Annotated in this window: 44 protein-coding genes, 1 tRNA gene and 1 rRNA gene; 8 read left to right on the plus strand and 38 right to left on the minus strand. The window is 51.0% G+C overall.

The window, feature by feature from the left end:
• The 6 genes from AC50Y3_RS22595 to AC50Y3_RS22620 form a co-directional block, all read right to left on the minus strand.
• Nucleotides 1–305, minus strand: a 16S ribosomal RNA gene (locus AC50Y3_RS22595); the annotation flags it as partial.
• Nucleotides 306–669: 364 nt separating this feature from the next.
• Nucleotides 670–2,115, minus strand: coding sequence for a nicotinate phosphoribosyltransferase (locus AC50Y3_RS22600; protein ID WP_494820987.1), 1,446 nt, complete (start codon nt 2,113–2,115; stop codon nt 670–672).
• 6 nt (nt 2,116–2,121) lie between these two features.
• Nucleotides 2,122–2,958: an NAD(+) synthase gene (gene nadE, locus AC50Y3_RS22605; protein ID WP_494820988.1), complete on the minus strand. Its 837-nt coding sequence runs from the start codon at nt 2,956–2,958 to the stop codon at nt 2,122–2,124.
• A 49-nt stretch (nt 2,959–3,007) separates the two neighbouring features.
• A complete protein-coding gene (locus tag AC50Y3_RS22610) occupies nt 3,008–3,562 on the minus strand; it encodes a cysteine hydrolase family protein (protein WP_494821244.1) in 555 nt (184 codons plus the stop codon).
• 77 nt (nt 3,563–3,639) lie between these two features.
• A complete protein-coding gene (locus tag AC50Y3_RS22615) occupies nt 3,640–4,428 on the minus strand; it encodes an NUDIX domain-containing protein (RefSeq protein WP_494820989.1) in 789 nt (262 codons plus the stop codon).
• A gap of 78 nt (nt 4,429–4,506) precedes the next feature.
• The gene (locus AC50Y3_RS22620; protein ID WP_494820990.1) at nt 4,507–5,676 is read right to left on the minus strand and encodes an NHL repeat-containing protein; all 1,170 of its coding nucleotides are present in this window, start codon (nt 5,674–5,676) and stop codon (nt 4,507–4,509) included.
• A gap of 162 nt (nt 5,677–5,838) precedes the next feature.
• Here AC50Y3_RS22620 and uraA point away from each other — a divergent pair, with 162 nt between their 5' ends.
• Nucleotides 5,839–7,110 (plus strand): uracil permease, encoded by a 1,272-nt coding sequence (gene uraA, locus AC50Y3_RS22625; RefSeq protein WP_494820991.1) that lies wholly within the window; start codon nt 5,839–5,841, stop codon nt 7,108–7,110.
• Nucleotides 7,111–7,277: 167 nt separating this feature from the next.
• On the opposite strand, the gene AC50Y3_RS22630 is transcribed toward uraA, so the two are convergent.
• The 12 genes from AC50Y3_RS22630 to AC50Y3_RS22685 form a co-directional block, all read right to left on the minus strand.
• Entirely contained in the window at nt 7,278–8,084 is an 807-nt protein-coding gene (locus AC50Y3_RS22630) for an enoyl-CoA hydratase/isomerase family protein (RefSeq protein WP_494820992.1), read from the minus strand.
• Between the two features lie 30 nt (nt 8,085–8,114).
• Nucleotides 8,115–9,659, minus strand: coding sequence for an acyl-CoA carboxylase subunit beta (locus tag AC50Y3_RS22635; protein ID WP_494820993.1), 1,545 nt, complete (start codon nt 9,657–9,659; stop codon nt 8,115–8,117).
• 139 nt (nt 9,660–9,798) lie between these two features.
• Nucleotides 9,799–10,938, minus strand: coding sequence for an acyl-CoA dehydrogenase (locus AC50Y3_RS22640; protein WP_494820994.1), 1,140 nt, complete (start codon nt 10,936–10,938; stop codon nt 9,799–9,801).
• A gap of 21 nt (nt 10,939–10,959) precedes the next feature.
• Nucleotides 10,960–11,367 carry an AtuA-related protein gene (locus AC50Y3_RS22645; RefSeq protein WP_494820995.1) on the minus strand — a complete coding sequence of 136 codons (408 nt, stop codon included), beginning with the start codon at nt 11,365–11,367 and terminating at the stop codon, nt 10,960–10,962.
• 5 nt (nt 11,368–11,372) lie between these two features.
• Complete coding sequence (locus AC50Y3_RS22650; protein ID WP_494820996.1) at nt 11,373–12,740, minus strand: acyclic terpene utilization AtuA family protein; 1,368 nt, start codon at nt 12,738–12,740, stop codon at nt 11,373–11,375.
• 175 nt (nt 12,741–12,915) lie between these two features.
• On the minus strand, nt 12,916–17,115 hold the full coding sequence (locus tag AC50Y3_RS22655; protein WP_494820997.1) for a choice-of-anchor I family protein: 4,200 nt from the start codon (nt 17,113–17,115) through the stop codon (nt 12,916–12,918).
• 184 nt (nt 17,116–17,299) lie between these two features.
• On the minus strand, nt 17,300–17,584 hold the full coding sequence (locus AC50Y3_RS22660; RefSeq protein ID WP_494820998.1) for a hypothetical protein: 285 nt from the start codon (nt 17,582–17,584) through the stop codon (nt 17,300–17,302).
• Between the two features lie 227 nt (nt 17,585–17,811).
• Nucleotides 17,812–18,243 (minus strand): SRPBCC family protein, encoded by a 432-nt coding sequence (locus AC50Y3_RS22665; RefSeq protein ID WP_494820999.1) that lies wholly within the window; start codon nt 18,241–18,243, stop codon nt 17,812–17,814.
• 84 nt (nt 18,244–18,327) lie between these two features.
• Complete coding sequence (locus tag AC50Y3_RS22670) at nt 18,328–19,332, minus strand: LysM peptidoglycan-binding domain-containing protein (protein ID WP_494821000.1); 1,005 nt, start codon at nt 19,330–19,332, stop codon at nt 18,328–18,330.
• Between the two features lie 283 nt (nt 19,333–19,615).
• Nucleotides 19,616–20,767, minus strand: coding sequence for a dienelactone hydrolase family protein (locus AC50Y3_RS22675; protein ID WP_494821001.1), 1,152 nt, complete (start codon nt 20,765–20,767; stop codon nt 19,616–19,618).
• A gap of 20 nt (nt 20,768–20,787) precedes the next feature.
• The gene (locus AC50Y3_RS22680; RefSeq protein WP_494821002.1) at nt 20,788–21,939 is read right to left on the minus strand and encodes an MFS transporter; all 1,152 of its coding nucleotides are present in this window, start codon (nt 21,937–21,939) and stop codon (nt 20,788–20,790) included.
• 477 nt (nt 21,940–22,416) lie between these two features.
• On the minus strand, nt 22,417–23,421 hold the full coding sequence (locus AC50Y3_RS22685) for a protoglobin domain-containing protein (protein ID WP_494821003.1): 1,005 nt from the start codon (nt 23,419–23,421) through the stop codon (nt 22,417–22,419).
• A gap of 215 nt (nt 23,422–23,636) precedes the next feature.
• Between AC50Y3_RS22685 and AC50Y3_RS22690 the strand changes: the two genes are divergently transcribed.
• Nucleotides 23,637–24,290, plus strand: a complete 654-nt coding sequence (locus tag AC50Y3_RS22690) for a response regulator (protein ID WP_494821004.1) — start codon at nt 23,637–23,639, stop codon at nt 24,288–24,290.
• The gene (locus AC50Y3_RS22695) at nt 24,283–25,392 is read left to right on the plus strand and encodes a PAS domain-containing sensor histidine kinase (protein WP_494821005.1); all 1,110 of its coding nucleotides are present in this window, start codon (nt 24,283–24,285) and stop codon (nt 25,390–25,392) included. The genes AC50Y3_RS22690 and AC50Y3_RS22695 overlap by 8 nt, the downstream gene beginning before the upstream one ends.
• 54 nt (nt 25,393–25,446) lie before the next feature.
• On the opposite strand, the gene AC50Y3_RS22700 is transcribed toward AC50Y3_RS22695, so the two are convergent.
• The 4 genes from AC50Y3_RS22700 to AC50Y3_RS22715 all read right to left on the minus strand — a co-directional run bounded on the left by AC50Y3_RS22700 (nt 25,447) and on the right by AC50Y3_RS22715 (nt 28,286).
• The gene (locus tag AC50Y3_RS22700) at nt 25,447–25,986 is read right to left on the minus strand and encodes a YkvA family protein (protein ID WP_494821006.1); all 540 of its coding nucleotides are present in this window, start codon (nt 25,984–25,986) and stop codon (nt 25,447–25,449) included.
• Between the two features lie 96 nt (nt 25,987–26,082).
• Nucleotides 26,083–27,309: an RtcB family protein gene (locus AC50Y3_RS22705; protein ID WP_494821007.1), complete on the minus strand. Its 1,227-nt coding sequence runs from the start codon at nt 27,307–27,309 to the stop codon at nt 26,083–26,085.
• A 22-nt stretch (nt 27,310–27,331) separates the two neighbouring features.
• Nucleotides 27,332–28,114: a nucleotidyltransferase domain-containing protein gene (locus AC50Y3_RS22710; protein ID WP_494821008.1), complete on the minus strand. Its 783-nt coding sequence runs from the start codon at nt 28,112–28,114 to the stop codon at nt 27,332–27,334.
• 95 nt (nt 28,115–28,209) lie between these two features.
• Nucleotides 28,210–28,286, minus strand: a tRNA-Glu gene (locus AC50Y3_RS22715).
• 528 nt (nt 28,287–28,814) lie between these two features.
• On the opposite strand from AC50Y3_RS22715, the gene AC50Y3_RS22720 reads away from it, so the two are divergent.
• On the plus strand, nt 28,815–30,137 hold the full coding sequence (locus AC50Y3_RS22720; protein WP_494821009.1) for a helix-turn-helix transcriptional regulator: 1,323 nt from the start codon (nt 28,815–28,817) through the stop codon (nt 30,135–30,137).
• Nucleotides 30,112–30,933: a WYL domain-containing protein gene (locus AC50Y3_RS22725; RefSeq protein WP_494821010.1), complete on the plus strand. Its 822-nt coding sequence runs from the start codon at nt 30,112–30,114 to the stop codon at nt 30,931–30,933. Before AC50Y3_RS22720 ends, AC50Y3_RS22725 begins: the two co-directional genes overlap by 26 nt.
• Nucleotides 30,934–30,977: 44 nt before the next feature.
• Here AC50Y3_RS22725 and AC50Y3_RS22730 read toward each other — a convergent pair whose 3' ends face one another.
• Nucleotides 30,978–31,754, minus strand: a complete 777-nt coding sequence (locus AC50Y3_RS22730; protein ID WP_494821011.1) for a DODA-type extradiol aromatic ring-opening family dioxygenase — start codon at nt 31,752–31,754, stop codon at nt 30,978–30,980.
• 30 nt (nt 31,755–31,784) lie between these two features.
• Nucleotides 31,785–32,429 (minus strand): alpha/beta hydrolase, encoded by a 645-nt coding sequence (locus tag AC50Y3_RS22735; protein ID WP_494821012.1) that lies wholly within the window; start codon nt 32,427–32,429, stop codon nt 31,785–31,787.
• Nucleotides 32,430–32,586: 157 nt separating this feature from the next.
• Here AC50Y3_RS22735 and AC50Y3_RS22740 point away from each other — a divergent pair, with 157 nt between their 5' ends.
• Entirely contained in the window at nt 32,587–33,144 is a 558-nt protein-coding gene (locus tag AC50Y3_RS22740; RefSeq protein ID WP_494821013.1) for a helix-turn-helix domain-containing protein, read from the plus strand.
• Nucleotides 33,145–33,213: 69 nt separating this feature from the next.
• Here the strand turns inward: AC50Y3_RS22740 and AC50Y3_RS22745 are convergent, their stop codons facing one another.
• The 3 genes from AC50Y3_RS22745 to AC50Y3_RS22755 are packed head-to-tail and all read right to left on the minus strand — an operon-like array spanning nt 33,214 to nt 36,816.
• Nucleotides 33,214–34,353, minus strand: coding sequence for a toxic anion resistance protein (locus AC50Y3_RS22745; RefSeq protein WP_494821014.1), 1,140 nt, complete (start codon nt 34,351–34,353; stop codon nt 33,214–33,216).
• 25 nt (nt 34,354–34,378) lie between these two features.
• Complete coding sequence (locus AC50Y3_RS22750) at nt 34,379–36,067, minus strand: VWA domain-containing protein (RefSeq protein WP_494821015.1); 1,689 nt, start codon at nt 36,065–36,067, stop codon at nt 34,379–34,381.
• 11 nt (nt 36,068–36,078) lie between these two features.
• Nucleotides 36,079–36,816 carry a hypothetical protein gene (locus AC50Y3_RS22755; protein ID WP_494821016.1) on the minus strand — a complete coding sequence of 246 codons (738 nt, stop codon included), beginning with the start codon at nt 36,814–36,816 and terminating at the stop codon, nt 36,079–36,081.
• Between the two features lie 407 nt (nt 36,817–37,223).
• Between AC50Y3_RS22755 and AC50Y3_RS22760 the strand changes: the two genes are divergently transcribed.
• Together AC50Y3_RS22760 and AC50Y3_RS22765 are read left to right on the plus strand one after the other, a co-directional pair.
• Entirely contained in the window at nt 37,224–38,993 is a 1,770-nt protein-coding gene (locus AC50Y3_RS22760; RefSeq protein WP_494821017.1) for an ABC transporter ATP-binding protein, read from the plus strand.
• Entirely contained in the window at nt 38,986–40,761 is a 1,776-nt protein-coding gene (locus AC50Y3_RS22765) for an ABC transporter ATP-binding protein (RefSeq protein WP_494821018.1), read from the plus strand. Before AC50Y3_RS22760 ends, AC50Y3_RS22765 begins: the two co-directional genes overlap by 8 nt.
• Nucleotides 40,762–40,897: 136 nt before the next feature.
• On the opposite strand, the gene AC50Y3_RS22770 is transcribed toward AC50Y3_RS22765, so the two are convergent.
• From AC50Y3_RS22770 to AC50Y3_RS22820, 11 genes are all read right to left on the minus strand, one after another.
• Nucleotides 40,898–47,611, minus strand: a complete 6,714-nt coding sequence (locus AC50Y3_RS22770; protein ID WP_494821019.1) for an immunoglobulin-like domain-containing protein — start codon at nt 47,609–47,611, stop codon at nt 40,898–40,900.
• A gap of 338 nt (nt 47,612–47,949) precedes the next feature.
• Nucleotides 47,950–48,798, minus strand: a complete 849-nt coding sequence (locus AC50Y3_RS22775; protein WP_494821020.1) for a metallophosphoesterase family protein — start codon at nt 48,796–48,798, stop codon at nt 47,950–47,952.
• Nucleotides 48,799–48,954: 156 nt separating this feature from the next.
• Nucleotides 48,955–49,695: a glycerophosphodiester phosphodiesterase gene (locus AC50Y3_RS22780; protein ID WP_494821021.1), complete on the minus strand. Its 741-nt coding sequence runs from the start codon at nt 49,693–49,695 to the stop codon at nt 48,955–48,957.
• 30 nt (nt 49,696–49,725) lie between these two features.
• On the minus strand, nt 49,726–50,556 hold the full coding sequence (locus tag AC50Y3_RS22785) for a carbohydrate ABC transporter permease (RefSeq protein ID WP_494821245.1): 831 nt from the start codon (nt 50,554–50,556) through the stop codon (nt 49,726–49,728).
• A gap of 108 nt (nt 50,557–50,664) precedes the next feature.
• On the minus strand, nt 50,665–51,537 hold the full coding sequence (locus tag AC50Y3_RS22790) for a carbohydrate ABC transporter permease (RefSeq protein ID WP_494821022.1): 873 nt from the start codon (nt 51,535–51,537) through the stop codon (nt 50,665–50,667).
• Between the two features lies 1 nt (nt 51,538).
• Nucleotides 51,539–52,609 (minus strand): ABC transporter ATP-binding protein, encoded by a 1,071-nt coding sequence (locus AC50Y3_RS22795; protein ID WP_494821023.1) that lies wholly within the window; start codon nt 52,607–52,609, stop codon nt 51,539–51,541.
• The gene (locus AC50Y3_RS22800) at nt 52,563–53,486 is read right to left on the minus strand and encodes an HAD family hydrolase (RefSeq protein WP_494821024.1); all 924 of its coding nucleotides are present in this window, start codon (nt 53,484–53,486) and stop codon (nt 52,563–52,565) included. Before AC50Y3_RS22800 ends, AC50Y3_RS22795 begins: the two co-directional genes overlap by 47 nt.
• Nucleotides 53,487–53,600: 114 nt before the next feature.
• Nucleotides 53,601–54,974 (minus strand): ABC transporter substrate-binding protein, encoded by a 1,374-nt coding sequence (locus AC50Y3_RS22805; RefSeq protein WP_494821025.1) that lies wholly within the window; start codon nt 54,972–54,974, stop codon nt 53,601–53,603.
• A gap of 206 nt (nt 54,975–55,180) precedes the next feature.
• Nucleotides 55,181–55,810, minus strand: a complete 630-nt coding sequence (locus tag AC50Y3_RS22810; RefSeq protein WP_494821026.1) for a glycerol-3-phosphate responsive antiterminator — start codon at nt 55,808–55,810, stop codon at nt 55,181–55,183.
• Nucleotides 55,810–56,658, minus strand: a complete 849-nt coding sequence (locus AC50Y3_RS22815) for a metallophosphoesterase family protein (RefSeq protein WP_494821027.1) — start codon at nt 56,656–56,658, stop codon at nt 55,810–55,812. Before AC50Y3_RS22815 ends, AC50Y3_RS22810 begins: the two co-directional genes overlap by 1 nt.
• 156 nt (nt 56,659–56,814) lie before the next feature.
• Nucleotides 56,815–57,444 (minus strand): GNAT family N-acetyltransferase, encoded by a 630-nt coding sequence (locus AC50Y3_RS22820; protein ID WP_494821028.1) that lies wholly within the window; start codon nt 57,442–57,444, stop codon nt 56,815–56,817.
• Nucleotides 57,445–57,671 lie beyond the last annotated feature (227 nt).

The following is a 57,671-nucleotide window of genomic DNA, read 5'->3' on the forward strand; positions in this document are numbered from 1 at the left end:
CCCTCTCAGGTCGGCTATGCATCGTCGCCTTGGTGAGCCGTTACCCCACCAACTAGCTAATGCACCGCAGGCCCATCTGTAAGTGACAGCTTGCACCGTCTTTCCCAATTCGGCCATGCAGCCAAATTGCATATCCGGTATTAGCATCCGTTTCCGAATGTTATCCCGGTCTTACAGGCAGGTTGCCTACGTGTTACTCACCCGTCCGCCGCTAAGCTATCCCCGAAGGAATAACTCCGCTCGACTTGCATGTATTAGGCACGCCGCCAGCGTTCGTCCTGAGCCAGGATCAAACTCTCCATAAAAGTGGTAAGCCCGAAGGCTTGGCCATTTTCAAGAATTCGCTTGTTAGCTCATTCAAAAAACTAGCTTTGCGAAACGTTAATTTCGCGATTTATGACCATTTGACTGGTCGCTCATTGTTCAGTTTTCAAAGAACAAATTTCATGTTCTGGTTTGTTGACCCAGAATCAGATCTTACCATACTTCGAAACATGATTGCAAGCTTTATTTTTCAACTTGTTTTCGTTTCGATCACCGCATCCCGTATCTCTCAGCGGCGGAATTAGAATATATCATGGTTCGACATCATATGGCAAGTCTTTTTTGAAATTAATTTCGAATAGGTAATCCAGAGACGCATCAAGCGCCTCCAGACCGGCAGTAGGACTATCTATAACGCTGTATAAGATCAAGTTTCAATTGCCATGCTTCGACACTAATATTCACGCGATACATCTCCGGATTCAGCTTACGAAGGTATTGGGGCCAGAACAACTTCAGCTGCTCCTCATGATAACTCCGGATTCCCTCAAGGGTAGGCATCGAATATACAAGTTCTCCGGATTGGAATATCGGCTGCAAGAGCGGTACAGCATCATATTCTTTAATGACTTTGTGGATATAAGGATGCAGAGGATCGAACAGCTCTATAGCCTCTCCACGCTTCACGGCTTCCTCATGACGAAGGGCGATATAATCGCCATCAGCCATTCCGGTTTCTCGGTTAATGATGCGGTAAACCTCTTTGATCCCCGGTGTGCTTACTTTCTCGGGATTCCCTGAGATTTTGATAACAGGAATATACTCGCCATCGCAGCCTTCTCGAGCAACAAGCTTATAGACGCCGCCTAACGAAGGCTGGTCGCCGGCCGTTATCAGCTGCGTGCCGACACCCCACACATCGATACGAGCTCCTTGCGCCTTTAGATTGAAAATAATGTTCTCGTCCAAATCATTCGATGCGATGATCTGAACATAAGGGAATCCCGCTTCATCGAGCATATGCCTCGCACGCTGCGATAGATAGGCGAGGTCACCGCTGTCGAGGCGAATCGCGTTCATCCGTTTCCCCTGCTGCTCCAACATACGCGCGATGCGAATGGCATTCGGTACTCCGCTCTTCAGCGTATCGTACGTATCAACCAGCAGCGTCACGTGATCCGGAAGCACTTCCGCATATTTACGGAAGGCCTCCTCTTCTGATTCATGGCCTTGAACCCACGCGTGCGCATGTGTCCCTTTGGTAGGAATACGAAACAGCATTCCCGCTCTTAAGTTGGAAGTAGCATGGAAGCCGGCAACATAAGCAGCCCTAGCTCCCCAAATCGAGGCGTCTGCCTCCTGCGCGCGCCTTGTGCCGAACTCCAGCAAACCATCCCCTCCGGCAACCTGCTTGATCCTCGAAGCTTTGGTAGCGATCAAAGTTTGAAAATTAACGAAGTTCAGCATGGCCGTTTCAATCAGCTGCGCCTCGAACACTCTGGCTTCTATGCGAATCAGCGGCTCATTCGGGAAAATAATCGTGCCCTCCGGAACTGCGTCCAGGTTGCCGGTAAACCGAAAGGCACGAAGCTCCTGCAGGAACGTCTCTTCATAGTTTTCTTCCTGCTCCCCCAAATAAGCAATCTCTTCGTCGCCGAATTTCAGACTCTTTATATAATGGATAACCCGCTCAAGCCCAGCTGCAACCGCATACCCGTTCCCGAAAGGAAGCTTGCGGAAAAACAGTTCAAATACCGCCTTATCATTCAATGTACCGTTCATCCAGTGAGCGTACATCATATTAATTTGATATTTATCCGTATGGAGCGTTAGATTGTCGTAACTCGTCATAGCACCTCACTCCTTCCACCAGTCATCATAAACCGTAACAGGGCCACGACGCTTATGCTCCGTTAATTTGTAACGAGCTTCGATTTTGTCGCTTAATTCGGCAGGTAATGTTTTGCCCTCTAAGTAGTCGTCGAGCTGCTCATAGGTCATACCTAAAGCGACTTCATCGGGAATTCCCGGCTTCAAATCCTCCAGATCCGCGGTTGGTTTCTTCGTATATAAGTGGGCCGGACAATGCAAGGCTTCTAATAAAGCTCTTCCTTGACGTTTATTTAGGCCATAGATTGGCGCCATATCGCAGGCTCCGTCACCGTGCTTCGTGTAAAAGCCCGTTATGGCTTCAGCAGCATGATCCGTCCCCAGCACAAGCAGCCCATAGTGCGCAGCCAAATCGTATTGCGCCTTCATCCGCTCCCGCGCCTTCACATTCCCTTTATGGAAATCGCCCAGCTTATCCCCGGTTGCCGCTTCAAACTGCTCTACAGCCGCATCTACCGCCGGTTTAATATTGATCGCAGTCGAACGAGTCGGCGCAATAAATCGGAGCGCATCCTGGCAATCGTCCTCATCCTTCTGCACACCATATGGCAATCGGACGGCTAGGAAGGTCGCTTGATTCTTGCTGGTTGGATCGGCATTATATTCGTCTACAGCCAGCTGCGCGAGCTTGCCTGCTAATGTGGAATCTTGACCGCCCGAGATGCCAAGAGTGAAACCTTTGGCCCCGGTATGTTGAAGATAGGCTTTCATAAAGCCCACTCTACGCCGGATTTCTTCCTCCGCATCAATCGTCGGTTTCACTTGCAAGTGTTCAATAATTGCTTGCTGCTGCTTATTCACCATAATTCAATCTCTCCTTTATAGGGTTGTGTGATTGCGCAAATTGGGGTGATTAGGTAATCGGCTGATCGCCTGCTACTACTTCCGCTCCGAGCGAATGCTTGAAATGCTGCAACGCCCACTCGTGCCCCTGCTCATTGAAGGTTGCCACGCCATCGGCGTGAACGACGATCTGATAGCCTCTATTGTAAGCATCCACCGCTGTATGCAGCACACAGATGTCCGTACAGACACCGACCAGATGAAGCTCCGTAATCCCTCTTGCCCGAAGCTGCAATTCCAGATCCGTACCGCAAAAGGCGCTGTATCTCGTTTTGTCCATCCAATAGATACGGTCTTTCTCCATCTCATAAAACTCTCGTAGTTTGCCAAACAGCTCCCGTCCTGCCGTACCTCGAATATTGTGCGGAGGGAACAGCTTGTGTTCGGGATGAAGAATATCATGCTCATCATGCAGATCTACGGCCATCACGACATAATCTCCCTGTTCCACAAACTGCTTCGTTATAGCTGTAATTCGGCTCTCTATCTCAATTGCTGGCTGACCGACAGGCAGCTGGCCGTTCACAAAATCAACCGTGTAATCAATGACAACCAATGCTTTCATCATATCCACCTTCCTTATTTGAATGCATGATCTCAAATCATGTCACTATGACAATATCAATGTCGTAAAAAGAATGCCTAGCTGTATATAGACAACTGAGGCACGTAATCCGTAAAGCGATAAAGCTGAGCTGCCCGCTGGGAGTAGCGATTCGACATCTTCGGCTCACCTCGTGAATCCCTACTCTCTTCAATGATGCCTTTGCGGCTTTGCGTCGATGTGATCTTGCGGATAAAATTGCGTTCCACGAACTCCGGTACAACCGCTTCAATGACCTGGTACAGCTCGCCGATCGTGAATTCCTCCGGCAGAAACTCTCTGGCAATTGCCGTGGTCAGCATACTGCGGCGAATATGCCCCAGCGCATCCTGCAAAATCTGCTTATGATCAAATGCCAACTCCATCTCCAGTGCTTCTTGCACCGAAAACAACCGTACATCCGCGGCATCATCGGCAGCTCTGCGATGCTCAAGCGCCCCCTCATGCACCAGCGCGCAGAAAGCATGTGAGATCATCCATCCGCGCGGGTCCCGCCCGGGTTCACTGTAAGCGTTGAAATATTCGATATGAACATTGTCAACGCCGGTTTCTTCTTGCAGTTCCCGCTTCGCGCTCTCGATGATTGTCTCGGTATCTTTCGAAAATCCTCCGGGCAAGGCCCACTGCCCTGCGAACGGCCAGCTTTTGCGCTGAATCAGCAGTACTTCTAACCGGCGGGCGGGGAGCGACTTCTTCACCGTATTGCGCTGTGTTGAAGTAATCGTGAAAATGACAATATCCGCAGGCGCACCATCCGGAGTGCGATAGTTACGCAGGGAATAGGTCTTTGCTTCAGACTCGTTAGCCTCGTCAATGGGTTCAGTCAAGGTGCTTCACCTGCTTTTTGCTTTAATAATGTCATTATGACATTATTAAATAATTTGTCAAGCGGTTTGAAGTAAATGTTATCCATGCGGCAGCAAGTCTATTCGTTCCACATGCAAACCAAGCTTCTCAAGCTGCATCTTGTTCAGGAACAATCGACCGCCGTAATTGCGGCTTGTTGTGATATCCACATCAAGCTCCCCGCCCAAAGCGCGTGTGATATGAAAGCTCCCGACATTCTTACTGACCGTAAGCTGCTCCATCTGCAATTGGAATCGATCTATTAGAGGCCGAATCCACATCCAAGTTTGGTCGCCTTCAAGGAAAGCTACAGGCATATCAATAGCTTGTCCGTTCATATGAATGGTCGCTTCCGATAAGTAAGATTCCGTTACTGCCTCCTCCGGAAGTTGATCAGGCTGTATATCTACGGGAGGTACTATGTTTGGCTTATGTAATTCCAATTGATCTGATTCGGTGCTTCTCAGTTTCTCGTCATTTTGCGGGTCCCTAATAGTCACTGTTCGAATGTTCAGGATATGCGGAATACGGCTAGGCTCGTTATAAGCGAACCAGATGTCGCCCTTGCCTGCATCGAAACCAACCAGTTTCGCTAACAGCAATCTTGTCACGGCGCCGGTGGCCGGATCGATGGAGAGGATTTCATTTTGCTTCGCTTCATTGCTATACACATTCGCCAGAAGCTGATTATCCGATGTCCACCTAACGCCGGAATAAAAGGCCGGGAACGCCATCTTCCGCAGCTTGCCCGACTTGAAATCTTTGATGAGCACGATAAGCTCTTTGTTAAAACCGCCACTAGTAAAGTAATTCGATGAAACGGATAAACCCCACTTCGCATTAGGGGACTTGATATAGTCAATCCGGTGTGTAACATTGTCGCTGGAAGGATCGTAGACAGAATTGATCATAACTGAATTCATATTATCGTCGAGAGAAGCCAGTAAATAAGAACCACTTGTGTTCGCATTCCCCATCCACCAGTATCGCTCCGGAAGCACATGCCAATCTCCGTCCTTGTCCGCAAAGATGATACGATGGTCAAACGTGTATCCGTTCTGTGCATAGATGGGATAGTAGGATCTCCCGGTTGCCTGATCGGCGAAACCGTCATAGTACTGCCACTGCTGAGGCTGGGCCTCAGGCTGCGCTTGTTCGGCTGATACTGAAGCTGTTAACCCAAATAGAGCTGTCACCAATGCGAATGTCGTCCACATGCGGAATTTCATATTTCTATCTCCTCCTTGTTAATCACGCTACTAATGAGCAAGACGCTACAGGAGGAAGAATAGTTGCTCCGTTCTGTTATGCAATTCCTCAATTGGGCCAATTATGATACTATTACGTTTGGCAAAAATCATTATATCCGCCACATCAGGAGGCCATCACCGTTGTCGAAGATCATTCAAGTCCATGAACGGCCGTCACTCGCGGCCAGTATTCCGCTTAGTTTGCAGCATTTATTCGCCATGTTCGGCTCCACCGTGCTCGTCCCGATTCTATTCAAAGTAGATCCTGCAACGATTCTGCTTATGAACGGTATTGGCACGCTGCTCTATCTCTTCATTACGAAATTCAAAATCCCGGCTTATCTGGGATCAAGCTTCGCTTTCCTCTCGCCGGTATTCGTGGTGCTTGAATCTAAAGGAGGTTACTCCGCGGCGCTTGGCGGATTTATTGCAGTTGGACTCATATTCATGCTCGTCTCCTTTATCATTAAGCTGGCCGGCACGCGCTGGATTGACGTGGTGTTCCCGCCGGCGGCAATGGGCGCGATCGTGGCTGTTATCGGCCTTGAGCTTGTGCCGACTGCTGCGCAGATGGCCGGCCTGATCGCCAAGCCGGGTTCCCCGGCCGAATGGTCTCCCGATGCGGCTACCATTACGGTATCTCTCGTCACACTTGGTATCGGCGTTGTCGGTTCCGTGCTGTTCCGCGGATTCATGAAGGTCATACCGATTCTGATCTCCGTTATCGTCGGGTATGCCCTCGCTTCGATCCTTGGGCTGGTCGAAGTAAAAGCAACGATTGACGCTGCTGCATGGTTCAAAGCGCCGACGTTCTATTCACCGACGTTCGACTGGTCCAGCATCGCGATCATTGCGCCGGCAGCCCTCGTCGTTATCGCCGAGCATATCGGCCATTTGATCGTAACAGGCAACATTGTCGAGAAGGATTTGACGAAGGATCCGGGCCTCAGCCGGTCGCTGCTCGGCAATGGCGTATCCACGATTCTATCCGGCTTCGTCGGCTCTACGCCTAATACGACCTATGGCGAAAATATCGGCGTTATGGCAATCAGCCGCGTATATTCCGTATGGGTGGTCGGCGGTGCAGCCATTATCGCGATTGTGCTTTCTTTTATCGGCAAGCTGTCCTCCTTAATCCAAACGGTTCCAGAGGCAGTTATGGGCGGCGTATCGCTGCTGCTCTTCGGTGTTATTGCAGCTTCCGGGATTCGCATGCTGGTTGAAACCAAGGTCGATTATTCAAAACCTGCCAACCTAATGCTGACCACCATTGTGCTTGTCATCGGTTTAAGCGGGGCTACGCTCAAATGGGGGAATTTCGAGCTCAAAGGAATGGCGCTCGCTACGGTTTCCGCCATTGTGCTCAGTTTGTTCTTGAAGATCATTGAAGTGTATAAGCTTGCTGAAGAATAGAAGCAACTCAAAGAAGAGGGCGTCCCGGCGGACGTCCTCTTCTTCATTAATTTAGAATAGTCATGAAATGGGCAACCAGGTGCCTTAGGGCGGCAGCGGGGACGTTGCGGTGAGTGATGATACTGTTACGGTAAGGCAGGGTCAAGCCGCATAAGAAAGTACGGAAATTACTCGCCTGTAAAATGCGGTGGCCGCTTCGCACGGAACGCTTCGAGCGCCTCCAGCCGATCTTTGGTGGGGATGATCGCTTCGTAGGCGGTGGTTTCGTGGGCAAGACCTGACGGGAGGTCCATGTCCAGTCCAAGATCAATGGCCCGCTTAGCTTGATACACGGCGAGCGGGGCGTTGGCGAGCAGTTCTTCTGCCATTGCCGCGCATTGCGATTGCAGTTGTTCTTCGTTCTCTGCGATGTCGGTTAGCAGACCGAGCTTATGCGCTTGTTCGGCTGTGATCCGCCGCGCTGTTAGAATCAGTTCTTTGGCCTTGGCCTGGCCGATCAGCCGCGGCAATCGCTGCGTGCCCCCGGCGCCGGGGATGATGCCGAGGCTAACCTCGGTCAGCCCCAGCCTTGCACTGCTTATGGCGTAGCGGAAATCGCAGCATAGCGCCAGCTCCAGACCGCCGCCGAAGGCGAGGCCGTTGATCTTGGCAATCGTTGGCTGCGGCAGCCGCTCCAGCGCGGCGAACACGGCCTTGCTGCGAACGAGGCGCTGCCGGATTTGCTGCGGATCGGTCAGCAGGCTGCGTTCCTTGAGGTCCGCGCCGGCGCAGAAAGCACGGCCTTCCCCTTCGAGGATGACGACGCGAATGCTGCGGATATCGGAGGCAATGCGATGCAGCTGCTCCTCCAGGGCAATAAGCATCGCTTCGTTAATCGCATTCAAGCTCTCCGGGCGATGGAGTCGGATGTAGCCGATATGCCCTCTTTGCTCCCATAGAAGGGGCTGTTGCGGCTGCGTTGATTCCGTAGTCATGGAGCTGCCCTTCCTCCCTCCATTCTACTGCTAAACCGGATAGACCGGATGTTTGCGCTCAGTGAAGCTGACGGTTTTTGAGCTGTACACCTCAAAGCGCTTGATCAGCTCTCTGCGCAGCGAATGAGCGGGAACGATGCCGTCGATGACCATGTCGGAGGCCAACTGGTAGAGATCGATGTCCTGGCGATATTCCTCGCGTTTGGCGGCGATGAACTCGGAGCGCTGCGGCTCCTGCAGCTCCGCGATCTTGTTGGCATACACGGCGTTGACCGCTGCTTCCGGTCCCATGACGGCGATCTGGGCCGAAGGCAGCGCAAGGCAGCAATCGGGCTCGAAGGCCGGGCCGGCCATGGCATAAAGGCCGGCTCCGTAAGCTTTGCGGACGATGACGGATATCTTCGGCACGGTCGCTTCGGATACGGCGGCGATCATTTTGGCACCATGGCGGATGATGCCCGCCTGCTCCACCGCCGTGCCCACCATGAAACCGGGCACATCGGCAAGAAACAGCAGCGGGATGTGGAACGCATCGCATAAGCTGATGAATTTGGCGGCTTTGTCTGCGGAATCGTGGAACAGAATGCCGCCCTTGGTCTTCGGCTGATTGGCGATAATGCCAACCGGTTTCCCGGCGATTCTAGCTAAGCCCGTGATGAGCTCCCTCGCGAAGAGGCGTTTGATTTCGAAGAAGGAATGCTCATCGATTAAACCCTCGATGAACGGGTACATGTCGAATGGGGTGTACTGGTTATCCGGAATAATGGAATCAAGGGGGACTCTCAGATCTGCTGGCGGACGGGTTTCTTTGGTAGGCGGCTTCTCCGTGAAATTGGGCGGGAAGTAAGCTACGTATTGTCTCGTCAGCGCGATCGCTTCCTCCTCGCTCTTGGCGAGCACATCTCCGCAGCCCGAAACAGAGCAATGCATCCGGGCTCCGCCGAGCTGCTCCAAAGTGGCTTTCTCCCCCGTTACCATCTCTACGATGCGAGGGGATCCGAGGTACATAGATGCATTGCCCTCGACCATGATGACGATATCGCAAAAAGCCGGGATATAGGCGCCGCCTGCTGCCGACGGTCCGAATAGCAGGCATATCTGCGGAATTTTGCCCGACAGCTTCACCTCGTTGTAGAAGATTCGCCCTGCGCCTCGCCGCCCCGGATACATCAGCGCTTGGTCGGTTATCCGAGCCCCGGCCGAATCGACGAGATAAAGCAGCGGTACTCGCAGCTTATCCGCTGTCTCTTGCATCCGAATGATTTTCTCAACGGTACGCGCTCCCCAAGAGCCGGCCTTCACCGTGGAATCATTGGCGATCACGCACACCGCTTTGCCGTGAATTTTACCGATAGCCGTGACAACACCGTCGGCGGGCAGCCCAACCTCGTTACAGCTGGCGAATAAGGCATCCTCGAGCTCGAAGTCCGGATCGAAGAGCAGCTTCAAGCGGTCGCGCACGAAGAGCTTGCCCTGCTCCGCATTCTTCACGTGATATTTGGAGGCGCCGCCCTTCTTGATCTCCTCGATCTGTTCCTGCAGCCGGTCATTCGCCGATTCGTGTTCAGCTTCCATTCTTCTCGGAGCTCCCCTCTGCTGCTGACTCTGCCAAGGTGAAACGGCTGCTGCCGTCCTTTCGGCTGCGCAGCGCGTTTCATTCCGGAGAATTCTAAGCTCATTTATAAAGTGAAACTATAAATTCTTAGAATTCAAGTTAACAGCCGATCTGGGCTGCAATGACGAGACGCTGGATTTCTGAGGTTCCTTCGCCGATCTCGAGCAGCTTGGCATCGCGCATGTAGCGCTCCACCTCGTACTCTTTCATATAACCGTAGCCTCCATGAATCTGGACCGCTTGATCACACACCTTCATGCACATCTCCGTTGCGAACAGCTTCGCCATCGCCGCTTCTTTCTTGAACGGCCTCCCCTGGTCCTTCAGCCATGCAGCCTTATAAACCATCGTACGAGCGAGCTCGATGTTCATCGCCATGTCGGCCAGCTTGAACTGGATGGCCTGAAACGCGCTGAGCGTTCGCCCGAATTGCTTGCGCTGCTTGGCGTAGCGAAGCGATTTATCGTAAGCGCCTTGAGCGATACCGACCCCCATGGCGCCAATCCCAATTCGGCCGCCGTCGAGAACGGCGAGAAATTGCTTGAAACCATTCCCTTCCTTGCCGAGCAAATTGTCCTGTGGCACCGCTACTTCCTCGAGCACAAGCTCGGTTGTGTTTGATGCGTGCAGCCCCATTTTCTCGTATTTGCAGTGGGTGGTGAATCCTGGCGCATCCGTAGGCACGATAAAAGCGCTGATACCGCTCGTTCCCTTCGACCTATCGGTGACAGCAGTAAGCGCGAGGTTGCGTGCATAGCTCGCATTGGTGATGAAGCATTTGGAGCCGCTGATGATCCACTGATCCCCGGCCCGTACCGCAGTTGTGCGGGTTCCGCCCGCATCCGATCCGGCATCCGGTTCGGTTAATCCAAACGAGCCAAGATACTCACCTCTGCATAGCGGGGTTAAAAAAGCAGCTTTCTGCTCTTCTGTGCCGAACAGTGCGAGCGGTGCTCCTCCGAGCGACACATGCGCGGAGTAGGTGATGCCCGTTGATGCGCATACTCGGCTGAGCTCTTCCACTACGATCGCGAAGCTGATCGTATCCGCCCCGCCTCCTCCGTATTGCTCGGGAAAAGGAAGACCCATCAAGCCGAGCTTGGCAAGCTTCTCGAAAACATCTACCGGAAACATGCCGGAGCGATCCCGATCCACGGCCCCCGGCGCCACCTCCGCATCTGCAAAATCATGAATCAAATCCCGAATCATCGCCTGCTCTTCCGTTAAGTCGAAGTTCATCGCAAGCAACCCCTCTTCTGCTTAAGTCGTGGTGGCGGATGGCGGCAAAGCATCATTGGCGTCGGCCTGCGTCTGCTCCTCATTACCGTTATCAACGTCGGCGCCGTCGTCCACTTCAATTTCCAGCCGTAACAGATTAGCCGCATAACACTTGCCAAGGTTATCCATCCGAAGCGTGGCGGAGCCGCCTCCGCCAAGTGCGGCGCGGCATACATAATTCATGGCCAGCAGATTCGGCACTACATAACGGATCACTTCCCCCTCAATCATGCCGGCAAAATGCGCCTTTACAAGGTCGGAGGTCAGCTCCCTCTTCAACAACTCGAACGCAGCCGCATCGGGTGCGAACACGGCAATGTTGATCGTATTGCCCTTGTCGCCGGATCGGGCCTGCACCAAATGACGAAGCTGCTTGCGTATACGCGCCATGCCGGCTACACCTCCACAACCGTCACTTGCACACCTTGCTCGATGAGCCCGCGCTGAACAAGACATGACCACATGCCGAGCAGCTCGCGCGGCTTCATCACGCCCAGGAATGCGCCCATCGCAGGTGGCCCGCTCAGCATGAGCGGCGGAACGAGCCGGCCCAGTTTAGCCGCATCGTCTCTGCTCTTCGTCCGCATCGCTAAGCGCACATAAATTTCGTTCAGCTCATCCTGCTGCGGCTTCCTCGCGAGCGGCCCATGTAAAGAGTTGTAACCCAGATAATCCGTACGAATTTCTTCGTATAGTAGACCGATCCGATCAATATGACTGCGAACAATCCGATCGGCGGTCTGCGCCTTGGCGAGTGCATCCGGCCACGAATAACCCCAGATCGCCTGCCCGAGCCAGCCATCGGCATAACCCATCACGACCTTGAGCGTATCCGGACGTTTCGAGCCGCGCGCACCGGAGACATGAACCTTATTCGAGCCGACGTCATGCAGCGTAACCCCCATTAGATCTAACACAACATCGGGTGTGACGTACGCAGCCGGGTCATGGATTTCATAGAGCAGCTGTTCCTTGACCGTAGCCACAGAGACGCGTCCGCCGGTCCCATCCGTCTTGGTCAGCGTGAACGTGAGATCCTCACCTACTTCCGCAATCGGAAAACCAATATGCTCGAGCTCCTCTACCGCCTGCCAGTCCCCGCTGAAGTTGCCGCCCGACGCTTGCCCGGAGCATTCCAGAAGATGCCCCATCAGCACGCCTTGCGCCAATCGATCCCAATCATCCGGCTCAATAGCGAATTCATAAATCAACGGCGCCAGAAATAACGCCGAGTCCGTCGTTCGGCCTGTTAGGATCACGTCCGCCCCTTGCCGAAGCGCCTTCACAATCGGTTCTGCACCTAAGTAGGCATTAGCGAAGACGATACGATCCCGGATCGTGCTTATATCTCGGCCATCCTCCATGTGGGAAAGCGCAGCACCTTGGCTGATGAACGCAGGCAGCTGCGAGCGGACATCATCCCCGGTTACGACGGCTACCCGGAGTCCCGTCAAACCTAACTCTCGCGCGATTCGCTCGGTTTCCTGCATCGCCCCGAGCGGATTCATGCCTCCCGCGTTCGTGATGATGCGAATCCCTTGCTCCTTCGCTATCGGAAGCAGCTCCTTCATCGTGCGGCCAATATCCGCGGCGTAGCCTCGGGTCGGATCCCGCTGCCGATCCTTCTGCAGGATGGCAAGCGTGAGCTCAGCCAAGCTGTCAAAGCAGAGATACTGCACCTTCCCCCGCTTAGCCGTCTCGATGGCGGGCAGAATGGAATCGCCATAGAATCCCTGTCCCGCTCCTATACGTATCGTTTTCATGCGAACCCCCTTTCGATAATCGCAATCGATCGCGAGGTACCTTCGTTCACGAAATGAAACATAACGTGTAATAGTATCATTATCATTGTATGGCGGGCAAAAGTAGGCTAGACATATAAACAAATACCCCGAGCATGGCATTCAGCCATCTCGGGGTATTGTCGCACGCAATCCATTAAGGATTCATGAGTCCTTGGAACAGTATGCTGATCATCTTCGCAGTCTCTTCACGCGTAGCAAATTGCTGCGGATCGAAGCTGCTTCCTGCACCGGCAGATGCTCTGCCGTTAATAATGCCTGCTTGCTGAACGGCCGAAACGGCTTCTTTCGCATAGGCCGAGATATTCGCCTCATCTGCGAACGTGACACTTGGCACTGTTTTCGGAAGCGTGTAATGCAAGGTTGCTGCAAGACGAGCAATCATTGCCACCATTTGCTCTCTTGTAATCGGAGCATTGGGATTGAATAAGCCTTCTGCTGCACCGCTTGTAATGCCGGTTGCCGCCGCCCATTCCACGGACTGCGCATAATAAGCATCTGCGCTTACATCGCTAAACTTACTTCCTTGGTAAGCCGTGAGGTCGACCCCTGCTACCCGGGCCAGAATCAACGTAAAGTCGGCTCTTGTCACTTGCTTCTTAGGAGCAAAGCTTCCGCCGCCTACACCTTCCATAATCTCTCTTGCCGACAAGTAAGTAATTTGGTCCTTCGCGAAGCTGGATGCCGTATCGTTATACTTCACGTTGTTGCTTGCGATCGCATACGTCGAGAAGTGGGTCACCGAGAAGATTAATTGCCCTGTTGCCTTGTCATACTTTGCATTAGGCAGCAGCTCGATTGTTCCATTCTCAGCAATATAGTAAGCGATAATGGCATTGGCATCTTCGCCTGCGCTTAGCACATACGGAATACTGATATTCACGATACCGCCTGCAAAATCAGATACCTTCTTCCCATCTGCCACTACACTAAAATCATACACAGGATGCGAGCCAATAGCCTCAGCTACTGCAGCTTGATTGTCCTTCGTACGAGTAGCCAATTCCGAAGCTGTAACCTTCGCAACGGAAACTGTTACATTCCCTGTGCTTGCATTATTCGCTACTGTGGACATCGCTTTCTTATCCAGCTGTACCTGTCCAAGGCCCGATTGAATGACCAGTGCATCCGCGCCGCTGCCGGAGATCTTATCCATTGCCGCTGAAGAGAAGGTAACGGCCGTCTCCTTTGCACCGGCATCTGCTGTTGCTTTGAACGCAACGATGTCTTTCACGCTTGGAGGATTTGAAGTCGTCAGCTTGGACAAGACTTCCTCGACTTGCTTATCCGTAACTACCGCTGTCGCTTTGCCCGAAGCGTCCGTGACTGCTTTCACTTCAGTCGTCACTTTGGTTCCATCCACAATGGGTCCGGTTGCTGGTGGCGTGGTTGGGCCCGTAACCGGATTACTTGGCGTGCTATCTGCATTCGCAACGGTAACCTTTGCTTCCGCTAAACCATAACCATCTGCACTTAGTGCCGTTATGACAGCAGTACCGGCTTTAATAGGTGAGACTTTACCGGTTCCATCTACCGTGGCAACCGTTGCATCCGAAGAAGACCAAGTCACTGTCGAAGCACCGTCACCAAATGGAACTACCGTTGCTTCAAGCTGCGAAGTCGAACCGCCAACCTTAAGTGAAATATCCTTCGCATTCAATGTAACTTTGTCTACATTCAGTTGATACACCGTAATCGTACCGCCTACTTCATTCGCTACCAGAAGAAGCGGCATTCCGCTCGGACTTGCTGTTGCAGGTATAAACTCGAGACCCTCCGGGCCGATATCGCCTTGCAACGGATTGCTCGGGTCATCCGGCGTCTCAAAGTTGCGTGTATTCGTATAATTAACAAAAGCAGGGGTCAGCGGGTTTGTCACATCATAGGTCATGATGCCGCCCACACGCTCGAGGCCGATGAATGCCAAGGCTTTGCTGCCCACCTTGCCTACTTTCACATACTCCGGCTCTGGGCCTTTCTTAGGGCTTCGTTTATCGAAAGCAATCTCCTTATGGTCGGAGTTGAAATACTTCGGAAGACGCTGCGCTGTTATTTTCTCAAAATCATTCTTGCTGTCAAAGACAGGCTCTAAGCTGTCCGCATGCCAAATGGAGAATGAGCGCCCGCCATACAAGTAGACGCCGTCCGGTCCCATATCGCTTGGTACCTCTACGCCGTCATATGGCGTTTTGCCATTTACCGTTTTGCCGGCTAAGAACTGAGCTGCATCCGATGCAGGGTTCAATCCGGCTTTCAAGCTGCCGATCGTAGCGATATTGGTTCTCCCCGGCCACTCCGTCGCATCCCCTTCATTGGCTGTGAACAAATACGTTTCGCCGCCATCGGTATAGGTATCGATGCCATCCGGCATAAACATGCCTTTGAACGGAACGTTCTCGAACTTGATCTTGCTGTCCTTCACCAAATCGAGGGAGTTACCTTCCGCATTCAAATCCTTGTAGCCAAGTCCGGTAACCGCAGTCACTGTTCCACTTGCAATATCGATAGTCGCAATCGCGTTATTCTCTTGCAAGGAAACATAGGCTGTTTGCTCGTCATCAGACAGCGCGATATATTCCGGCTCCAGATCATACTTAGCTGCTTCTTTCGATGCAGCCGGTCCGGTAATGAGACCCGCCTCGTTTGCAGTCCCGCGAAGATGAACCAGATCATCGATGACGCTGACATCGTCGAATTTCACGTGTTTCGTCACGTTGTTCACACGATCGACGATTGTCACGCTGCCTTCCGGATCAGCGCCGGCCAGACGCGGCTCGGCCTCATCGGCTGTTAATACGTAACGGCCGTCATGCGTAACCTTGATCATATCCGGTTGTACGCCTGCCTCGTAGGAGGTGACATACTTGCCGTCGTAATCAAACACGAGAATCGCTCCGTTGTCGGTATGCGTATACTCTTGAATAGCTGCATAAACCAAATCGTTCTTCATGTCGATATCGACACTCGTAAAGTCACCGTACTCAAAGCCTGGGAGGTGGTCGTGGACGACCTCTTCAATGTTGATCGGAGTCGCATTCGGTACCGGTTTTCCGTTGCTATCCAAGGACACGATATCCATTGTCGCATAAGGCTCATTGGATCCATTCACGGAATAGAACTTCTGATTCTCCGGGTTGTACTTCACAATCTCCGCAACGCCGCCATCCTCATTCGGTGCACCGGCGATAAAGGAGCCCAGCTTCGTCATTGTCAATGTATCGAGAATTGCCTGGTTGACATGAAGGACATAGGATTTGCTCGTGGACTGCGGAGTAGATGCACTGTCCGTAATTGAAACTTCTACGTTGTTAATCGCAGGCGCGTCTGCGGCCAGGGTTCCGGTAATGAATCCTGTAACCCCATCAATCGCGAGACCTGCAGGCAATCCCGTAGCGCTGAAGTGATAAGGAGCTTTCCCGCCTGTCACACTGATCGCAGCCGTGTATGCTTGCGTTGCTGTCGCATCGGCAAGCTCATTAGTGGAAACGACAAGAGGTGTCGGAGCGAATCCCCACTCGCCATCATTTGCGCTTCTAGGGCTATAAGTGGTTATGTCCGTTGGCATGGTCATGGACCCGTACGTAATTTGAACAAAATCGTTCTTGTTATTATCACTGTCCGCAAAATTAACACGTCTTAGCGACATGTTCTTTGAAGTACCGCCTGTCGTGCCTGCGACTCCGGTACCGACTGCTGGGCCGGTAGGGTATGCCGCCTCATAACCGCTAATTTCACTTCCATTATCGTTACTGCCTGTGCCGAGCATATCTACATAACCCGCAGGCTTATTCACGAACGGGTTCACCGATACATCTTTATCCAGCAAATCCTGATTGCTCATCAGAACGAGCTTCATCCCTTTGTTCTGGAGCGTACGAGGAAAATTAAGATCGAAATCGCCGTCCGCAATCGTAACCTTGGTTGCAGGAAGCGTCGTCGCGTTAGCACGGATCAGATACGAAGCGTGTGCAGCGATCGTCCCTGTCAGATTCAGCTTTTCCCAAACGCCTGTTGCACCGGTAGTGGTTTTCGTAGCTTCACCGCGATCGGCATATTGAATGGACCATGTGCTGAGATCCACATTTGAATCAGTCGGATTGTACAACTCAATAAAGCCATGGGTTACGGCCGCACCGTCCGTTGAAATGCCTGCCCCATAATACTGATTGATGATTACATGCGGAACCTGGACGCTGTACACCCCGTTCGCGTCGTACGGCGTTCCTTGACTAACAGCTGGATCGGCTGAAGCAGGTAGTACGCCGGCCATCAAACTTGCGGCAAGCTCTGTTGAAAGCAGCAAGGCCAATAGCTGTTTATTTCTCTTCTTCAACATGTCTTCACTCCTATATATGGATTGTCCTAGAAATTATAGGGGAGAAATGTGAAGCATCTATTAATGCGAAATGGATATTTTGTAAATGATAGGTAAAAAAATAACCCCGCCAACTCAGGAGCAAGCCTGAATTCCGCGTGGTTATTGACTTTCATACATTTATTCAATTGGAAAAAACGTGCGACTATTTACTTGATTCCTTAGTCGCCTTATCCAGCATATCGTTCCAATTCGCGAATTGGGTCTCTCTGGCTACATGGCGATCAAACAGCTCGTCGGGAATATTACGAATGTCCTCGTGTGTTTCCACTTGGAAATTACCCTTCTCCAGAAACTCCGAAAAGCTCTTCATACCGGAGTACTTCCCCATGAAGGAATCGTTAAACAAGCGATCAAACGACAAATGCTCCGGATCTTCCTGAATGTTCTTCTGTCCTTGCAATTCCTTTAGCAACTCATCAAATGGCATTGGCTTATGCTTTCTCAGACGCTCACCCCTAAAATATTTTTATCAATAGTATAACCATGACGGTACTGATTTCTTCCTGTTTATTCAAGCTCAGTATATGTGAAAGTCAGACACGGCACACTGCTACTCTACCCAGTATACAAAAGGTACCCCTAGTTTGAACACCTTTTTTAAAAGTGTCCTGTCTAAGAGTACCCATTCTAAGCTATTTGGCAAGTCGATAATTTCTATTCTTCGTTAACGGATTCTGCGTATTTCTTAAAGTTATCCATGATCGCCTGCCAGCCTGCTTGCTGCATCTCGACCGCATTCATCGTTTCCGTCTCGAACGTTTCGATGACTTTCGTCTCGTTGTCTTGGCTAATGAACGAAATCGTTACTTCTCTGCCATCGCCTAATGTATAAGCAATCGCCTCGTTGATCACGACTTCATCATAGACGCCGCCAAATTCAAATTCAAAGCTGCCATCCTTCGCAGCCATCTTGGAAGAGAATGATCCGCCAACTCGTAAATCGTTCTCGGAGAATGGCGTGTGCCAGTCATCAGATGCAGCATTCCATTTCGTAATATGTGCCGGCTCGGTCCAGTATTTCCAAACTTTCTCAACGGGTAAATGTACAACTGTTTGCACGGTTACTTTTTCAGAACCTGTTCCCATTTCCAAGACCGCCTCTACTCGTATAGTAACTGCTAACAAGCACATTCTACCAGAACATTCATTCTTCCTCAACGCCTCGCCTAACTACGCGTGAATCTTCACTTTCGTGCCTGTCGGGACGGTGCTGAACAACCATTCTACATCCTTATTCAGCATCCGAATGCAGCCGGCGCTGGCATTTGTTCCGATCGAAGAAGGGGCATTCGTACCATGAATACCGTATTTCGTTCCTTGCGTATTCGGCACGCTCAGCCCCAGCCAGCGGCTGCCCAGCGGGTTCTTCGGGTCACCGCCCGGGATTTCTTTGGCCATGTACCACGGATTCTTGATCTTCGTAATAATCTCGAAGCTGCCGGTCGGCGTCGAACCCTTCTTCCTTCCGCTCGCGATATCAAAGCTCTTCTCCACGGCTCCACCCGCGAAGACATATAACTTATTTCGCGTAATGTCGATCTCAATGGAGACTAACTTGCCGGAAGTGGAAGTGGCAGTAGAGGTCGGGGGAGTCACCACGGTAGTCTCTTCCGGAGCCGCGACACCAGCGCAATCCTCAATCGAGTAGAACGGATTCGGAATTTGTACAATTTGACCTGCTTTAATTGAACCGGACGATCCGTCGATCCCATTCACCTTGGCAATCATTTGCTGATAGTCCTGCACTTTAAAATATTTGGTCGATAAGCTAAACAATGTATCGCCCTTCTGAACCGTATATTTCAGTTCGCCTGAAGGCAGTGGAACGCGCAGCGCCTTAGCTGCTTTCAAGTCCGTATCCGCATCCGATATGTGATTGTAAGCCATCAACGCGTTCATATAGTAGCCGCGGTTGAAATACTGATTCGTAATCGCATACAAGGTATCGCCCTGCTTGACCGTATATTGATCCAGAACCAGCGGGTTCGACAACGTGACCGCCGTGCCTGCTTTCAAGCTCACCTTCGGATCCAACCCATTCGTTCTCGCAACCTGCACATAATCGCCGGTTAGATAAAACTTCTTCGCGATGCTGTATAACGTATCGCCAGGCTTTATGTTGTACGAAACGCTGCTAAAGGCTGCTTTCTCTGTGTATCCCTGCGCGTTCGTCATTACGGGATAGCTTGTACATAAGACCACCAACAACACTATACTTAAGACCCACTTCGATTGCCTACTCAACGATGATCACACCTTCTGCCGGAATAATTTGCGGCTCAGATGATTCGTCATCGTTCGTCAGGAATCCTTTTTATTTCATGTCGATTTTTGAAAAATAATCCAATCGTAGGAGACCGAAGAAAAAGAGCGGTCGCAGTGGGTTCTTGAGGACCAAGATCATCCTCCTTTTACCCGGTTTTCGAAGAGGGATAAAGTCCCAGCTCATCAAAGAGGCTTAGAGTGCCATTTCGTCACGCATGAGCCATTGATCCAACCACCGGAACGCATCCTCTTGCATCTCATTATCGAACTTATGAGGCCCGGGGTAGAACATGCCGCGATAATGATCTGCAGTTCCCATTTTCTCATAAATCGCCTTTAGCTTCCGGTCGCTCTCTTCTTGCCCTTCAATGGTCCATAAAGGATCGTCAATATCGTATTGCACCATTACGGCACCCGGTCCGTTTAATGAAAGGATGTCCGGCATATCCAAATAGGAGGATAAATGTGGGACATGCATCATCCAGGTATGCCGCTGAATGCGATGGGCCACGACTTCACGGTTGGTAGACATGAACCCTATACATACCGCGCATTTGATTCGGTCATCCAACCCTGCAAGGTAAATCGTTCTTAGGCCGCCTCCGGACAATCCGCCGCAGCCGATTCGATCGCCGTCCACCTCAGGCCGCGTTAACAAATAATCGACAGCCCGCCGATCCTCATAGGCCATGATTCCCGTCCACGTGGTACCTGCCAGAAATAACGATTTGGCTACCATCGATTCATATTCACCCGCAAACTGATTGTAGGCTTCAATATAAGCTCTGGAGCCGGGCTCTGCATTTCTTAGAGGCTGCACATATTCTTCCGGCACGCTATCTGCGTCCAGCTTCCTTGATCCCCATAGGAAAACATCAGGCACAAACACAACATAGCCCCGTTTAGCCAGCTTCGTCGCCCATGAGCTGCCCTCATAGGCTGCCTGCTTGAATTCCTTCATGATTTCAAGCTCATCATCGAGCTCCACCAGTTTCTCTTTGCCGAAGTACTTGAACCCTCCATGGTCATGAAGAGCCACGACAGCCGGAAGCTTCCCTGTTCGTTCAGACGGATACAGCAGAATGCCTTCCGTTCTTGGGCCGAACGGCTGATCGTAACTAACATGCTCCACGACTAGACCATCCTTCACATACGAGCGGTCCACTGATGATTGCATGGGACACGGATCAGCTTGATAGGACAGCAGCTCCATCACCTTCGTCCTTGCCTTCGTTCGCCAGCTATCAATGTCATCCCCCTCATAGGCTAGAAAAGAAAGCGGAAACGAACATTTCTCCATCGCATTCATAGCTAGTGGTAAATAATTGCCCATTAGACTTTTCATGTGGAATTCTCCTTTCAAATTTAGGCAGCCTTGATTCTATTAAAGATCCTTAGCAGCGGCACAGATAACAACAGCGAGGCAGCTCCCGCTAAGATGAAGGGCATCGAAATCATACCCGTAGCCAAGTAGCCTGCTATGGAGATTGCTCCTCCGCCTTTGAGCGCAACCTCTCTGGAAACGAGGCATCCGGGCAGGTTATGCGTTCTTTTGCTTTCTTGGACAAAGTTAGCGAAAATCGGAATGGTGAAGAACGGCACTAGAAACCCGCCTGCCGCGGACAAGGTAAACACACTAATCGGCGCCATTGCATACGGTCTTATCATCCAGATGATTGCATAAGCAAACAATGGCAGAAGTGCCGGCAGCAGCCATTTGCGAACATCCGTCAATTTGCCAATGACTAAGTTAGCGCCTAATACGCCAAATTGAATAAATACGGCAACAAAACCGACATCGATAAAAGCTGCGGAGACGGTGTACACATACAGCGACCAGAAGATGTCAGCTGTATCGCTGAAGCCTGACAATACAGATGAAACCACATAAATCCGAATGGCGGCTATAGAAGACTGAGGAGGCTCGTCCGTCGTTGCCTCGGCAATAGGAAGGGGCATTAATGGAGCCTCTTCCTTATTGCTGAGATAAGAAACTAGCAGCACGACAATGGATACCACGAAGAAGGTAATCGCGATCGTCGATACGGCTTCAATCCCGAAATAAGTCAGAACGATGCCGCTAATGCCGGGTCCGATGATTTTGCCCGCAACAGATGCGGCGCGGAAGCGGCCCGTAGCTTTCCCGACTGCCTTGCCGGCTGACGCTGCGAACAGGTAGTTCAAGGGAACCCAGTAGAACGCATTGGCACAGGCCGTAGATGCGATCAACCCGTATAAGAGCAGGCTGCCATGTCCCGCAACTAATAAATACTGAGTGGCCAGCACGGGAATAAGTCGAAGCAAAATGAAGACAACCGGCTTTGCCGTCATGTAACGGCCTACCATCATATTGAGCAGGGACTGCAAAACATAATAGCCGCCCAAGTAGATAGCTGCATAACCGATCGAGCCCAGCTCTTTGTAAATGAAGATTGGGACAAATACTTTGAGCAAGCTGTCAGCAAGCTCGTTCATCACTCTGTGGATCAGCAGAATCTTGGGGTTAACGGTTCTCATGTGATTCTCTCCGATGCGCATACAATCTATCTATACGGTTATTATAAGGAACCTTATTCCGGTTTAATAGATCATGCATGCAATAAAAAAAAAGGAGGCACAGGGTTTATCCCTGTGCCTCCGGTATTGTTTTGAAATATGGGACTATTTCGGTGCTGAACCTTCGCATTCCTCATTCGGCGAGACCCTAACGAACCGGAGTGGCGTCAATTTGCCGATTTTCCGATCCGCGAGATTCTAACGAACCGTAGAGGTCTTATTTGGCCGAATATCCGGTCTCCGAAATTCTAACGAACTATAGAGGTCTTATTTCGGGAAAAGCGGCTCCAAAACACCTCTAAACCTTCAAATAGCGTCCCTACGATGCGTTAGAATTTTTTTGAGGTTATTTGGGGGCAAATAAGACCCGTACGGTTCGTTAACGCACTCGGGTAGCTCGCACACCGCAAGTGGCTAGCGTAAGCGTTCACTCCTACACTAGGCGTGGTTCAATGCATCAAGCTCAGCCGTTACGGATTCGATCATCGTGACGAAAGCTGCAAGCTCCTGCGAGCTGGCGGCTTGGTCGCGTGCGATTTTGACCGTTTCATCGCTGCCGCTCTGTACCTCACCTAATAGTTTACCGATAATGGACAGCTTCTCTTGAATGGTTTTCAACGATTCCTTCGAGTGACTGGCCAGCTTACGGATCTCGTTCGCCACGACCTCGAAACCCCGCCCGCTGTCGCCCGCACGTGCTGCCTCAATTGCTGCGTTCAAGCCGAGCAGGTGGGTCTGATCGGAGATTTCCCGAATCATGGCCCCCATGAGGTGGATCTCCTTCACCTCAGCTTGCAGCACTTCCACGTTTCGGTGTGCCTTCTCTTGAAGCGCTGCGGTAAACGAAGCGGATGCCGCAACCGATTGCGTGCTGCTTCCCAGTTCAACCATCATCGAAGCTAACTCCTGTACAGCCGAGCTGATTTTCTGAAGCATCTGCTGCCTTTCATCGGCCATCCGCTGGATGATCGCCTTTTCGTCCGTTTCATAGGCTTCCAAGACGAGCTGCGAGTCGAAATTAAACATTTTGCTGAGCGCGAAAATAATCGCCGTCCACTGTTCCGGAGCAGCAGCTTGCATGTGTTTCGTTGCAATATCGAGATACAGCATGTAGGTGCCGAGGTACCAGGTCGTCGTCAATCCGATTCGGGAATGCACATTGCCGATAAACAGGCGCCGCTTGATGAACTCTTCATCGATTCGGCCTTCCGTCATCGATTGAAAATACCAAATTTGCGTCCCCTTCAACCGGTCGACTGTGCTGTGTTTATTAATAATCTCAACCAACTCCGGCTGTTTGAGTACGCGGTCATATAATTCGTCCACGACGGAATTCGTAATTTGATTAAATATGCCGGCTTGCGATTGCAGTAATTGAAGATCCTCTTCCGTAATGCCTATGTAATCGATCTGTTTTCTTCGTTCAGCGCTGACTTGGATCATCGTGATCACTCCTCTTCAATTCCATTAATTGTAGCGATTCGCGCCACTACCGTATATCGGGAACTTCCCTGATCTATCGGCTTAAAAACCCTGATGCCTCCCTGCTGAAAACCCCGGCATGGCGCTAAGGTTCATTTTTGGACAGCAACTTGGTAAGATGAGAGGATTGAGGACTAGTCTAGTTAATAGAGAGAAGCCAGAGGGAGGAACCTCTTATGATTCGTATAGTCATCGTAGACGATCATGTCGTTGTTCGGTCGGGATTGCGATCGCTGTTGGATAGCAAGCATGACATGTGTATCGTCGGTGATGCAGCAGACGGGGATGAAGCCATTCGCCTCGCACAGGAACTGAAGCCGGATGTGGTGTTAATGGATCTAAGCATGCCTCACGGCAAAGACGGCATGACCGCAACGCGAGAGTTGAAGGCGCTTCTGCCGGAAACCTATGTCCTTATTCTTACGATGCATGACGACGGCGAATATTTATTCCGAGCGATTCATGCCGGCGCCTCCGGTTATATTTTGAAAAGCGCTCCGTACGAAGAGTTAATTACCGCGATCCAGTCGATTGCCGATGGGAACGCCTACCTATATCCGACCGCTACGAAACGACTGATGAATGAGTATTTGGAGAAGCTGCGTCAGGGTGAGAATACGGGGAGCTATGCCTCATTGTCTGACCGTGAGCAGGAAGTGTTGGTCGGGATCGCCAAGGGCTTCTCCAATAAAGAGCTCGCCGAACAGCTTGTGATCAGTGTCAAAACCATTGAAACGCACAAAAGCAACCTGATGGACAAGCTTGGGCTGCGCACACGGCCGGACTTGGTACGCTATGCCGTGGAGAGAGGACTGTTGAGCTATGAATAGCAGCCAGTCTTATCCGGAGGTCATCGGGCAAAAGGTCCATTCTCTTCTGGCGCGTCTCGACGATCATATTACCGAGCCTGCGTTCCGTGAAGATTTGCATCAAATGCTGAAGCAACTGACGGACGTGAAACTGGCACTCGATGAATCGTCGATCGTGGTCGTTACCGATCGCCACGGGATTATTCAATATGTAAACGATAAGTTTTGCGAGATTTCCCAATATACGCGCGACGAATTGATCGGCAAGGATCACCGGATTATTAACTCAGGGTTTCACGGCAAAGCCTTCTTCGAGGATCTATGGCGGACCATTCAATCCGGTCAGGTGTGGCGCGGAGAGATTAGAAATCGGGCGAAGGACGGCAGTATTTATTGGGTGAACACGACCATCATGCCTTTTGTCGATAACGATGGGCTTCCCTATCAATATTTGGCCATCCGCAACGAGGTTACGCAGCTGAAGAAAGTGGAAGAGGAGCTTCAGGAAATGATGAAGCGCGTTATGCACATTCAGGAGACGGAGCGGCAGCGTTTCTCGCGGGAGCTGCATGACGGCATTGGGCAAAGCTTGTTCGGGCTTGTAATTCAATTGGACCAGCTGATTGGGGAACAACAAATCGATCAATCTGAGCTGTCGACAATTCGGCAGTCAGTATCGACGATTATCGAGGAAGTGCGAAGCCTGGCGTGGGATTTGCGCCCTTCCGTGCTCGATGACTTAGGCGTCATCCCCGCGCTGCGAACGTATATCGATAATTACAAGCAGCATTACGATATTCAAGTCCAATTCACATGCACGTTGCGCACTCGTCTGGACACGCGGATCGAGACTGCTCTGTATCGCATTGTTCAGGAGGCGCTGACTAACGTGGCCAAATACGCCGCGGTGTCCGATGCTGTGGTGGATGTGTCAGAAACAGAGGAGCAAGTTTTCATTCGAATCCTGGATCGTGGGAAAGGTTTCATTTCGAATTTGAACCGGCAGGGCGTTGGACTCTTCAGCATGGAAGAGCGAGCTCGCGGTATTGGCGGTCAGCTTGAAGTGGTTTCAGTTGTGGGGGAAGGGACTACGATTAGCTTGATGGTACCGAAGAGGTTGTAGATTGAGGCTGGCTAAATGAGCAAAGCCCTCTCCATGTAGAGAGGGCTTGCTTGTTTATTCCGCGAAAAACTGCGCAGCCTTTGCACGATGCTCTTCCGTAATATGAATGGTTATCGCTTTATAGGCTATAAATACCGCTGTCCCATCATCTGCAAAACCTGCGACGGGAATAAAGTCAGGGATCACGTCAATCGGAAGTATGAAGTATGCAAGAGCGCTTATCGCTGTTACTTTCGCAGCAGTCGGTGTAGCTGGGTCCGTCGCACAATAGTACATCGATACGGCTTCGTGGGAGAAAGGCACTTTTGCCGCATACTTCTTCACTTTGGACCAGAAGCCCTTGTTCACATAGTTCACTTGCTCTTCATGATTACCAATTCTGGAAATATGCTTGTCTGTTTCGACTTCCTCGATTACAACACCGGATGGAGCTGCCTCTACTGCTGCTGCAATCTCATCATCGGAGAAGGCAGCGGGAATCACATCCTCGTCGACCAGCTGTTCCTTGCAGGAGTCACAAAGAGCAGCTTTCACTTTCAATGCATCTACCTGATTCTTGCGACCACAATTCGAGCACTCAACGATCATTTGCATGGTAGCCCCTCCTTGTGAAAGGTGATTTAGGATTTGGCAGTCGTACAACCATTGCTGATAACAATCCCTATTACCCCTTTGCGTTTATACGTAACCTTAATCCTTATATGGATCAAATTCATCTGCTCCAGCCATACAAACGCCGATTGGCTTCAGCACGTGGAGTACGTCAATGGTCTCCGAATGCGCGTCCAATACTTCTTGGAGTTTACGATAGGCAAACGGACTTTCGTCTGTTCCGGCCCCACGCAGCTCGACGCCGTATTCATTAACGGCTTGCATCATTTGCGCGGTGGAAATTTGGCCGCCGGAGCGAGTCCGCGTCTTCCAGTTCATTTTGCCAGCGGCTTGAGTACGGCTCATAATCCGTCCCGCTCCGTGAACGGTGCTGTAAAAGGAATCGCGATTCTCATCCGTATCCTTCCCCCGCACAATGACCGATATATCGCCCATGCTGCCACCGATGAACCCCATTTGTCCCGGAGCCGAAGGCGTTGCCCCTTTACGAACGACGATCGAATCCCTCCCATTATGGGACTCAAGCCATGCGTAGTTATGATGATTATGCACCGCAAAATCCGCCTGAGCTCCGACAACCGCCAGCACTTGATCGATTACATAATCGCGACCCGCATAAGCATACCTGCCCGCGATCTTCATCGCTCGGAAGTACATATCGCCAAGCTCGCTGTCGATGTCGAGCAGAACGGGAGGCTGATCCATTTTCTCTCCCGGTGCATTCGCAAGAAATTCCCGCCCAGCGGCCAAATTGATAAAACCGCTTGCCGTCTTGTGACCGAACCCCCGACTGCCAAAATGGTTAGCAACCCACAGTCTACCCGTTCCTTGCTCCTCGAACAGATCCACGAAGTGATTCCCGCTCCCGACCGTTCCCAGTTGATCGCGAGCGAGGGCCTTCAATTTGTCATATTCCTGCCGGCCAATGGATGCATAAACGCTCCAATCCGGATCATCGAACAAGTCGTGATCGACTTTCTCACTGTTGACGCGTCCAACCCCGAAAGAGATCTTCTTTGCAATTTGATCCATCATCTTAGACAACTTCGGCTTGATATCCGCGGCCATAAGGTTTGTTCGAACCGCCTTGTTACCGCACGCAATGTCGTAGCCGACGCCCGAAGGCGATATTTGTCCGTCATAAACGACTACGCCGCCAATCGGCTGGCTGTACCCTTTGTGATGGTCAGCCATCAACAGCGCTTGGACGACATTACCGTGCTCGGCACAAGTTTTCGCTTGCGACATCGCCCCCGGGTCCGGGCTTCCCCAGACTCTTACACCATCTATTGTTTGATAAGCCATATTTAACAACTCCCATTCATTATCATTGCCAAGCTTCTTGTAAGGTTGAGCGGAATAACGCATCCAGATGCTCGCCTAATTGGCTCTCTTCCTTTGTTAACATTACTGCTGTCCGTTCGAAGTGCTCTAGTTGTTCTTCCAAATACGTATTGATGGGATGTAACCGAGGCTCAATGTCCAATTCTTCGCCTGCTTTCTTTCGCACCAGTAATTGTTGAATGCTCTCCCACAACTCGCTGTCTCTCGGAATTAGACGTTCCACGAGCACTTCAAATTCCATTGGCGGCATTTCGCCATATCGCTTAATCCACTCGCAAGCGAGCACTGGCCGTAATACATAGAAGTACTTCTTGATCCGAACCCGCTCCCCTTGCAGGTACATCCGATAGTTGCCGCGGGCCATGTTCAGATAGTGATACATGCAGGACTTTGGCGAAAAGGTAAGCGGTGAAAGTTGACGGAGCTGCTCAGCCAGGCTAAGTTTCTCTGCGTATTGAATTGGAGATTGCAGCCACTCTAACAGCGGCGGGTTCGACTTCCGATACAGGTTCAACGCTTTGCGTATATCCCAACCGCTAATGTCGAGCATATCGCTGATCGGGCGTTCGATGACATCTCGTTTATCGAAGATGGACAAGTACCATTCCGGTCGCCGAATATAGATGAACCGAACATCGTAATCGCTATCCTGCGAAGGAAATCCCCAAGCTCGGCTTCCCGATTCGCATGCGTACAAGATGCAAATCTCTTCCTCTTGCTCCAAGCGAGCCAATTCATTCTTGATGATGCTATGTATGTGTTCCATTGTTCGTCCCTCCGTTTTTCCTGCTCTTATCTTCTCTCATCCCTGCCTTATCGAACATGGCGAAAGTATGCCGACGCAGAAATTTGTTGTAGATTTGGTGGCGTGGACGGGACTCGAACCCGCACATCCAGACTTGAAAGGTCTGTGTGTTATTCCTTTTCACCACCACGCCGCGTGTTGGTTCTCTAAGCTGAAGTTTATAGCGATATGTACTTTGCAGGGATCCTAACAAAAAAGACCCCTGTTGCTTAAGATCCTTTCCTACAGCACATTCAGCCATAGAAAAAGACCGCTCGGCATCAAGCAGTCTTTATAAGTACGCGTATGTAATCCATCCTTAACGGAGTCAGGCTGTGGACAACAACCGACTACCCGAAACGGATTTGCGTTTATAAAGAGTGCCTCTATGAAATGGAATGATAAAGTGCTTAGAACCCGTGCTCTCTTGCTGCTTGTTAATCCGCTGTTCCATGTTAGTTAGTAATTGTATCCAATCGAGTCGATTCATCTCATGCATGCTTCAACATTCCTTTCTTTATTAATCTTAAGCACTCGGCTTCATAGATCTGATTTTCGCCGATAAAGTCGCTCGGGAACAGGGCGGAAGTATGGCGATCGATAAAAATTTTCCATATCCCCCAACTTTGGTCCTTGATACAATATAGAGCATAAGTTACCTAAACAGGCTGGAGGGAAGCGAGTGGCTAGGGAGAGCTTCGATAAAGAGATTCAATTCCTGCGCATGCTGGCGCTCGCCGGCGGCGCTTATAACAGACAGCAGTTCGCCAACCGGCTCGGTATCTCCGTGCATACCTATGACAAGACGCTTCGCAGCCTCAAAGAGATGCTCGGCACGCTTAAACAAGGGTTATCTCAAGAGCAGGGATCCGTCTTATCCGATGGATTTCAATACAACTATTACGAATCCGCCGACCCGCTGCTTCTGTTCTTATTTCGCGCGAAGTCGCTGAAAGAAACGGAGAGCATCCGGCTTACGCAACTGTTAAACGCATTGCAAGCCCAAGAACTTACCGCCAAGAACCTGCAGGACCATTGCAGCGAGCAGATGCCTGCCGACTATCCGATTCCGGATGAGAAGACGATTCGAGGGGATCTCAAATACCTGGAAGAGGTCGGTGTTATCGTCCGCTTGGACGGAGGACGCCCTTACCGCTATAAAGCGGCCAACGATTTAATCGATCGACTATCCGACGATGAGCTTCTTGATCTGTTCGATTACGTCGATGTCATCGCGAATACGCAGGTCCCTTCCGTTCAAGGCTTCCTGCTTCGGGCTACTTTGAAGAAAGCGCTAAATAAAAGAGGCTTCAATCCGGACACCGGGGAAACGCATCGCTACAAGTACCATTACCATTCTCGGATATTGGATGAAGCGCATTTATATACGATTTTCAAAGCCATTCGGCAACGCAAGAAGCTTCAGTTTCTCTACCTGTCACCTAAGAAAGGGAAGAGCTACGCCTCGCAAAATTCCAATCCCCTCTTCGAACGAGAAACCGAAGGCACCCTGCAATCGGCACTGCCGCTGCGTGTCGTTTACGATCATCAGTACGGCAGGTGGTACTTAATCTGTCATGGGCAACGAGGCATTATGAAGTTCAGAATGGAAGGTTTGACGCAGCTTGAGGAAGGCGAGGTCGTCACGCAAGAGGAATTCGACCAACGTTTACATACGGTCTTAGAGCAGATGAAATACAGCTGGGTAACGGACACCCTGCGCCCGTTGAAGGTTGCGGCCCGCTTCTATAATCCCGAACGATCCGGGGCTAATTTTGTACGAGAACGCGTCGAGGCACAGGGACAATGGGGGACGATTACGGAAGAAACGGAGTCCACCTTCCTCTTCGAAATTACGGTGAATGGCATTTACGAGATCAAACCATGGCTGCGAAGCTTCGGATCGAGCTGCGAGGTGCTGGAGCCGGCGTGGCTAAGACGGGAATTCATTGCGGAGTGGAAGGAGATTCAGGGCTATTATGAACCTGTTCGAGAAAATCTTTAATTATCAGATCATGTCCCGCCTTGATGAAGCCGGTTCCTTTGCACTGACCTCCCAAGAACGAACATGGCTAAAAATGATGCTGGAGCACGCCACTTCTGCGGATGCCTTTACAACGGATACGCTGCACAAACTGAACCAGCTGCTGGAGAATGAAGCTTCGACGGAAATACGCGATATTATTATGGAGAAAGCCAAGAGTAAAGAGCGCCAGGTCTATCATCCGCTGCTTCGCACGCTTCGGCGTATGCTAATGCTAAACCAAGGCATCAGACTCTCCTATCGCATGAAACACGGCGGAGTAAAAGCGAATCAAAGCGGCTTTCCATACAAACTCGAATACAACATGTTCAAGAGAGAGTGGTATTTACTGTGGTACAGTGCCCGAGGTCGCTCGCTCATGTCCACTAAGCTTCACAATATCGTCGATGTCGAAGGCACTGAACTGTCGGCAGACAAAGTGGCGGAGTTTAAAAAAATATTACATCAATTGTTGGAATCACGCAAACAACATGCCATCATACAAGTCGTCCCAAGCTATAATGAAGAGCTATCTCGCATCTTATACGCATTCTCTTGCTTCGAGAAGTCCGTGTCCTATGACGAAACTGCCGCTCAATACCGTATTCATCTTTCTTATCCGGCCGACGAGAGCGAATTTCTATTATCCAAAATCCGTTTCCTCGGGTTGCGGGTAAGGATCAGCGAAGGGGAACATCTACAGGCTAGAATGAGAGAATCTGCTTCCAGAGCGCTTAATCGCTACGGAATTGCTGCTTCTGAAACTCATTCATTATAGATAAAAGACCTCTGCATATGCCATATGCAGAGGTCTTTTTGTACTTACTTGAATTCCCAGCAGTTCAGGCTCAATGTCCCAAGCTGATAGCTGCGATGCAGCAGCTTCGCTTGCCTGCTGCTGTCACCGGCTCCCATCGCAAGAAGCAGCGGGATGAAATGCTCATTCGTCGGAACCGCTTCTTTGGCATACGGTGCCAGCTCTTCATAGTTGAACAACGCTTCCAGATCCCACTTTTCCAGCTTATCTTGAATCCACTTGTCGAAGGTAAAGGCCCATTCTTCCGGTGTATTTCCTCCGCGCCAATTCAGCATGCGCAGGTTATGAACGATCCCGCCGCTGCCAAGGATCAGAACATCCTGCTCCCTGAGCGCCGACAACGCCTTGCCAATCTGATACTGCTGCTCATTCGTCAGGAATCGGTTGACGGACAAGGCAATGACCGGAATATCGGCAGCGGGATACATCAGCTTCAGCACCGCCCATGCCCCGTGATCCAGCCCTCTCTCCGAATCCATGGCACTAGGGATACCGTTCTTCTCGAATAGCTGCCCAATCTCCCCGCTAATCGCAAGGTCACCTTGAGCCGGGTAAGTTATCTTGTATAGTTCATCTTGAAAACCGGAAAAATCATAAATAGTGGAGTACGTATCCACGGTGCTGACGGCTTGCGTTCTGCTTTCCCAGTGTGCGGAGAAAATGACGATCGCTCTTGGTTTGGATGGCAGTGTATCGGCGAACTGCTTCAGAAATTCGGTATAGTCATGCTGTTCGAGAACAAGAGACGGTGCGCCATGAGCAATGAAATAAGATGGCATCATAATAGTTGTTCACTCCTTTAGTCGTTTGGTTTATCGTTGTATATCTGCTTGAATCCAGCTTACGAAGTCCCTTTGATTTGCTTCCGATACACCATGATCGGTGGGATAAATCTTGAATGTACAGTTCGGCGTTATTTTATCAAAATACTCCGCGTTGTCCTTACCTATCCGGACCGGGAATACGGAATCGAACTCACCATGCGAGATAAACACGGATACTTGATCTACAGGCTGCAGCGTGTATTCCGTCTTCACGAATTCCGGTACATAGCCGTTCAAAGCTACAATTCCTTTCAATTGCTCGCCCATCGTTAGCGCAAGCGTCATGGCTAGAATCGCGCCTTGGCTGAAGCCGAGCAAGTATCGCCCAGCAGCGTCAATCGGATACTTCTCTGTCGCATAGTGGATGAATGCCTCCAGCTGATGAACAGCCCGATCGAAGCTTTCCCGAATTGGATTGCCCAATCCCTTCAGCTCGTAATATTGGTATCCCGCTCCTAAACGAAGGTCTCCCCGAATGTTGACGATAATAAAATCACCGGACAACGGAGCCACTAATCCCTGCATGTTCTGCTCATTCGAGCCTTTCCCGTGAAGGGTGAAAATCGCCGGGTATTTCTGGTTTGGATCCATGTTGGACGGTAGATGGATATCGTATTCATAAGTCAAACTCACTATAATCAACCTCCTCATTACGCTCGCTTGAATATTAGTAATAATGAATTATTTTTTATATGGCTAATATAACTCCACCCCACTAGTATGTCAATGAATTTATTGTTAATATGTAATTATATTCGGTATTACTAATATTTAAAGGCAGGTGATCCTGATGGACATCGGTTCCGCCATTCGCGCAATACGCAAACGCAAAAACATCACGATCGCCCAAATATGTGAAGAAACCGGTTTGTCGCAAGGCTTCATGAGCCAAGTCGAGACGAATAAAACATCACCTTCGATATCCACACTGGATAACATCGCTATGGCGCTGAACGTGCCATTAACTTACTTGCTCATGAAGAAGGACGAACGAATGACGATCGTCCGCAAGGACGACCGCAACGTGACGACAAGCGGTATCGAAAAGCTCAAGGTAGAGCATCTCAGTTCGACCCGAGGGATGAGAATGATGCTCGTGGAGCTCCCGCCCGGCGCATCGACAGGAGCAGCCCCCCATGCACATAAAGGGGAGGAGTCTCATCTCGTCGTCCAAGGAAAAATTCTAGCCGAGCAAGGGGAAGATTCCGCCGTCCTGGAATCAGGCGACTCTTTCAGCTGGAACGCCTCCACTCCCCATAGGGTAACCAATGTCAGCGAGGGTATCAGCATCGTCCTCATCTCGGTGTATACCGGGGCGGAAGATGATCTGGATCAGGAGTTTTTGTAGCTTACGAAAAAGAGGCTATCCCGGAGTCGTCATTCGACCTTCAGGATAGCCTCCTTGTATGATTCCGTTCTAAATCCCCAGCTTCTGCCCCTTCTCCATCCGCTGAATCTGTTTCTCGCCTTCGTCCGCCAGCTCACGGAATTGACCGATCGTTTCGCGCATTTTGGGGAGCGCTTCTTTCTTATACGTACTGATGGAATCCAGCGCAGCGAGGACATCCGTAAACGCTTGTTTCAGCGTGTCTACCGAAATACTCGCATTAAGCGCCTGCTTGTGTATTTCTGCTCCCTGCTCCTTCAGCATGCGGGAAGTACCGGCGATTAATTCATTTGTCGTTTGGTTCAACAGCTCAATCTTCTTCAATACGATCTTCTGGTTATAGAGGGCGCTGGCGACCGTAACGGAAATTCGCAGTGCCGATATGGTCACATTCTTCGCGCGGTCAACGCCGCGAATAAGCTCTTTATTGTTGCGGATGACGACCTCGATCGCCATAATCCCCTGCTGATTAACGACTAACATCTGCTGCAGGTCCATGACACGCTGGCGCAGAGGGAACAAGACTTCTTCCGTGATGAATCGAATCTTATCCGGATCTTCATTGCGAGCTGTCGCCGCAGCGATCTGCGTTGCGATGGATTCGTCCATCATGATGCCGAGCTGGATTTCCTTCTGGAGCTTCTTGGTTAACTCCCGAAGCGTCTGCTGCTCGATCTCAAGCGTCGTATTGTCGTTCTTGAGCGTCATTTTCCCCTTATCCAAGGAGACGACGATGTCGGCGATCACCGCATCGGCCTTCTGATATTTGAGGAAGTAGGCGCGTAGCGGATTAAACAATTTACCGAGAATACCCGTTTTGGCAAAATCCACAACGCTCGGGTCCAAATCCTTCAGCTGCGTATGAAGCTCGGATAACCCTTTGGCAACCTGCCCGCCGTCATCGCCCGTCTTCGAGAGATTGCCGACCGACACTTGGAGCAGCGAGTTCTTATCTGAGGATGATTTCATCGTATTCAATCCGAAAGCGTCGATCGATTGGAGAATCTCCTTCCGTTTCTCGAGCGATTCCGTATCTAAAGCCATAATGGTGGAGACGTTATTATCTGCGATTTCCTTGAGCTTGGCGATCTCTTCGGGGACCGGTTTGACCTCTTCTTCGATTACCTGTTTGATTTGCTCCGGGCTGGCGACTTCCATCGAGAATGACATCGAATTCCTCCTTTAGGGTTGGGCATTACATCTGAACGTTGAGCAGGTTGCCGATCTTGTAAACGACATCGTCCGTATCCGCGTTGATGCTTGCCGCCTCGTTAATGCTCGATATGCTTTGAAGCGCTTTGATGTTGGCATTGTAGCCGATGGTGTAGATCGGAACTTTGTAGATTTCGACCAGCTCTTTGATGTCGTTGAGCGAGTGTCCCTCGTTCGTCTCCCCATCGCTTAGGACGAAAATAACGGGCTTCGTATTCGGATTAACAAGCAATTGGTCTTCAAGCATCTTGAGCGCAACGATGATGCCATCGAAAGTCGCCGTTCCGCCGCCGGATTGCAGATTGTTCACGGCTCCCACGAACAACGATTGCTGAATCGCATCGTATTTGCCGATCGGCACATCGATGGATACGTCGCTCGAGTACGAGACGAGTCCGATGCTGTTATCCCGGCCGAGATACTTCTGCCCTTTCAGCAGCGATTCTTTCAGGCGGGCAAGCGGCTCGCCGTCCATGCTTCCGGAGATGTCGGTTACGAAGACGGCTGATATCGGTTTGCTTCCGTTCTTCTTCTCTTTCCACAGCTTCTGGGCGGAAGATAGCGTTGCGCCGTCCATGACGTCCAGTTCGGATTTGTACTCTTCTAGCTGGTTAAACCCTTTGTCCTTGGCCATTTGTTGATAGTTGTCTTGGGTCACGAATTCAGCGAATTTCTTGATGATGTCGATTTTCTCTTGCGGAAGATCCCCTAAAGCGAATAGCGGACTGTCATGCCGAACACCAAACGGTGTGAATACATAGCCGCTCTTCAATTCCGGCGCATTAACGAACGTCTGATACTCCAGCACGAAGCCGTCCAACATGCCTGACTTGGCCGCGTCCCGCATCTGAAGGGTAGTTGAAGCGATAAACGGTACGTTCGCTTGGAATTTCTCGAACCCTTGAACGGCTTTGTCGCTCAGGCTATTGGCATTATCGAAGGTATGAAGTGCCGTGACGAGGAAGTTGAGTCCGGTCGAGCTGGCAAAAGGATCGGTATACCCCATCGAAAACTCATTGTTCGCAATGGCTTCGGTAACGGTTTTGACATTGACCGATCCATATTTGTCGACCAATGCGTCGTACTTGGCCTTGGCAATGACGATGCCCGGAACATTGCCGACGAGGCGCGGCGCAATGAGCTGCGTCTTGACTCCGCTCGCTTCCGCCATCTTGCCCCATAGTTCATTGGAAGGCGTGAACGCGTCCGGAACATATTTGCCGGTCTTGATATAATCGGTTGCCGTTCCGGAGGCGATGTTTCTTATCTTCACGGATGCGGGCTTTCCGTCTACCTCGATGCCGGCCTTATTGAATTCCGTAGCAACTTCGGTTAACCAGCCGTCAACGCCGGTCCCCGATTTCTCCGTGGAGGAGAAGATTTCAACGAAATGATCCGTTGTGCTGTTCACCGTAATCGGGAACTTGGAGATGTCCGGCAATGAGGCCGCCACGTCGATGGGATCCAGATCGATCTGTCCTTTCACCGGCTCCGCGGTCGTAACGGAAATGTCTTCGTACAGATTGCTTAGTTGCTTGCCCGCGTTCTCGGAAGTGACCTCCGCTTTGGACTTGCCTAAGTTCGAGGTCAGATTGATGCCATAATACACAAGGACGAATACGAGACCCAAGATCACAATCGATATCAACAAAAACTTGCTCTGTTTGGACATAACCGCACCTCTCACTGTTTGTAATATTTAGTCTGCTTGATCAACGAGTCGATCTCCTGCATGCAGGGCATCTGATCGATTTCGCTCGGCTCGAAGCTGTCCAAGCGCGAAATTTCAAGCAGCAGCTTATCCAGCTTGATCAACATCTCTTCGTTCGACTCCAGCGATAGCTTGACGAATGTCAGCTGCTCGCCCACGATCCCCGCTCTCACTTGGAGAAGCTCAGGGGAAATCCGGGAAGGCTTCCGACCTCCTCCGGCATGCTGAAGCTCCGATTCATCGAACATATTTAACCGATTCAAGATACTTCTCACGTTCAGGTAAAATAACTTCTCCACCTCTCGCGTCACCGAGGCGAATTTCTTGTAACTAAGTTCATTGGGATCAAATCGCTGCCCGAGAACGTTCAGCAAGGTGTCCTGTTTCTTATTCATCCGCTCCATCTGCTCCAAGGCATAAGCCATATCCTCCTGCAGCACCTTCACTCGTTTATACCTAGTGAGCGCCTCCTGGAAGTCTTCTCTCGTTTGAAGCTGCTTGAGCGGAAGCTTCTCTTGCTGTTTAAACAGGAGCGTAAAGCTTCCGTACAGAAGCGCTATACCGCTCGCCAGAAGCAAAGTAACGCCGAGAGCCGAATCGAAGGGACGCTCCCCGATCGCAACTCCCATCAATCCGGGCGAGAATACCGCAATATTCAAAGCCGCGATGACCACGATCACACCCAGCAGCTTTACGAATTTAGTTCCCATCGACCATGCTCCTCCATCCAGGTTCATTCCAATGTACGCGGCTTGATCGCAACATATTTCCGATTCCTTAATCTGGATTACGGAAGATCAGACGCGTAGTTTCAACTTCGCTTAAATCGCCGGATCGGACAAGAAGCCGCCAAGCTCGACATTTTGTTCTAATTCGACACTTTTTACCATTATCCTTGATGATTATTTAAAATTTTCCATAAGAATCGAGCGTGCATTCGCTCACGCGATGACTCACATACTGACAGAGAGTCCCAGAACAAAATAAATTTTTTCGATCGATTTCCAAATATTTGTGTTATAATTTCCATAGTTTTTTGACCGGAGAACAGCCCAATCGAACTGAAGGCGGCATTCGGATACTCAAAATCTAGAAACTTACAGAAGTCGGTGATCACATGTTTCAATTCAAGTGGCTTTGGCACAACCTGATAGGCGATCGCACGCGTTATATTTTCGCATTATGCCTATCGGTGGTGGGCTCCTCGCTCACCATTATTAATCCTTACATCGGACAGCGTATTGTCGATCTATTCATCGCTGGCGATGATGCAGCACGTAATCTGACAGACGAACGGGCACTGCTGATCGGTCTTTGTTTGGGCATGATCGGCTTCTCCTTGCTTCGCACGAGTCTGTCCTATTTTACGACCTTGCTGTATGAACGCGCTTCACAGAACATGCTTTACCGTGTCCGGATCTACCTGTACAACAAGATTCAGGGCCAGGACATGAAGTATTACGATCGCAATCGTACCGGGGATCTCATGACCAAAATGACGGGCGACCTCGAGATGGTCCGGCATTCCTTGGCGTGGATCATCAAAACGATCATTGAGTCGCTAACGGTATTTATTGCAGCAGTGGTGTATTTCTTCTATATCGACGCAGAGCTGACGTGGTGGCTGCTCATCCTGTCGCCTCCGATTGGCATCGTGGCATTCATATTCGCCAGACGCGTACGTCCGATGTATGTGGATCTGCGGGAGCGCCTATCGCAGCTGAATACGACAACGCAGGAAAATATCGCGGGTAATCGCGTGGTCAAAGCATTCGCGCGCGAGGAATTCGAAATCAACAAATTCACGGAGAAAAGCGTGAATTACTCGAAGGCCAATAAGAAAGCCGCCTTGGTCTGGCTGGACTATTTCCCATACTTGGAGATCTTCTCTCAGGGATTCAGCGTTATTCTGATGCTGGCAGGAGGTCTGTTCGTCATGAACGGGCGGATTACATTTGGGGAATTCTCGGCATTCTCCGCACTCGTCTGGGGACTATCCAACCCGATGCGCAGCATTGGTATCATTATCAATGATATTCAGCGGTTCTTCGCGAGCCTTACCAAGATCATCGAGGTCTACTACGCGCATCCTGAAATCGTCAACAATCACAATGCCACGGTTAAGAGCCGTTATCATGGCCGAATCCAGTTCGAGCATGTGAGCTTTAAGTATGACAATGTGACGGTGCTTGAAGACATCAACTTCACGATCGAGCCCGGCGAAACGATCGCCATTATGGGTGCGACGGGATCCGGTAAAACGACGCTCATTAACCTCATCCCGCGTTTCTATGACGTTGCGAAAGGCCGCGTCTTGGTGGACGGCAAGGATGTTCGTAAACTGGAGCTCGACGAGCTGCGCGGCAATATCGGCATCGCGACGCAGGATGTCCTGCTGTTCTCCGATACGATTGACGGCAACATTGCCTACAGCAATCCGGATATACCGGAAGAGGATGTCTATAAGTTCGCACAGCTTGCCGCTGCCCAAGACTTCATTCGCAAAATGCCGGAAGGCTATAACACCGTCGTTGGCGAACGCGGCGTCGGTCTATCAGGCGGACAGAAACAGCGTATCGCTCTGGCTCGGGCTTTGGCCGTGCAGCCACCGATCCTCATCCTCGACGACACTACGTCGGCTGTCGATTTGGAAACGGAAGAGCATATCCAGAAGAGTCTGCGCGAGCTGGACTTCCCTTGTACGAAGATCATTATCGCCCAGCGTGTATCCACGACGGCGCAGGCGGATCGCATTCTTATTTTGGACAATGGACGTGTCATTGAAGAGGGCACGCACGCGGAGCTTCTAGCTAAGCGCGGTTATTATTACGACGTATTCAAGCTGCAAATCGAAGGCATCGGAAGGGGGGCGATCGCTCATGGCTAGAAATAAGTTCGATATTGATGAGAATTTAGAGTCACCGTTTAATATCCGACATTTCCGGCGTGCGCTGGTCTACATCAGAAGGCAGCAAAAGCCGATGATCATCGCGTTCATCCTGAGCGCCCTGTCAGCCGGGATCGCGCTCTCCGCGCCTCTCATTATGCAGCACGTCGTCGACGTCACGATTCCTGCTAAGAACAAGGAAGCGCTCGTCGGATGGTCGCTGCTCACTCTGGGTACCATCGTCGTCAGTGTCATCTTGGCCACAATCCGCTCGCGTATGATGACGAGTGTCGGACAGGATATCATTTTCGATATCCGGACGGACTTGTTCAAACACTTGCAGGAGCTGCCGTTTCAATATTATGACGATCGCCCACAAGGTAAGATCCTCATTCGGGTCGTCAACTACGTCAACTCCGTATCGGACGTGCTGTCCAACGGGATTATCAACTTGATTCTTGAAATTATGAACTTGCTCTTCATCGCCATCTTTATGTTCGCTGTTGATGTGAAGTTATCTTTTGTCATTCTGGGCGGTTTGCCTGTCTTCCTAGGTATCATCATGCTCATCAAGACCAAGCAGCGCCGGGCATGGCAGTCGGTATCCAACAAGAGCTCCAACTTGAACGCTTACTTGCAGGAGAGCATCAGCGGCATTCGCGTTACGCAAATCTTCACCCGTGAGAAGCATAACGAAGGCATCTTCACGCGGCTGTCCAGCAACTACCGCAGTGCGTGGATGCGAACGATGTATCTGAACTTTCTAGTCCCGTTCTCGGTAGATAACTTAGCGACGACTGTCACGACAGCAATCTATTTCGTTGGTTTGCTGGCGCTCGGACCAGAAGAGGTTACGTTCGGCGTTATTCTCGCGATGAGCAGCTACGCCTCGCGCTTCTGGCAGCCGATCCTTAATATTTCGAACTTGTACAACAGCTTCATCAACTCTGTCGCCTATCTGGAGCGTATCTTCGAGACGCTCGATGAGCCGGTGACAGTTAGCGACGTGCCGAATGCGAAGGAATTGCCGCCTATCCAAGGGAGTGTCACCTTCGACGATGTGACCTTCGCTTACGATCCGGGGCACAATATTCTGCAGAACCTTTCGTTTGATGTCAAAGCAGGAGAGAGCATCGCACTCGTTGGTCCAACCGGTGCAGGTAAGACAACGGTGGTCAACCTGATCTCGCGCTTCTACAACATCACGGGCGGACAAATTCGCATCGATGGTCACGACATTTCTCGAATCAAGCTAAAATCACTGCGTAGTCAAATGGGGATTATGCTGCAGGATAGCTTCATCTTCTCCGGCACGATCCTTGATAATATCCGCTATGGCAAGCTCGACGCTACAGAGGAAGAGGTTATCGAGGCTGCCAAGGCTGTCTGTGCGGATGAGTTTATCCGCGAGTTCGAGAAAGGCTACATGACCGAGGTGAACGAGCGCGGTTCGAAGCTCTCTCAGGGACAGCGGCAGCTGATCTCCTTCGCTCGTACGCTTCTGGCGAATCCGCGGATACTCATCCTCGATGAGGCGACTTCGTCCATCGATGCGCAGACAGAGCGTCTGGTGCAGATGGGACTGAACGAACTGTTGAAGGGACGTACGTCGTTCATCATCGCGCATCGTCTTTCTACAGTTAAGAACTGCGACCGCATCATGTATGTGGCTGACAAAGGCATCGCCGAAAGCGGCTCGCATGATGAGCTGCTCGCGCGCCGCGGCCGGTATTATAAGCTGTATTCGGCTCAGAAGATGGAGGCTTGAGATTAGCTATCCTCCGGAATATAAGGCAAGCCCCCAATCTCGATGTGAGATTGGGGGCTTTTTTTTGGGGGATGAGACAGGGTTACCCGACAAGCAGCTTGTTCGACTGCTTGTAGGGTAACCCTTTTTTAAAACTCTATTTGCTCATCTGTGCCAACATGTTAAGCAGAACCGTTACAGCTTCTGCTCTTGTTGCATGGTCGCCAGGGGCGAAGTGGTTATTGCCTTTGCCTTGCATTATGTCGGATTTCTTCATGTACGCAATACTGGCTTTCGCCCATGCCGGAATGACCTTGTCATCTGCGAAGTCGGTTGCTGCAACTTCTTTAGTTGTTTGACCCAGCGCCTTCGCGATCATCGCCGCCATCTCTGCGCGTGTAATCTCTTCATTTGGACCAAAGCTGCCATCAGCATAACCATTAATGATACCTGCTTGTACCGCCTGAGCGACTGCTTTCTGCGCCCACGTTCCGATCTTCGCTGTATCTGTAAACGTAAGCTTCGCTCCGTCTCCTTGCGGCTTCAATGCATTCATCAGCATGACTGCAAATTCGGCGCGCGTAACGGTTTTCCCCGGCTTAAACGTACCATCCAGGTAACCCTTAACGATTCCGCTGCTTACCGCATTCTTGATAGTAGCTTCAGCCCAGTGTCCGGAGATGTCGCTAAAGTTAATCGTTGGTGTTGGATCCGTTGGCGTTTGATTGACAACGAATACCGCATATTTCGTAAAGTGATTGACCTCTACGGAGATGTGGTTGGCGTTGATTTGGACACCGCCAACTTTTACCCATTCCTTCTTCACTTCGTCATAATAGAAGACCGCTACTTTCTCATCGCCACTCAATTTGGTCGGATCGAAAGCAAACGTCAACGTGATGGATTTACTGAAGTTCTCCGTGAAATTCTTCAGAATCTCGAAGACCGGACTGGCTAGCACATCATCATCCGAAACTAAATTTTGAGTGTTCAACACTTTGTCTATCGTTAGTTTCAGGTTATTGTCTGTTGCGCCTGCCGGAATCGTGATTGTAACATCGTCTTTCAGGCTAACCTTACCGGATTTGCCTGAAGGAAGCGTTAGTGTACCGTCTGTCGAGGTCACCGGGGTGTCACTTGGTATCGATGGAGTGCCGGTGAATACCGCTGTTACCGTGACCAGCGTCGCCGAGCTCACATTGCTAGCAGCATCTGTTGCCGTTACCTCAAGCTGTGTAGCTGCTGGTAGAGCAGCTGTCAACGTGATGGAGTACGTGCCTCCTGTTGCTACTGCTGTTCCCAGCGTCGTTCCGCCTGCTTTTGCCGTTACGGTCGAACCTACTTCTGCAGTACCAGTGATGACGAGGTCATCGCTATCCACTGCGTTCACTATCGGTGCTGCCGGTGGTGTTACGTCTGGCGGTGTTACAACTGTTGCTTCTGTTACCGTGATCAGCGTTGCCAGGCTCACATTGCTTGCTGCATCCGTTGCCGTTACTTCAAGCTGTGTAGCTGCTGGTAGAGCAGCTGTCAACGTGATGGAGTACGTGCCTCCTGTTGCTACTGCTGTTCCCAGCGTCGTTCCGCCTGCTTTTGCCGTTACGGTCGAACCTACTTCTGCACTACCGGTGATGACGAGGTCATCACTATCCACTGCGTTCACTGTCGGCGCTGCCGGCGGTGTTACGTCGGGCGGTATTACTTCGTCAAGCTGGATTACGGTTAGCGTGAACGTCTTGGTCTCGCTTGCTGCATTCTTCGTGATCGTTGCAGTCAACGTTACCGTTGCATCTCCCGATCCGTATGCAGGACGCGTTACTGCACCTGTCGTTGCATCAATGGCTGAGCTATCGGACGACCATGTAACTGTCACTCCGTTCAGCCCTGTTGCTGGCAACGTTACTGCTTGCGTTACGCTTGTAGCGGAATCGCTGCCGACGTATCCAACTTCTAGTGTCGCCTTCGTTGCGCTTACTGCTTGCGCATCCGTTTGTGCAAGCTTCGTTACCGTCAACGTAAACGTCTTGGTCTCGCTTGCTGCATTCTTCGTGATCGTCGCGGTCAACGTTACCGTTGCATCACCTGCACCGTATGCTGGACGCGTTACTGCACCTGTTGCTGCATCAATGGCTGAGCTATCGGACGACCAAGTTACTGTCACTCCGTTCAGCCCTGTTGCTGGCAAGGTTACTGCTTGCGTTACGCTTGTAGCGGAATCGCTGCCGATGTATCCAACTGCTAATGCAGACTTAGCCGTGCTTACTGCTTCTGCATCTGTCTGTGCTAGCTTCGTTACGGTCAGCGTAAATGTTTTGGTCTCGCTTGCTGCATTCTTCGTGATCGTCGCGGTCAACGTTACCGTTGCATCACCTGCACCGTATGCTGGGCGAGTTACTGCACCTGTTGCTGCATTTACTGCTACATCATCGGACGACCATGTAACTGTCACTCCGTTCAGCCCTGTTGCTGGCAACGTTACTGCTTGCGTTACGCTTGTAGCGGAATCGCTGCCGACGTATCCAACTTCTAGTGTCGCCTTCGTTGCGCTTACTGCTTGCGCATCCGTTTGTGCAAGCTTCGGTACCGTCAACGTGAACGTCTTGGTCTCGATTGCTGCATTCTTTGTGATCGTCGCAGTCAACGTTACCGTTGCATCGCCTGCACCGTATGCTGGGCGAGTTACTGCACCTGTTGTTGCATTTACTGCTACATCATCGGACGACCATGTTACTGTCACTCCGTTTTGTCCTGTTGCTGGCAGCGTCACCGCTTGCGTTACGCTTGTAGCGGAATCGCTGCCGCCGTAACCAATTGCTAGTGCCGCTTTCGTTGCGCTTACTGCCTGCGCATCCGTCTGTGCCAGCTCCAACACAGTCAGCGTGAACGTTTTGCTCTCGTTTGCTGCATTCTTCGTGATCGTCGCTGTCAACGTTACTGTTGCATCGCCCGATCCGTACGCCGGACGCGTTACTGCACCTGTCGTTGCATCAATGGCTGAGCTATCGGACGACCATGTTACTGTCACTCCGTTCAGCCCTGTTCCTGGCAGTGTCACTGCTTGGGTTACGCTTATAGCGGAATCGCCACCACCGTAACCGACTACTAATGCCGACTTAGCCGCGCTTACTGCTTCTGCATCTGTCTGTGCCAGCTTCGTTACGGTCAGCGTGAATATTTTGGTCTCGCTTGCTGCATTCTTCGTGATCGTCGCAGTTAACGTTACCGTTCTATTGCCCGATGCAAATGCAGGGCGTGTTACCGCACCTGTCGTTGCATTAACTGCTGTATCGTCGGATGACCATGTCACTGTCACTCCGTTCAGCCCTGTTCCTGGCAATGTTACGGCTTGCGTTACGCTTGCAGACGTATCACTTCCGCCATAACCAATTGCTAGTGCCGCTTTAGCTGCGCTTACCGCTTGCTCATCCGTTTGAGCCAGCTCCAACACGGTAAGCGTGAACGACTTGGTCTCGCTTGCTGCATTCTTCGTGATCGTCGCGGTCAACGTCACCGTCGCATTGCCCGATCCGTATGCTGGACGCGTAACCGCTCCAGTCGTTGCATTGACTGCTGCATCATCGGATGACCATGTTACTGTCGTTCCGCTCAGCCCTGTTGCCGCCAATGTTACGGCTTGCGTAATACTTGCAGCTGTATCACTTCCGCCGTAAGCGATCGCCAATGCCGCTTTTGCTTCGGTGACGGCTTCTACATCTGTCTGTGCTAGCTTCTGCACGGTCAATGTGAATGCTTTTGTCTGGCTTACTCCGCCTCTAGTGATCGTCGCAGTCAGCGTTACCGTTGCATCCCCCGCTCCATATATCGGACGCGTTACCGCACCTGTCGCTCCGATAACTGCTGCATTATTGGACGTCCATGTAACTGTCGTTCCAAGCAGCCCTGTCACTGGCAGCGTTACCGCTTGCGTTACGCTTGCAGCTGTATCACTTCCGCCATAAGTGACTTCTAATGCCGTTTTTGCCGCGTCTACTGCTTGCGCATCCGTTGGCGCTTGCTCCGGCACGGTCAGCTCGAACGTTTTCGTCTGGCTTATTCCACTTTTGCCAATCGTCGCAGTTAAGGTTACCGTGGCATTGCCAGCTCCGAATGCCGGGCGCGTTACCGCTCCATTCGCTGCAATTACCGCTGAATTACTAGACGACCACGAAACGGTCGTACCATTAATTCCTGTTGTCGGCAACGTTACTGCTTGCGTTACGCTTGTAGCGGAATCACTACCACCGTATGTGATTGCCAATGCTGCATTTGCCGCACTTACGGTATCTTTCGTTACGCTGACAGTCAGCGTGACGGAAGCATTGCCCACCGGATCCGTGACAACAATTGCAATGTTGTTCGCTCCCTCCGCAAGTTTCGAAAGGTCAATCGGAAGCGTCGCTTTACCGCCCGCGGCTAAGACGCTCGCTCCGGTTTGAAGGACGTTTGTGCCACCTACTTTAGCTGTCACTGCAGCTCCCGTCTCCGCATTTACGATGACGTTGAAGTTAGACGTCTGAGTAGTCCCCGCTTTATCAGCCGTTCCATCTTCAGTTGCGGTTATTGGTGCTGTTGTATCCTTCGTCACCTTAACCGTTAATTCTTCGGAATTTCTGTTGTCTGAAGCATCTTGTAAAGCGATCACAATTTGGTTATCGCCCTCTGACAAACCAGCGATCTTAATTGGAAGCGTCGCTTTCCCACCTGTAACCTGTACTTTTGTACCCGACTGCGTTTGCAATACGTTAACGCCGCCGACTTTCGCTGTTGCGTATGTCCCATTTTGGGCATTAACGAGGATATCAAAGTCGGCTCTCTGAGTTGTACCCTCTTTAATAGCAGTTCCATCCTCAATCGGTGCCTTATAAACGGTCACTGATCCAGGTATAGTCGATTGGGTTCCATCCTTATAATTTACGGTATCTCCTACCGCTTTGACTTTGACCGTATAACTGCCCGCTCCTGCAGCAAGCATGGCTGCTAAGAAATTTGTGCTTGTGCTGCCAGCGGCCACTGAGACCGCGCTGCCCCAGACAGATCCGTTACGGTACAGTTGCACTTCATAACTAACCGCTCCAGTCATATTCCCCACCCACGATGCATCGCCATTCGGTTTAAACTGTATACCCGTAACCTGCCCTAACGAAGGCGCCGTGTTAATGACGTTGACTGCAACCCTCTTGAATGGACTGCCACTGCTTAGGTGCAATGCGATGGTTTGCCAACCAAGAGGCAATTTGGATAAAAATGACTTGCTTATCGTCACCGTTGTACCTGATAAGCTATAATCGGTACCTTCAACCAAAGCACTGCTATAATTGCTGATGGTAACCTTTTTCAATGTGTCCGCCGTGAACGTGATCGGAATGTCCGTTTGATTAGAACTCAGCTTGTCGAATGTAGTTATCGAGGGGACTACTTCTCCGACAGCGCTTGTCCAAGTGTTCCCATTATCCGTAGACTTTTGAAGAACTCCCGAGTCTCCGGCAGCATAAAATGCTCCACTATAGGTAACGAACCGTAACGCATTATAGTCAACAACATCTTCCCTCTCCAGTGTCCAGTTTGTACTGCCATTTGCCAACCTATAAATGGACCCAATGTCATCGACTGCCACGAATGTGGCGTTTGCAAAGGCGATCGACGTGAAGCCGTACTCCGAAACAGCAGGAGAGTTTACGGACCAAGTGGTTCCGTTAGTTGATTCGAGCATTGTACCCGGAGAATCGCTCACCGCAATATATTTACCCACTCCGGTTGCAATAGACTTCAGTGCTGGAACTCGCTGCGGCAAAACAACTGTCGTCCAACTGGTAAAATCAGTAGACGTTTTAATAAATCCGTCGTTGCCGTGTTTCCCGACAGCTATGTATTTTGTACCGTCGTATAGAACGCTGGAAACCACGCCGCCGTAAGCGTAATCCCAACTAGTCCCGTTGGTCGAAACGACGATGCCGTCGTTACCAAGCTGCATGTAGACCCCGTTCGCGTAGAAGCCATTTTGTGCGGTCATTGTCGTGCTTTTTGTGGATTGCTGCGTGAAGTTCAAGCCATCTGCTTTGCCAGACGTAAACACTGCGCCATACGATGTCCCGTCATATCCGAACAAATAATACTTGCTGCCATCGTAGAGGCCGCCGAAAACTTGACCAGCTATGTTGGCGGATGTCCAATTATATCCGTCAGTAGATGTATAACTCGACCCCAACGCATCGTTTGCATAGAATCGGTTATTAAGACCGAGAACGGAATTGATAAAGAAAGTATTCGGAAGCTTGGTGTGCGTCCAACTGATACCATTCGTCGAAGTATGTACAGATCCGCCGGAATCACCAATTACGATTGCGGTTCCGTTGTATGCGATGGAGGTCAGATCTTTGCTCGTCCCTACAGAAGCCGAGGTCCACGTAACGCCATTGGACGACGTGAGCAAGGTTCCTGCTTTGGTAACGGCAAGGAATTTATTGATGCCTGCGACATATGTAACTCTAGCAATCGTGCTTGTGACGGTAGAGTCCCGCTGCGTCCATACCGCACCGTCCGGCGACGTCATGATCGTGCCGTCATATCCGACTGCGACGAACGCGTTATTACCAAAAGCGACACCCGTGTACGTGATGTCGAGCCTCGTTTTGTCTGCGGCGATTTGCCAATCAAGCCCGTTCGCAGACGATAGGATTTTGCCGTAATAGCCTACCGCTACATAAACTCCATTCCCGTACGCAGCTCCGGTTATAGGCTCGTTCGGAATGGCGCTGGTCAGAGCACCGGAGGACGAAGCGGCGGACACGAATGCTTTTTGCTGAAAAAACACACCAAAAACTAGCATAAAACATATAAACATGATGACGGATTTTGATAATTTCCTACTCACTACGACACCCCTATTGACGATTTGTTTGAACCGATACCTAAACTATTGTAGCTCTTTGCATCTGGGTTTCTATCCTTACCTGTGTGACCTCCTATCACGACCTCCCATTTCGCCTTCTATTCAAGTATCCCTATGAACGTAGACTGAGGGACACGCTCGCTTCACGCTAGTGCGACTGCATCCCTATTATATCGTATTTCTCTACTTTAATAGTCATGTTTTGTCGAAGAATATTCTTTTATCTGTCGAATGATATTCTAAAATAAAATCGATCTGGAAAAAGCAAAAAAGACACGGAAGTTCAATTCCGTGTCTACATAGCCGGATAGCTACGAATCTTATGATGTCTGCGCCGCTGCCGATGTCGACAAGGAAATCACAACTTCTCGATCTGAATCTTGTCCGCGGGCGTCTGGATTAGGATCGAAAAACGGCATATATCGGTGCATGAGAGCTGCGTGCTCCATCATGCCTTCGTCGATCACATCCACCGTGGAAATTCGGATTTGTTCCCCCTCAAGCTCCACGATCCGGAATTCAGGTTGATCCAGACAGGCAGACAGCTGCACGAACGTCCAATTATGCTGAGTAACGATCGAATTCACATGCGTGTGACCGTTGAAGTAGACGCCGGTCCCTTGTTTCCGATTCAGAATGCGCCACATGTCGATGCTGGGATGGATCGATTCTTTGTCCAGCTCCGATCTTGCTGTGGTCCCATAAACAGGGTGATGACCGAAGACAAGCAGCGGCTTCGATCCCGACTTCTCCACGCAGGCCTCCAGCCAGCGCAGCTGCTCATTATCCATCCAACCGCTCCAGTCGGTGATGTCCAGCTCTCTGGCCGTATCCAGAAACACCAGCATCGCCGCATCCGTTTCGATGGCGTGATAGCGCTGCTGCCCCGTGATTGCCAGTACCTCTTCGCGCGTCTGCAAGTAGAGATCATGGTTGCCCAGTACATGAATGAATCTGCGTTCGTCGCTCTGCAGCAGCTCATAAACCTCCTGCAGCTCCGAAGGCGATCCGATATTCGTCAGATCTCCAAGCGATATATGCCAATCCGCATTCGTATTCAGGAATTGCTCCAGCAGCGTGTGGTAGAAAGCAGTCCTTGCCGCAGACAGCCCCGGAATCATGGCTTCGATTTCGTGATAATGCAAGTCGCCGATCAGAATCAATTTCATTAGTTCTCTCCTCCTGGAAAAAGCTAATTTTCAACTCCTACCCTTATGCTAATGATCAACTATTGATTATCCATTAAGTGGGTACGAACTTTTTGTAAAAGGAAAAACGAAAAAAGACACGGAACCACAATCCCGTGTCTCTCTCCCATCTAGGCTTTAAACTCGCACGCCATCCCCACGCACAATCTGCAGGACGCGATCCGGATAATTCGTCGTAATCCGGATATTCGGATACGCTTCTATAATCCGCGCCAGAACCTCCGAATCATCTACCGTCCAAACACCCAGATCCATCCCGAGTGCTGTCATCTCCTCTACCAGCTCAGGCGTAACGAATCCATAATGCACCGACAAGCCCGTTGCGCCTGTATATCGAAGCTGCTCTGCAAGCAGCGTCGGTTTGCCCAGGAAAATCAAAGCCGTCGCGATCGATGGGTCAATCTCATGCGCCAGCTTCATGGAATCGTGATTGAAGGAGGAAAGCACGACTTCCTCCTGCATGCCATGCCGCTGAATGAGCGAGATGACCCGCTCCTCGATGCCCTCATATTCATTGGCCAGCATCTTCAGCTCCACATGCAGTTTGCAGCAGCCTTTGGCAAGCAACAGGACTTCCTCAAGCGTCGGGATGCGCTGTCCCGCAAAAGCAGGATCAAACTTACTTCCCGCATCCAACTGCCGCAGCTCTTCCAGCGTGTAGGCTTTTACCGGCCCTGTCCCGTTCGTAGTCCGGTCCAGCGTATGATCGTGAATGACAACGGGGACGCCGTCCCTCGACAAATGCACATCAAGCTCAATCATCGCAATATCCGGCTCACTTAGTGCCAGCTCGAATGCCGCCATCGTATTTTCAGGTGCTACTCCTGAACATCCGCGGTGTGCCACAATTCTTACCATCGTCTCTTCATCCTTCCCATCACGCTTCTATTATTTGACGCCGTTGTACACGAAAGCCTTGATAATCTGCCGCTGCGACAAGAAGAACACGATGAGGATCGGCACGACAAGAATCACGTTACCGGCCATCAGAATATTCCACGTCGCAACGCCTTCCACTTCTCGGATCTTGGCGATACCGAGCGGCAGCGTTCTTGCTGTTTCGTTGGTCGTCATGACAAGCGGCCAGAAATAATCGTTCCAATGCGCAATGAAGCTGAACAAGGCGAACGTCACCAGCACCGGCTTCACAAGCGGTACCATGATCTGCACGATGACCTTCCATTCCGCTGCCTGATCCAGTCGCGCAGCTTCGATTAGCTCGTCCGAGATTTGCATGAATGCCTGCCGCAGCAGGAAGATGCCGAAGGCGCTGGAAGCGAAGGGCAGGATCAGGCCAAGATGCGTATTGAGCAGCTTGAATGCACTGAGCTCCAGGTATACAGGCAGGAAGATCAGCTGGGCCGGAATCATCAGCGTCACCATAACGATGCCGAACAGGAAACCCGAGCCGACGAACTTATATCTGGCAAAAGCATACGCGGCCGGAATAATCGTCAGCAGCTGCAAGATCAGAATGCCAACCGCAATGATAACACTGTTCGTGAAATAGCTGAGGAATGGTCCCGTGTTCCAGGCATCCGAGTAATTCTTCCAGACCGGATCAAGCGGAATCCACTGCGGCGGGAATACCATCGTCTCGGACAGCGTCTTCAGCGATGTGGAGAGCATCCATATGAACGGCATGGCAAAAATCAGCACCAGCACCAGAAGTCCGATCGTATTCAATCCGCTTAGAATCGCGGATATCGCTCGTCTGATTGTCGCTTCTCGAGTACGTGTATGGCTCAACTGGCTGCTTGCAGCAGCAGTCCCCATAGATGGGCCGCTGATCGTATTGTCTACGGCTTTCAAGAGCTTCACCTCTTCTTAACGGTAATGAACGCGGTTCGACAGCAGTTTGAAATAGATGATCGTAAGGACTCCGATGATGACCAGCAAGATGACGCCGGCCGCAGACGCATAACCGATCTTGAAGAACCGGAATCCGTTCTCGTAGATGTAATAGACCAGCGTATTGGTGGAGTTGATCGGCCCGCCTTGCGTCATAATAGCGATGGTCTCGAACACCTGGAACGAACCGATCATGTTAATGATCACCAGGAAGAAAATCGAAGGCGACAGCATAGGCAGGATCAGCTTCCTGAAGGTCGTCCACGGCTTGGAACGATCCAGCGAAGCCGCTTCATAGATATCCGGCGGGATACTCTGCAGCCCCGCGATGAACACCAATGCGTTGTAGCCGAGCCCTTTCCATACAGCCACGATGACGAGCGAAACCAATGAAGTACTCGGATGGGATAACCATGCCAGCTTGCCGAAACCGACGAGCCCGATCACCCAGTTCAGCAGCCCATACTCGGGATCCATCAGCCAGCTCCACAGCAGTGAAATCGACACGAGCGAAATAATGTGAGGACTGAAGATCGCGCCTTGAACGAAGCCGTGAAAGAAGCTTTTGCGATTCAGCCATAGGGCGAGCAGCAGTGCAAGACTAGTCGTTAACGTTACCGTTAGCAGGGTATAGATCGTTGTGTTCGTCAGCACCTGGCGGAAATCCGGCTCCGACAGCAGATCCTTGAAATTCTGAAGGCCCACGAAAGTCTTCGTCGGGCTGACAAAATTCCAATCGAACATGCTCAAGTAAATCATGTAGAAGATCGGATAAATGAAGAACAAGGAGAACACGATAATCGCCGGAGCGACCATACTATAAGGACGCAGTCTTTCCCATACCGTCATGTCATCTTCCTCCAGCCGCCGCCAGACGTTTCGAGCTTACCCCCACGCCGCGCAGCCTTTCTCCGTTCAAGCCGAAATAGTAGAGCTGCTCATACGGAATCGTGACTTTTACGTGCGAGGCCGTTTCGAGCGGCGCAAGGAAGGTTTTGACGAAGAAGATACCGCTTCGTGATTGGATTTGATAAATATTTTCCGCTCCCAGACTCTCCCGGGTTAGAATCTCGCCTTCAATGTCGAACCCTTCAACCGCTTCAGCTGCGCCGATAAGCGCCTGCTCCGGACGAAATCCTACACGGCTCACGGTGGCAGAGGACTGAATCTCCAGCTCGTGGATATCTCGTACATCCATCATGTTCATGGCCGGTGTTCCGATAAACTCTGCAGTAAACTGATTAGCCGGGTCGTGATAGAGCTTCATCGGCGTATCCGCCTGCTGGATGACGCCTTTGTTCATGACGACGATCTCATCCCCCATCGACATGGCTTCTACCTGATCATGCGTAACGTAGACGAATGTCGTACCAAGGCGCTTGTGCAGCTGAATCAGCTCTGTTCTCATTTGGTTACGCAGCTTCGCATCCAGGTTGGACAAGGGCTCATCGAGAATGAACACCTTCGGCTTCTTCACCATAGCTCGGGCGAGTGCCACGCGTTGACGTTGTCCGCCGGATAAGTTCTGAGGTTTCTTGTTCAGATGCGGGGCTAAGCCGACAATCTCGGAAATATCCATAATCAGCTTCTCGCGCTCGCTCTTCGCAATCCCCATATTCTTAAGACCAAATTCAATATTGCCGCGGACGGTCATCGTCGGATATAGCGCATAATTCTGAAAAACCATCGCCACATCCCGCAGCCCCGGCGGCGTATCGTTCACGCATTTATCGTCAATCCAGATCTCCCCGCTCGTCTGCTTCTCAAGCCCCGCCACCATGCGCAGCGTCGTGGATTTCCCACAGCCCGAAGGTCCGACAAGAACGGTGAACGATCCATCCTTGATGGTCAGGTTCAAATTCTCAATGACGGTCTCATCCTTGAATTTCTTGCCGATCTGTTTCAGCTCGATCCTCGCCATCCGCTATATGCCTCCTTGTGATGGATTCTTCAATCGTACGCATGAGCTGCTCCAACTCCTCCAACTGGTGAAACCGCAAATCCCAAACCTCCGGGTCGCTGCTCGGATAAGGAGAGATCAAACATGTTCTGCCGCCCAGCTGCTTCACCGGATGCAGATCGTTCCACGGGTTGTCCCCGATCGACAGAATTTCGTGCGCTTGATAGCCTTGATTAAGCAGCGCTGTGACATAGGAATGAAGGCCGTTAGGCTTATTGGCGTCGTACACGACATCTTCGAACATATAACGGATCCCCATGTAGCTCGTGAATGCGATGCCGGATTCGTGATGGGTGTTGGTCATGAGCACTTTCTTCTCCACAGCCGTGAGCTCTTCGATAGCCTGGAACAGATCGGTGTGGCATTCGAATTGATAGGGAGCTTCTTCGACCATCTCCTTGCGGACGCGGTCAAACGCGGCTTTCAAATTCTGCTCGGGAAGCTTATATCTGTGATTGAGAGCCGTTGCAATGCCCCACGGGTCGCCAATCGGAATGAGATGCGGCACCTGAGCAGACACCGTTCCATAGCCATGAGCTTGCTCATCGACCACTTTCGTCCCCTGCCAGGTATTGCCCTGCACGAAAAACTCACCCTCCCGAACCAACCACAAATCATCCAGCCTATGATAAAAATGTCCAAATTGGATCTCATGCTCGCCTGCCCGAATCGCTCTCCCTAAGCGAACAGCCGCCTCAGTTTCTCCTTCATGTGCCGTTCCCTCCAGCAGGTAACGGATATACCGGTCCAGGTAGGTGTCTTCTTGATAGAGCGTCCCGTCCATATCGAAAATAACCACTTTAATCGCAGACAACCAGTTGTCGTTGTTGCTTTGCATTCATGCATCAAGCTCCCCTGCTCTTAGGATGAGGAGGAGAAGGCTTCCGCCGTAAGCGCAAGACTCCTCCTCTTGGGTTTTAACTAACTATGAAGGAAGTGAAGGGATGCGTAATTATTTGCCGAGCAGCTTATTGGCTTTCTCCGCCGCTTGATCAAGCGCTTCCTTAGGCGTTACCTTCGGATCGAGAATGGCTTTCTCGATGGCTTCTCTGATGATCTTCGCCACTTCCGGATACGCGTTCTCCATCGGGCGCGGTCTAGCGTATTGCAATTGGTCTACGGCTACTTTGAATTGCGGGAACTCGATAAAATGCTGCTTCAGCTCATCGCTCTCTACCGCAGACATACGAGTCGGCAAGTAACCGACATGCTTGTGCTGGTAGATGGTGTTTTCCTTCGACGTCATCCATTTCAGGAATTCCCATGCCGCTTGCTTCTCTTCATCGCTGCTCTTCGACGTAATAACCAGCTGACAGCCGCCTGTCGGAACGCCGTAGCTGACATTGGAAGGCATGAATGCCGTATCCATCTCGAAGCCGCCTTGCTTAGCCAGTTCCAGACTTCCCGTCACGCCGGCAGTCGAAGCAAATTTGAATGCGGACAATTGGTTGGACCAGTCTTTGTCAGCCGTTGCTCCCGCTTCATCACCCATTGGGATCTTGATTAGCCCTTCACCGACCAGCTTCTTCCAGAACTCTACCGGTGCTACGCCTTCAGGCGAGTTGAATGCAGCCGTCTTGCCGTCTTCGCTGAGCATTTTGCCGCCGCTCTGAGCAACGAGGCCTTCATAGAACCAGATATCGGCAGGCACGGTCATGCCGAGTTTGCCTTTCTCCTTCAGCACTTTGGAGTATTGCTCCAGCTCATCCCATGTCTTCGGACCGGCCGGGTCGAGTCCGGCGTCCTTCAGCATCGTAACGTTCTTATATAGAATTGGCGTGCTGCGCATGAATGGAAGTCCATACAGCTTGCCGTCCACGTAGGCATTGCCCATCAGACCCGGGTTGAAATCATCCAGCTTCAGTTGATCCTTGTCCTTCTCTGCATAAGCCGTCAGATCTTCCAGCATGCCGGAGTGAGCGAAAACACCCGTAGAGGAGATTTCCAGATCGGTTACCGCAGGCGCGTCTCCTGCTGCGAAGGCTGCTTGTACTTTAGCGTGAAGATCGTCGTAAGTACCTTGGTGTTCCGCTATGACTTCGTATTTATCCTGCGACTCGTTGAAGGTTTGAACCATGTGCTGCTTCGCTTCTTCGATCTTGTCACCGTACGCATACCAATATTTGATGACGATCTTGTCAGCTGCAGGTGCATCTGCCGGCTCTGCTGCTCCTGCTGTTGTGTTGCTTGTGTTGGTCGTGCTCGTCGTGTTGCTCGTGTTTGAGCTAGTGTTGTTGTCCGCGTTCTTCTCGCTTGCTCCGCATGCCGACAGCACACCTGTCGTCATCAGCATTGCAAGTGTCACAGTAGTAAGCTTCTTAACCATCGTCCAATCCTCCACCTTTTCTCTACCTGATTTGTACAATCGGGCGTGCAAAAAAGAAACCTTAATCCTGCCGAAGGCTATATGCCCTCAAGCGGATAAGGTTTCTCCATTACTCCAACCGATCGCTATTTACTTTTCATCCTGAATATTACAGCAGTTTCGTTAACGCCAGGTTATCCCATTGCAAAGATTGTATGGATTTTCATTTATTGGATGATGAGAGTAGATGCGATGGATTTCCATAGCGCCGGCTTAGATGTTGAGATCGCTGCTGCTCCGTGCCTCAAGCATTCCTCTGCCTGCTCCGGCTCGTACAGCAAGCCTCCGGTGATGACAGGAAGCGTAGTGAACGCCCTCACTTTGTCGAAAATATCAGGGATACGCGCAGGCATCACTTCGATGATATCCGGCTCACTCAGAAGCAGGCTCTTCGCGATGTTGTCCAAGCCCTCACTATCGACGAGGAAGAAGCGCTGAATCGTAAGCAGCCCCATCTTCTTCGCGGTTTTCACGACATTCGTTTTCGTCGAAATAATGCCCGTCGGCTTGATGACTTTCGCCAGATAATCCAGCCCGTAATTGTCCGTGCTCAGACCGCCAATCTTCTCCAGATGCAGGAAGACGGGGAGCTGGTGTTCCTTGAACACGTCCACATACCCTTTAATAACGCCTATGTGCCCGGTTAACAGGAAGACCCCGCTCAATTGGTGGCGTAGAGACAATGCGGTCTCAATATGTCTCGGGTCCTTGATGGAAGCGATCATTCGGTGCGCGGAGAGCCTCTCTAGAAATGACGCATGTTCCAGAGCAGCGTTCTTCGTTCTTATCGTCTCCATTACTGAGGCTGCTCCGCTGTTGCTGTTACTGGCGACAAGGGAATACTGTATTCACGGTCTGCGTCTAGTCCGCGAGCGTTCGGGTTGTGGCCGAAATGTGAGATATGTCTGTGAAGGGTTTCAGCATGCTCCTCCAGATACATGACGTCTATCGTCGAGATCCGAATTTGCTCATCCTCCAGCTCCACGATTCGGAAGCCCGGTTGATCTAGGGCTGCTGCCAACTGCACAAACGTCCAATTGTTCTGAGCTACGATGGAATTCACATGTGTGTGACCATTGAAATAGACGCCTGTCCCCTGTTTCCGATTCAGAATACGCCACATGTCGATGCTGGGATGAATGGAGCCTTTGTCCAATTCCGATCTGGTCGTCGTCTGATAAACGGGGTGATGACCGAAGACAAGCAGCGGCTTCGTGCCCGATTTCTCCACACAGAACTCCAACCACTGCAGCTGCTCTTCATCCATCCAGCCACTCCAGTCGGCGGTGTTCATCTCTCTGGCCGTGTCCAGAAACACCAGCGTCGCTGCGTCCGTATCGATGGCGTGATAACGCTCCTGCCCCGTTATCTGCAGCACTTGCTCACGTGTCTGCGAGTACAGATCATGGTTGCCTAGCACATGGATGAAATTCCGCTTCTCATGCCACAGCAGATCATACACTTCCAGCAGCTCCACAGCCGAGCCGAAATTCGTCAGGTCTCCAAGCGATATATGTAAGTCGGCATCTGTATCCACGAATTGCTCCAGTAGCGTCTGATAGAAAGCCGTCCTAGCCTCCGGCAGCCCCGGAATCGTCGTATCGATTTCGTGGTAATGCAAGTCACCCATCAGCAGTAGTTTCATTCGTTCTCTCCTCCTGGATAATCCAATTTTTAACTCTCTCCCTTATGGTAGAGAGGGAGTGTTGATTGTCCGTTAAGTGGGGGAGGTGTTTTTGTAAAGATTTGTGTGGGGGAAAAACAAAAAACGCAGCCCCCACATAAAGGGACTGCGTATACGCTATTCTATATCTCCTCCTCGGTACGCTTTCTCATGATACTTGGTGATGAATTTGAACAGCGATTGGCCGTCATCCTCCGGCTTAAAAGTAGCCTCCAGCGGCAAATACATTGCCTGATACGTCTCAGGCACCCAGATATAAGGATGCACATAACTTGTGAGCTGAAAGCCTGTCCGCAGCCAGAATTTGATGCGCTCCGCATTCTCCTCCGTTTGCTCCGCCTCGACCTCGATAATGATCGCACGGCAGGATTCCGATGACTTCGCCCATTCGCTGATTGCTTCCACACACTGTCTGCCTAAACCGCCGCCTCTTCGACTTGCCCGCACAGCGAGATAATCGAGCACAAGCACGTGCGCCCCACGGTCAGTGAATGTCAGCGCGATAGCGACAACCTCGCCCGCTTCCGTCCATGTATGCAGCTCGCTCAGCTTTCGTTTAAACATGCGGCGGATTACGCCTTCGCTCTTCCCTCTATGTTCGGGGAAGGCTTCCCGGTACACGGGCTCTACCTTACGCCACAGGTTCTCGTTCCATTCTGAAGTGACTTGATAGCTCATCATTGTAACCTCACAGGTGCTCGCATAACTGCTGTACGAATTGATCGCGCTGATTGATGACTGTCTCATAATTCTTCTCGCGTGGTCCTGGAGATGCTTCGGTATGAAACATTAGATGTGCTCCTTTACTAGGTCAAACGATGACACGCAAAGATATTCCATTAATTGTATATCAGTAGGAAGAGATGTTCAAATCATCCTGTTGCAACGGGTTAGAGGTCAGCACACTACATCTCCTAAAGAGGAATCAATGCCCTAGTTGTTCGGCAATATATGCCCACTATTAAAATAAATAA

It is taken from the genome of Paenibacillus sp. J22R98 (genome assembly GCF_059383835.1).

Bases quoted from the DNA above. Each gene is read 5' to 3' on its own strand.
- AC50Y3_RS22820 (WP_494821028.1), bottom strand. From the start codon at position 57,444: ATGAGACAGTCATCAATCAGCGCGATCAATTCGTACAGCAGTTATGCG.
- AC50Y3_RS22755 (WP_494821016.1), bottom strand. From the start codon at position 36,816: ATGGGAACTAAATTCGTAAAGCTGCTGGGTGTGATCGTGGTCATCGCG.
- AC50Y3_RS22745 (WP_494821014.1), bottom strand. From the start codon at position 34,353: ATGTCATTCTCGATGGAAGTCGCCAGCCCGGAGCAAATCAAACAGGTA.
- AC50Y3_RS22805 (WP_494821025.1), bottom strand. From the start codon at position 54,974: ATGGTTAAGAAGCTTACTACTGTGACACTTGCAATGCTGATGACGACA.
- AC50Y3_RS22795 (WP_494821023.1), bottom strand. From the start codon at position 52,609: ATGGCGAGGATCGAGCTGAAACAGATCGGCAAGAAATTCAAGGATGAG.
- AC50Y3_RS22670 (WP_494821000.1), bottom strand. From the start codon at position 19,332: ATGACGAACGCGCAGGGATACACAGAGAAAGCAGCCTTTAGCAGCGTT.
- AC50Y3_RS22660 (WP_494820998.1), bottom strand. From the start codon at position 17,584: ATGCCATTTGATGAGTTGCTAAAGGAATTGCAAGGACAGAAGAACATT.
- AC50Y3_RS22680 (WP_494821002.1), bottom strand. From the start codon at position 21,939: ATGAGAACCGTTAACCCCAAGATTCTGCTGATCCACAGAGTGATGAAC.
- AC50Y3_RS22725 (WP_494821010.1), top strand. From the start codon at position 30,112: ATGAACCTGTTCGAGAAAATCTTTAATTATCAGATCATGTCCCGCCTT.
- AC50Y3_RS22730 (WP_494821011.1), bottom strand. From the start codon at position 31,754: ATGATGCCATCTTATTTCATTGCTCATGGCGCACCGTCTCTTGTTCTC.
- AC50Y3_RS22645 (WP_494820995.1), bottom strand. From the start codon at position 11,367: ATGGCGCGTATACGCAAGCAGCTTCGTCATTTGGTGCAGGCCCGATCC.
- AC50Y3_RS22675 (WP_494821001.1), bottom strand. From the start codon at position 20,767: ATGAAAAGTCTAATGGGCAATTATTTACCACTAGCTATGAATGCGATG.
- AC50Y3_RS22705 (WP_494821007.1), bottom strand. From the start codon at position 27,309: ATGGCTTATCAAACAATAGATGGTGTAAGAGTCTGGGGAAGCCCGGAC.
- AC50Y3_RS22685 (WP_494821003.1), bottom strand. From the start codon at position 23,421: ATGATCCAAGTCAGCGCTGAACGAAGAAAACAGATCGATTACATAGGC.
- AC50Y3_RS22630 (WP_494820992.1), bottom strand. From the start codon at position 8,084: ATGACTACGGAATCAACGCAGCCGCAACAGCCCCTTCTATGGGAGCAA.
- AC50Y3_RS22690 (WP_494821004.1), top strand. From the start codon at position 23,637: ATGATTCGTATAGTCATCGTAGACGATCATGTCGTTGTTCGGTCGGGA.
- AC50Y3_RS22810 (WP_494821026.1), bottom strand. From the start codon at position 55,810: ATGGAGACGATAAGAACGAAGAACGCTGCTCTGGAACATGCGTCATTT.
- AC50Y3_RS22780 (WP_494821021.1), bottom strand. From the start codon at position 49,695: ATGGTAAGAATTGTGGCACACCGCGGATGTTCAGGAGTAGCACCTGAA.
- AC50Y3_RS22635 (WP_494820993.1), bottom strand. From the start codon at position 9,659: ATGGAAGCTGAACACGAATCGGCGAATGACCGGCTGCAGGAACAGATC.
- AC50Y3_RS22695 (WP_494821005.1), top strand. From the start codon at position 24,283: ATGAATAGCAGCCAGTCTTATCCGGAGGTCATCGGGCAAAAGGTCCAT.
- AC50Y3_RS22815 (WP_494821027.1), bottom strand. From the start codon at position 56,658: ATGAAACTACTGCTGATGGGTGACTTGCATTACCACGAAATCGATACG.
- AC50Y3_RS22650 (WP_494820996.1), bottom strand. From the start codon at position 12,740: ATGAAAACGATACGTATAGGAGCGGGACAGGGATTCTATGGCGATTCC.
- AC50Y3_RS22765 (WP_494821018.1), top strand. From the start codon at position 38,986: ATGGCTAGAAATAAGTTCGATATTGATGAGAATTTAGAGTCACCGTTT.
- AC50Y3_RS22665 (WP_494820999.1), bottom strand. From the start codon at position 18,243: ATGGGAACAGGTTCTGAAAAAGTAACCGTGCAAACAGTTGTACATTTA.
- AC50Y3_RS22610 (WP_494821244.1), bottom strand. From the start codon at position 3,562: ATGAAAGCATTGGTTGTCATTGATTACACGGTTGATTTTGTGAACGGC.
- AC50Y3_RS22620 (WP_494820990.1), bottom strand. From the start codon at position 5,676: ATGAAATTCCGCATGTGGACGACATTCGCATTGGTGACAGCTCTATTT.
- AC50Y3_RS22600 (WP_494820987.1), bottom strand. From the start codon at position 2,115: ATGACGAGTTACGACAATCTAACGCTCCATACGGATAAATATCAAATT.
- AC50Y3_RS22655 (WP_494820997.1), bottom strand. From the start codon at position 17,115: ATGTTGAAGAAGAGAAATAAACAGCTATTGGCCTTGCTGCTTTCAACA.
- AC50Y3_RS22700 (WP_494821006.1), bottom strand. From the start codon at position 25,986: ATGCAAATGATCGTTGAGTGCTCGAATTGTGGTCGCAAGAATCAGGTA.
- AC50Y3_RS22775 (WP_494821020.1), bottom strand. From the start codon at position 48,798: ATGAAATTGATTCTGATCGGCGACTTGCATTATCACGAAATCGAAGCC.
- AC50Y3_RS22710 (WP_494821008.1), bottom strand. From the start codon at position 28,114: ATGGAACACATACATAGCATCATCAAGAATGAATTGGCTCGCTTGGAG.
- AC50Y3_RS22750 (WP_494821015.1), bottom strand. From the start codon at position 36,067: ATGTCCAAACAGAGCAAGTTTTTGTTGATATCGATTGTGATCTTGGGT.
- AC50Y3_RS22790 (WP_494821022.1), bottom strand. From the start codon at position 51,537: ATGACGGTATGGGAAAGACTGCGTCCTTATAGTATGGTCGCTCCGGCG.
- AC50Y3_RS22640 (WP_494820994.1), bottom strand. From the start codon at position 10,938: ATGAACTTCGACTTAACGGAAGAGCAGGCGATGATTCGGGATTTGATT.
- nadE (WP_494820988.1), bottom strand. From the start codon at position 2,958: ATGGTGAATAAGCAGCAGCAAGCAATTATTGAACACTTGCAAGTGAAA.
- AC50Y3_RS22800 (WP_494821024.1), bottom strand. From the start codon at position 53,486: ATGCAAAGCAACAACGACAACTGGTTGTCTGCGATTAAAGTGGTTATT.
- AC50Y3_RS22740 (WP_494821013.1), top strand. From the start codon at position 32,587: ATGGACATCGGTTCCGCCATTCGCGCAATACGCAAACGCAAAAACATC.
- AC50Y3_RS22760 (WP_494821017.1), top strand. From the start codon at position 37,224: ATGTTTCAATTCAAGTGGCTTTGGCACAACCTGATAGGCGATCGCACG.